This is a genomic window from Tepidicaulis marinus (assembly GCF_000739695.1).
GTDB classification, from domain to species: domain Bacteria; phylum Pseudomonadota; class Alphaproteobacteria; order Parvibaculales; family Parvibaculaceae; genus Tepidicaulis; species Tepidicaulis marinus.
Map to the genome: position 1 here is coordinate 173,015 of NZ_BBIO01000004.1, position 57,197 is coordinate 230,211.

The window sequence follows — 57,197 nt, forward strand, 5'->3', positions numbered from 1 at the left end:
GCATACCTCCGGCTTTTTCTTTGTCTGCCAGTCCGCCTTTGCCCGCGCGGCCTTAAATCAGTCCGGCGAGCGGGGAGCTTGGGTCGGCATATTTCTTCCGGGGCATCCGCCCGGCAAGATAAGCATCGCGGCCCGCCTGGACGGCGTATTTCATGGCGCGCGCCATGCGGATCGGGTCCTTGGCTTCGGCGATGGCGGTGTTCATCAAAACGCCGTCGCAGCCAAGCTCCATGGCGATGGCGGCGTCCGAGGCCGTGCCGACGCCTGCATCCACCAGCACCGGCACCTTCGACTGTTCGATGATGAGGCGGATATTGACGGGGTTTTGAATGCCGAGGCCCGAGCCGATGGGCGCGGCAAGCGGCATGATCGCGCAGCAGCCCATGTCTTCCAGCTTCTTGGCCATGATCGGATCATCCGAGCAATAGACCATGACATCAAAGCCGTCTTTCAGCAGCATCTCGGCGGCGGTCAAGGTTTCGGCCATGTCGGGATAAAGCGTTTTTTGATCGCCCAGCACTTCGAGCTTCACCAGGTTCCAGCCGCCCGCCTCGCGCGCCAGGCGCAGCGTGCGCACCGCGTCCTGGCCGGTAAAACAGCCGGCGGTGTTCGGCAGGTAGGTGATTTTTTTCGGGTCCACATAATCCATCAGCATGGGCTGATTGGGATCGGAGACATTGACCCGGCGCACCGCGACGGTAACGATTTCCGCGCCCGATGCTTCGATGGCCGCCGCCGTCTCATCGAAATCCTTATATTTGCCGGTGCCGACAATGAGCCGTGAGGTGAAGCGGCGGCCCGCCACCTGAAAACTGTCTTCGGCTTGTCCGGCGCTGTTTGCGCCGCTGAGTGCCGCTTCGGCCATATTTCGCTCCTTTGGCATCGACTCACATCCGGGCTGTGCTGTCTGGCTCAACCGCCGCCGACGAAATGCACGATCTCGATTCGGTCGCCCTCTTCCAGCATCACGTCCTGATAGGCCGAATGGGGCACGATTTCGAGATTGCGCTCCACCGCCACTTTGCGCCCTTCAAGGCCGAGCTGGCTCAAAAGCCCTTCGACGCTGAGCGCGCCCTTCAGATCGCGTGGCTCGCCATTGAGGATAATCTGCATGCAAATTCCGGTCTTCAGGCCGCTTTCCCCTGCGTTCACCCCTTGCGTTCACTGGGGCCGGTCTTTTTGGCCCCCGCTCCCGCGCGCTGGAAAAGAGCCCGGAAAAGGTCTTGGATCGCCCCCAAAGCCTTGGAGGGCCGTAAGGCGGATATTGGTTAAAGAAGGCGGCGCGTCAAGGCAATGCTTTCCGCAGCCTTCCGCATTGCGTATAACATTTTCCACCCCTTGAGTCGGGGCCAAAAGCGGCCTTTTCCGGTCATATTTTGGCCTCTTTGCGCTCATAGACCCGGCGCTTGCCGGAGCGGGGCGAACGTGCCAAGAAAAGCCTTACGAAAGGCGGCGCGGCGCACCGGCCCGTCAAATGCCGCCCATCCGACGCCCGGGAGCACCCATGGCCACGTCCAAAAAGACACCGCCGAAGAAGACGGCCACCGCCAAAGGCCCGATTTATGTGCTGAACGGCCCCAATCTCAACCTGCTGGGCAAGCGGGAGCCGGAGATTTACGGCCGCGAGGGCTTGGCGGGTGTGGAAAAGCGCGTCAAGGAGCGGGCCGCGGCGCTCGGCCATAAGGTCGATTTCCGGCAGACGAATTCGGAAGGCGAACTTATCACCTGGATCCAGGAAGCAGGCACGAAGGGCGCCGGGATCGTGATCAACCCTGCCTCCTACAGCCACACCTCGATCGGCCTGCACGATGCCATCGCGGCGATCGATATTCCGGTTGTTGAAGTTCACATCTCCAACATTCATAAACGGGAAGCCTTCAGGCACCATTCCTATGTTTCTTCCGTGGCGCTCGGCGTGATTTGCGGGCTTGGCCCGCTCGGCTACGAGCTTGCGCTGGAAGCATTGGCACAGGCACTGAAAAAGGCCTAAGACAACAAGACACCAACGAGACAAGTTTCAGGGACAAAGGGCGGGGTTTCAAACGAGCCATGACCAAAAAGAGTATCGATCAGGAATTGATCCGCGAATTGGCCGATCTTCTGAAAGAAACCGATCTGACCGAGATCGAGGTTGAAGCGGAAGACGTGAAAATCCGCGTGGCGCGGCAGATCAATGCCCAGGTTTCCGTCGGCCATGCGCCGGCTGCGGCACCTGCACCGGCTGCAGCCGCCGCTCCGGCGAAAAGCGAAGGCGGCGCGCCTGCCGGCGCCGTGCCCTCGCCCATGGTCGGCACGGCCTACATGGCGCCTGAACCCGGCGCCGCGGCTTTCGTTTCGGTCGGCAGCCGCGTCAATGCAGGCGACACCTTGCTGATCATCGAAGCGATGAAGACGATGAACCAGATCCCCGCTCCCAGGGCAGGTACCGTAACCCAAATCCTCGTGGAAGATGGCATGCCGGTCGAATACGGCGAACCGCTCCTGGTCATCGAGTGAGGGGAGGCTCCCCGATGTTTGAAAAGGTTCTCATCGCCAATCGCGGTGAAATCGCGCTCCGTGTCCACCGGGCTTGCCAGGAGATGGGCATTTCCACGGTGGCGATCCATTCCACCGCCGACGAAAACGCCATGCATGTGCGCCTTGCCGACGAAAGCGTGTGCATCGGCCCGCCTTCGGCGGCAGATAGCTATCTGAATATTCCCGCCATCATCTCGGCCTGCGAGATCACAGGCGCGGATGCGGTGCATCCGGGGTATGGCTTTTTGTCCGAGAATGCCCGCTTTGCCGATATTCTGGACGAGCACGGCATCACCTTTATCGGTCCGTCGGCGGACCATATCCGCCTGATGGGCGACAAGATCGCCGCCAAGACCACGGTGAAACGGCTCGGCATTCCCGTCGTACCGGGCTCCGACGGCGCGGTGACGAACGATATCGAAGCGAAAGCGATTGCCGAGGAAATCGGCTATCCCGTTCTCGTCAAGGCCGCAGCCGGCGGCGGCGGGCGCGGCATGAAAGTGGCGCGCAACGCCAAGGAACTGCCCCACGCTCTTTCCAATGCGCGTACGGAAGCGAAAGCCGCGTTTGGCGACGATGCGCTTTACATGGAAAAATATCTCGGCCAGCCGCGCCATATCGAGGTGCAGGTGATCGCCGACAGCCACGGCAATGTGGCGCATATGGGCGAGCGTGACTGCTCCTTGCAGCGCCGCCACCAGAAGGTGCTCGAAGAAGCGCCCTCGCCCGCTCTTAACGCCGAAGCGCGCGCCAAGATCGGCGACATCGTTGCCAGAGCCATCGAAGGGCTCGGCTATCTGGGCGTCGGCACCGTCGAATTTCTCTATGAGAACGGCGAGTTCTATTTCATCGAAATGAACACCCGCCTGCAGGTCGAACACCCGGTAACGGAAATGATCACGGGCATCGATCTGGTGCGCGAGCAGATCCGCATTGCAGCGGGTCTGGAAATGTCCTTCCGCCAGGAGGATGTTACCTTTACGGGCCATGCCATAGAATGCCGCATCAACGCGGAGAATGCGCGCACTTTCGTGCCGTCTCCCGGCACGATCCGCGATTTCCACACACCGGGGGGGCTTGGCGTGCGCGTCGATTCGGGGGCCTATGGCGGCTACCGCATTCCCCCTTATTACGACAGCCTGATCGGCAAGCTGATCGTGCATGGGCGCAACCGCAACGAATGCCTGATGCGCCTGCGCCGCGCGCTGAACGAGTTCGTCGTGGACGGCGTGGACACCACCATTCCGCTTTTCAAGGACCTCATCAACGAGCCGGACTTCATGAACGGCGACTATCACATTCACTGGCTCGAGGATTTTCTTGCCAAGCTCTGAGGCACCTTGCCCCGGCGCACTGGCCAGCCGCGGATAAATCATGTCCGAACTGACTGCCGATGTACTGCTTCGCGCCTATGCCTACGGGGTCTTCCCCATGGCCGAAGACAGTACATCGCAGGAGCTTTTCTGGATCGATCCGGAAGAGCGCGGCATTCTGCCTCTCGATGCCTTTCACCTGCCCCGCCGCTTGCGCAAGACGGTCCGCCAGAACCCTTTCACCATCCGTGTGGACACCGCCTTCCGGCAGGTGATGGAAGCTTGCGCCGCCTCCCGGCCGGGGCGCGAGGGGACCTGGATCAACGATCAGATTCTGTCGCTTTACACCGAACTTCACGAGAAGGGTTTCGCCCATTCCGTCGAATGCTGGCAGGGCGGCAAACTTGTCGGCGGGCTTTACGGCGTGCGGCTCGGCGCGGCGTTTTTCGGCGAGAGCATGTTTTCCGAGGTCAAGGACGCAAGCAAGGTGGCGCTCGTCCATCTGGTCGCGCGGCTGCGCCATGGCGGCTTCCTGCTGCTCGACACACAGTTCGTCACCGATCATCTGGCGCAATTCGGGGCGGTGGAAATTCCGCGGGCGGATTACAAGATACTGCTGCAGCGGGCGGTCACGCAGCAGGGCGATTTTTACTCGCTGCCGCTCGATGCGCCGCCCGAGCTCGTTTTGCAATCGGTCAGCCAGACATCGTAAACCGGATGCTCGACGGCATTGAGGCCGGGGCTCGAAGCAAACATCCAGCCGGAGAAAATACGGTCGGGATGCTCGGGGTCGCGCACGCCGGCAGGCCGTCCGCCTTCTTTACCGCCTGCGGATGGCGGGGGAGGCAATTCATTGCCTCCTTCATATTCGTTGGGCGCCACATCACTCTTGGCCAGATCGGAAATGGAAGAGATGACGGAGCCGATGTCCGGCGCTTGCTGCAGCGCCCTATCGTCGCTGCCATTCGCCCCCGCATCATCGCCGGGCACGACGAGGCCCTTTTCGAAGACTTCCACAAAGGCCGTGGTCTGCGGCGGCTCCTCGGGCGGGCGCTTGTTGCAGCTATGGACCAGCACTTCCAGTGTGCCGAAGGTCACTTTCTTGCCAAGCGGGGCTTCGAGCTTCGAAATTTCCGCCGTGATTTTATCGAGGGCGGAAAAAACGGCAATGTCGTAAGTGGTCTCGGCCTGCGCGGCAGAAGAAAACGCCAGCGCGGCGGAAAAAACGAGAGCCGGATAGAAGACCCGGTGCGAAACACAATCCTTTTTCATCACCGAACTCTCCCTTTGAACTTGAGCGGCACCGCCGCATCCCCGCCTTGGCAGCGGCTTACGGCGCATCCTGGGCGCTGAAAATCGCCTGACCGACCAGCCCGATCAAATCGATCGAGCCTTGGGTAAACTGAATTTCCTCGCCGTTTTCCAAATAATCCTCGCTGCCTCCCGGCAGAATGGACACATAATTGCCGCCGAGCAGGCCTTCACTCGTAATCTTGGCACTGGAATCGGTCGGAAGTTTGATGTCCGAGCGGATTCTGAAGGTCACGCGCGCATAATAATTTTGCGGGTTGAGTTCCTGGCTGACCACGGTGCCCACCTTGATGCCCGACATCCGGATGTCCGAGCCGGTGGTCAAACCGTCCACCCGGTCGAATTCGGCCGTCAGCCGGTAGCCTTCCGTGCCGCCCACATCGGCAATGGAATAGCCGTAAGCCAAAAACCCCGTCGCCACCGCAATCACAGCGGCGCCCACCAGTGTTTCCACGAAATTGTTCTGCATTTGCCCTCCTGCCGCCGCTTGCCGCGCAGCCCCCTCGCTTTATTCCGGCTGCCAGGCGTCGTAATCGCCCGTCACGCGCGGGCGCCCGCCGCTATTTGCCAGGCTCCCGTCGGGCTTATAAGCGCCGGGTGTGCCCGTTAGATTGGCCTTGTGCGGCTTTTCCCAAGCGCGCGGCGTATAGGTCTCTTCGCTGGGCGGCACATCCACCACGTGATGCAGCCAGCCATGCCAGCCCGCCGGCACGCGCGAGGCTTCGGCCAAGCCGTTATAAATGACCCAGCGCCGGTCCGATCCGTCCTTGGAGACGAAATAGCGGTTGCCCTGATCGTCCTCGCCCACCAGGCGGCCCTTGCGCCATGTAAACAGGCGCGTGCCGATGGTCTGGCCGTTCCACCAGGTAAAGATCTCAGTCAAAAGGCTCATTTGGACCGTTTTCCGCAATTATGCTGTGTTTAACGTGCGGGGGAATATGGCACCCGCATGGCGGGGCGTCCAGCCCCTTCCCCCGGGCCTCACCGACGCTTTACGGCGCGTGTTGCCCGCCTGCATACCCTCCCGGTATCTGGCGGGCATGGCTGGCTAAACAGCTAGTCTATCAGGATAAAATCGTCTTTTGCGGGGCTGGGGGCAGCGGGCTTCTTGGCGATGGGGGGCTGGCGGTAAATCTTGCCCGCCCGCTCGAACGGGCGGTCGTCCTGCAGCACCCATTCCAGGCGTTCCAGAAGCAGCTGCGGCTTGACCGGCTTGACCAGAAGCTGGCTTGCCCCGCCGGCAAAGGCGGCCTTGATGAGCTTGGGCTCGGCATGGCCGGTCAGCACGACCACGGGCATGAAACAATGGGGCGTGTTTTCCACATCGCGCAGCTCGCGCAGGAAGCTCTCGCCATTTACCGGCTGCATTTCCCAGTCGAGCAGCACGAGATCGGGCATGGAGGGGCGGATCATATCCAGCGCCTCGGCGCCATTGCGCGCCTGAAAGACTTTGGCGCAGCCGAAGGCGCGCAGAAACGAGACCAGCAACAGGCGCATATGTTTGGAATCGTCCACGACCAAAACCGACAGCTCGGAAAGCCGCCGTCCATACGCGCTATGCCATCTCGCCCCGGTCATGAAATTGTGGCCTTGAAATCGCCCCGCCTGAAGCTGAAAGGTGCACCAGCCGGCTTAAATTTCCTTAAGCCCATAAGGGAGAATTTTAACGAATTGGGCGCTCGGCCCCCCTCTCCCCTGCGATTCGCATAAGGCCCGCCTCCCGGCCCGAAAGAGGCCCGGCGCGGATGCCGCGCCATTGCTCGCATTCCCGAGCATGCTTGACGGACCCCCGTTTCCGATACGACAGTTTGTGTCGGTCAGGGGACGATCCACACCATCTGGTGCTCACGGCAAAATGCCTCTTGGACCCGAAAACTGCTCCCGCGCTCGGCCCTTCCTCAAAAGGGCGGAAAACGGGGCGTCGGGTAACGGGCTCTTTTGCGCCCTAGAAGGGGGCGGGCAGGCACCGGCAAAAGGTTAAGGCCGGATCGAAACTTGGGGGAATGGCGGGCGCGGCGGCCCGCAACACAACGAACGGGGCCAGAAGATATGCGTATCCAGCGTTGCTTCACCGACGAAACCAAGTCGCCTTACGAAGGCATCGAGTTCCGGAACACGTCCAGCGAGATCCGCAATCCGGACGGCTCCGTGGTTTTCGCGCAAAAAGAGATCAGCGTGCCTGCCGCCTGGAGTCAGGTGGCCGTGGACATTCTGGCGCAGAAATATTTCCGCAAGGCGGGCGTGCCCGCCGAGTTGCGCCCGGTGAAGGAAGAAACCGTGCCGGGCTGGCTCTGGCGCCATGAGGCCGACACCGCCGCCCTGGAAGCCCTGCCCGAGGGCGAGCGCTACGGCGCGGAGACGGACGCGCGGCAGGTTTTCGACCGGCTGGCCGGCACCTGGACCTATTGGGGCTGGCAGGGCGGCTATTTCGATACCGAAGAGGATGCCCGCGCCTATTTCGATGAAATGCGCTACATGCTGGCGACGCAGATGGCGGCGCCCAATTCCCCGCAATGGTTCAATACCGGCCTGCACTGGGCTTACGGTATCGACGGCCCGGCCCAGGGGCATTATTACGTCGACTTCCGCACCGGCGAGCTTTTGTCCTCGAAAAGCGCCTATGAGCATCCCCAGCCCCATGCCTGTTTCATCCAGAGCGTGAATGACGATCTGGTCAATGAAAACGGCATCATGGACCTGTGGGTGCGCGAGGCGCGGCTCTTCAAATACGGTTCGGGCACGGGCACGAATTTCTCCTCCCTGCGCGGCGCCAACGAGGCGCTCTCGGGCGGGGGTAAATCCTCCGGCCTCATGAGCTTTTTGAAGATCGGTGACCGCGCAGCCGGAGCCATCAAATCCGGCGGCACCACGCGCCGCGCGGCCAAGATGGTGATCGTCGATATCGACCATCCGGATATTGAGGAGTTCATTTCCTGGAAGGCCGTGGAAGAGCAGAAAGTGGCAGCTCTCGTCACCGGTTCCAAGGTCAATGCCCGCCACCTCACCGCCATCATGAAAGCCGCGCATAATTGCGAAGGCGAAGGCGACGACTGTTTCGATGTGAAAAAGAACCCGGCGCTGAAACGCGAGGTGATTGCCGCGCGTAAGGCCGAGGTGCCGGAAAATTATATCCAGCGCGTCATCCAGTTCGCCAAACAGGGCTTCACGGAAATCGAGTTCAAGACCTATGACACGGACTGGGATTCGGAAGCCTATCTGACCGTCTCCGGGCAGAACTCGAACAATACCGTGCGCGTCACGGACGATTTCCTGCGCGCCGTGGAAGAAGACGGCGCGTGGAACCTTATCCGCCGTCTCGACGGCTCGGTGCAGAAGACCGTGGATGCCGCCGAGCTTTGGGACCAGATCGGGGAAGCTGCTTGGTCCTCCGCCGATCCCGGCCTGCAATTCCACACCACGATCAACGATTGGCACACCTGCCCGGCAAGCGGGGAGATCCGGGGTTCCAATCCGTGCTCGGAATATATGTTCCTCGACAACACGGCCTGCAACCTTGCCTCGCTCAACCTCATGCAGTTCCGCATGAAGAATGGCCGCTTCGATGTGGAAGCCTTCGAGCATGCGGTGAAGCTGTGGACGGTGACGCTCGAAATTTCCGTGCTCATGGCGCAGTTCCCCTCCAAGGAAATTGCCGAGCGCTCTTTCCGCTACCGCACGCTCGGCCTCGGCTTTGCCAATATCGGCGGGCTGCTCATGGCAAGCGGGCTGCCTTATGACAGCGATGAAGGCCGCGCGCTTTGCGGCGCGATTTCCGCCATCATGACGGGTGTTTCCTATGCCACTTCCGCGCAGATGGCGCGCGAGCTTGGCGCTTTCCCCGGCTACAAGGACAATGAGCCGCATATGCTGCGCGTCATGCGCAACCACCGCAACGCGGCCTATGGCAACAAAGAGGGATACGAAGCGCTGAACATGGCGCCCGTGCCGCTCGATCATGCCCATTGCCCGCAGGCCGATCTCGTCGAACATGCGAAAGCTGCCTGGGATCTTGCCGTTTCCATGGGCGAGGCCTACGGCTACCGCAATGCGCAGGCCACCGTGATCGCCCCCACCGGCACGATCGGCCTCATTATGGATTGCGACACGACCGGCATCGAGCCCGACTTCGCGCTGGTGAAATACAAGAAGCTGGCCGGCGGCGGCCATTTCAAGATCATCAACCGCATGGTGCCGCTCGCGCTGAAGACGCTGGGTTATGACGCAGACACCGTAAAAGCCATCGGCGATTACGCGGTCGGCCACGGCACGCTGAAAGGCGCCCCTCATATCAGCCACAAGGCGCTGAAAGCCAAGGGCTTTACGGATGAAAAGCTCGCGGTGATCGAGGAGAACCTTGCCACCGCCTTCGATATCCGCTTCGTCTTCAACCAGTGGACGCTGGGCCGCGAGTTCTGCACCGGAGAGCTCGGCCTTTCCGAAGACGAACTCGATAATCTCGATTTCGACATGCTCCGCGCCCTCGGCTTTACCCGCGGGGAGATCGAGGCGGCCAATCTTTATGTCTGCGGCGCGATGACCGTGGAAGGCGCGCCGGGCCTGAAAGACGAGCACCTGCCGGTCTTCGACTGCGCCAATCCGTGCGGGCGCATCGGCAAGCGCTATCTTTCCGCCAGCTCCCATATCCACATGATGGCGGCGGCCCAGCCCTTCATTTCCGGGGCGATTTCCAAGACCATCAATATGCCGAATTCCGCAAGCGTCGAGGATTGCAAGGAAGCCTATATGCTTTCCTGGAAACTCGCCCTCAAAGCCAATGCGCTTTACCGCGACGGCTCGAAACTGTCCCAGCCGCTCAATGCGCAGCTTGTGGAAGATGAAGACCTGGAAGACGAGGAGGCGCTGGCCACCTCGCCGACCGAAGCCCTTTACGCCCAGCCGCAAAGCGAACGCGTGGCGGCGGTTGCCGAAAAGATCACGGAAAAAGTGGTAGAGCGGGTGGTCGAATATCAAAACGGCGAGCGCTCAAAACTGCCGCACCGGCGCAAGGGCTACACTCAGAAAGCCGTGGTGGGCGGCCACAAGGTCTATCTGCGCACCGGCGAATATGACGATGGGCGGATCGGGGAAATCTTCATCGACATGCACAAGGAAGGCGCCGCCTTCCGCAGCCTGATGAATAATTTCGCCATCGCCATCTCCCTCGGCCTGCAATATGGCGTGCCGCTGGAAGAATATGTGGAGGCCTTCACCTTCACCCGCTTCGAACCGGCCGGCCTCGTGCAGGGCAACGACTCGATCAAGAATGCGACCTCCATTCTCGATTATGTTTTCCGGGAATTGGCGATCTCTTATCTCGGCCGCAACGACCTTGCCCATGTCGATCCCTCCCAGCTTGCGCCCGATGCGCTGGGCGGCGGCGTGGGAGAAGGCAAGCTGCCGGCCTCCGCCATTGCCAGCCCCGGCTTTACCCGCAACCCGCAGCTTCAGAACTTCTATGTGGTGCGCGGCGGCGGCGCGGTAAGCGCGGAAGCCTCGGCGACGGCCAGCACCGCCATGCGCGATGCGCAGGCGGCGGCCGAGGCGATCTCCGCGGAAGCCGTTTCCGCAGAGGCGCAGGGGCCGGAGGTCATGAGCACCTCGATGGACACGGTGGAAGTTGCCATGATGGCATCGGGCGGCGGGCGCAGCGCGTCTTTTTCCGCCGGCATGACCGCCATTACCCAGGCGCGCCTGAAAGGCTATGAGGGCGAGCCTTGCGGGGAGTGCGGCAACTTCACCATGGTGCGCAACGGCACCTGCCTGAAATGCGACACCTGCGGCTCGACAAGCGGCTGCTCTTAAGAACCGGCCATTCTTCCAGCGGCACCTTTGGGTTAAGCCCGAGGGTCCATTGGAACAATGAATAAGCTGGACCGTTATGTGGACCCCGGGTCAGGCCCAGGGTGACAAGTGTGCCTAGATATGAAGGCACCGCATCTCCCAAATGCAAAGTGTCACCCCGGCCTGCGAGCCGGGGTCCAAGCAGCTTTGCGGCTTACCTGTGTGCTTGAGATTTGGAGTGCGGGGCGGAAACGCCGCTCCCCCTCCCCGTCGCAATTCCGACAAAATGAAGCGTAAGGCTGAGTGAAGCGCAACCCGCAAAAGAAAGAGAGACCTCTTTATCATGGCCCGCTTGACGACCTTTTTGACCGCCTTTGCCTTTCTCGCCCTTGCCGCCCTGCCCGGCCAAGCGAAAGCGGCGGATATTTACGAGACCTTGAAAGCCGATCCTCAGTTTTCCATCCTGGTGCAGATCATCGAGGGGGCGGACCTCGAGTGGCGCTATCAGGACGAGCGCCCGCGCACCGTCTTTGCGCCCGTGAATGCGGCCTTCGAGAGCATTCCGGGCGGCTATGAAGACATGCTGCCCCCGCTCAACCCCTCCACGAAGGAAAATGTTTCCGCGCTCCTTCTCTACCAGATCGTGCCCGGGCGCGTGCGGCCCGAAACGCTGACCGGGCAGCTCACCAGCATGACCACCTTTCAGCGGGGCAAGGTTATGATCGACGGCACGAAAGACCCGCTGCGCTATGGCGGCCGCTTCGGCGGCAATGTCGCCGGGCCGGTTCAGGAAGCCTCGAACGGGCTTATTGTGCCGATCGATGCCATGCCCATTCCGCAATTCGAGGAAGTGACGCCGCCGAAACTGGAAGCCCCGGAAGGTCAGTAAAAAATGGGCTCAGGCGAGGAGCGCTCCCGCCCCTTGCCAGAACACGTAAAGCCCGGTTGCGATGACCAGCAGGGCAAAGAGCGTGGTGAGCAGTGCCTTTTTTCCGGCAAGGCGGCGGGCGAGAAGAACGCCCAAAATGCCGCCTGCCGCCCCGCCCGCCACAAAGAGCCCGGCCACCGGCCAGTCCACGAGCCCGGCAAGGCTGTAGGACGTCGCCGTCGTGGCGCCGAAAGCGGCGACGGAGACGAGGGACGAGCCCACCGCATTCAGCATCGGCATGGCGGTTGCGCCGATCAGCCCCGGCACGATCAAAAACCCGCCGCCGATGCCGAAAAAGCCGGAGAGCGCACCGACGCCGAGCCCGGCCAAGACGAGCTTCGGGGCAAGGCGCGGGGCGCTTTCAAAGGTGAGCCGGACATCCGGGTTACCCAGGACATCGCGCCGGCGCAGCATCATCGCGCCCACAACGAGCATGAGAAGGCCGAAAAGCGCGAGCAGTTTTTGCCCGTCCACGGCCTGGCCCGCCCGCGCGCCGAGCGCCGCGCCGATTATGCCGGAGAGCGCGAAGGTAAGCGCGCAAGGCCATTTGACGTTCGCCGCGCGCGCATGACCGGCGAGCGAGAAAAGCGCGCTGGCCGCCACCGCGACCGCGCTGGTGCCGATCGCGGCATGGGGCGAGCTTACCCCCACCACATAAACAAGGAGCGGCACGGCAAGGATGGAGCCGCCGCCGCCCACCAGGCCGAGCGTCAGCCCGACCAGGGCGCCGGAGGCAAGAGCGAGAAGAATTTGAGGGTCCATGGCCGCGCGCTCCTGTTTAAAACGGCTACCTGTTACGCGGCACGCCGGTTCCAGGGCATGATTGCAAGCAACCGCGCCATGCCGCACCATCCGGTGATCCCGGCCATCATCAGCCCCGCGCCCACGAATGCGGAGAGCAGGTAAAAGGCCGGGGAGGCGGCCGCGCCGAGCACGACCCCGCTCAGCACCAGCGCGCCCGCCGTAATCTGCACCTGGCGGTTGACTTCCAGGGGCTGGCTGGTGTCGGCGAGCACGGGCAGGCCCGCCTTCTTCCAGGCATCAAGACCGCCTTCCACGATGAAGGCTTCGCAGGAGGCAGCTTCCGCCAGTTTTTGCGCATTCGCGCCCGTGCGCATGCCCGTCTTGCAATGATAGACGATCATGCCTTTCGGGTTCGTCAGGCTTTTCGGGGCGAGCTGGTCGAGCGGCCAGTTTTCCGCGCCCCTAATACGCTCGCGGGCATGTTCATCCGCGCCGCGAATGTCGATGAGGCTCGCGCCTTCTTTCACAAGTTTCGCCGCCTCTTGCGGCGTAATGGTTTTAAGTGCGGTCATGGTCTTCTCCATCAAAGCCCGGCGCTTCGAGGCCGGGCATAACGTTCAAGGGCAATAAATTTCTTTCAGGACGGAAAGCAGCTTTGCGGCATTCGGGTCCGCAATGCGGTAGTGGATCACCTGCGCCGCGCGCCGTGTCGCCACCAGCCCGTCCGCCCGCAGCTTCGCCAAATGCTGGGAAAGCGCGGATTGGCCGAGCCCCACCGCTTCGGCAAGCGCGCCGACGCTCATTTCCCCATGCGCCACAAGCTGGCAGAGGATCAGCAGCCGGTTTTCATTCGAGAGCAGCTTCATCATCGCCGCTGCCTCGCCCGCCCGCGCGGCCAGTTCTTCCAGATCGTCCGGCATATGGGTGGCCAGGGTTTCCGCCATTTTTTTCCATCCTATATTTTAGGTGTTGCTAATTTAGTATTTTCTAATATATATGTCAAGACGAACAGCAAAGGAGGCGTCCCATGACCACTCAGCAGACGGCGCAACCCGAAATTGAAGCCTTTTTCGACGAACCCACCAACACGGTGAGCTACCTTGTGTGGGATCCGGCGACGCGCGAGGCGGCGATTATCGACCCGGTGCTCGATTACAATCACCGCTCGGGCAAAGCCTCCGCCCGCTCCGCCGACGCGCTGCTGAAGGCAGCAGCGGATAAAGGCCTCACCATCACCTGGGTGCTGGAAACCCACGCCCATGCGGACCATCTGACCGCCGCGCCCTATATCAAGGCAAAGACCGGCGCGCCCGTCGGGATCGGCGCGCGCATCCGCGAGGTGCAGAAAATCTTCCGGCCCGTTTTCAACGCCAAGGACGTGTCGGGCGAAGGCACGGAATTCGATCACCTTTTTGAAGAAGGCGAGACGTTCAAGATCGGCAATCTCACGGGCGAGGTCATCGCCACGCCCGGCCATACGCCCGCCTGCGTCTCTTACAAGATCGGCGAGAATGTCTTTGTGGGCGACACGCTTTTCATGCCCGACTACGGCACCGCGCGGGCGGACTTTCCGGGCGGGGATGCGGCAACGCTTTACCGCTCCATCCAGAAGCTTCTGGCCCTGCCCGCACGCACCCGGCTTTTCATGTGCCATGATTACAAGGCGCCGGGGCGCGATACTTATGCCTGGGAAACAACAGTAGAAGAAGAGCGCACCCGCAATGTGCATGTGCATGAAGGGGTGAGCGAGGCCGAGTATGTCGCCATGCGCCAGAAGCGCGATGCCGGGCTCGACGCCCCGCTGCTGCTCCTCCCCTCGATCCAGGTCAATATCCGGGCCGGCCATTTCCCGGAAGCAGAGGAAAACGGTGTGCGCTATTTGAAAGTGCCGCTCAAGCTGGAGGGGGCGCTGGAAAGCAGCACGCTAGAAAAAGACAGCGCCGCCTGACCCTTCCCTCTCACTAAAAAGAAAGGCCCGGAGCAACACTCTCCGGGCCTTTCAATTGAGCGGCTTCAGGTCTGGGGATGAGATTTACTGAAGTGCCACCCAATTTTCGTTCGCCTGTTCGATGTAACCGGGAATGTCTTCTTCCCAGGTGCTCTGAACTTTCGGGCTGTAATTGAGATAAAGTTTGCCGTCGACGATGGTCCACAGCTCGGGCTCCGTCGTCGCCTTGGCGCCTTTAGCCACGCCATAGGCGCACCAGCCGCCATATTGCGGGGCATATTTTTCAGGGTTCGCGGCGAAGAGGTCGCGGTTCTCCGCGCTGGCGAAACGCCAAGTCGCGCCCTTCCATTCATACGTATAATCGGCCGAGCCCTGCACAGGCTTGCTCTGCGTGAAATAGGCAACCGGGTCCGTGCCGTTGATCGCCACACCGTCCTCGGTATAGATCTCGCCCTTGCCGGCGGCCATGGCCGAGGGGGTCGCCCCGGCAACGGCAATGATCAGCGCGCCAAGCAGGCCGAAACTCACGGCAAAGCCGCGCACCAGATCTTTGAACCCGAAACTCTTTGCCGGATACTGATGTGTCATGGAATGTCCTTCCGCTTGCTGGTCGCTGAACGCCCCTTCGCGTGGGCAAAAGATGACCGCTGCGCAAAAGCTTTTCCAATCAAGCCAGCACAAAATTGCGTGAGGGCGCGTTAAGCTCTTGAGAGGGCGCAAAAGCGCTGCCAATGCCGGACGAAACGGCGCGGCGAGGAAAGAATCGATACCGCTAAGAGGACCGGAAAATGTCAGAATTTGCCGCGCTTTTCCTGGGGGCCGCCGTGCTTGTGCTCTACGGCGCCGTTTCCAGGCGGCAAGTCGCAAGCTATCTGACGGGGCCCATGCTTTTCGTCGCCATCGGCGCGGCGGCGGGCTTTGTGCTGCAAAATGGCGGCCCCCGGGCCGCGGATATTTCCCATATCCGGCTTCTGGGCGAGCTGACACTTGCCATTGTTCTGTTTACTGATTCGGCCCATCTCAAACCGAAACACCTGCTTCAGGAAGAAAGCTGGCCGGCACGCATGCTTTTCATCGGCCTGCCCTTGGTGATTCTCTCAGGCGCCGCCCTTGCCTATGTGCTCTTTCCCGGCTGGCCGCTTTGGCTCGCCGTTCTGGCAGGGCTCATTCTCTCCCCCACAGATGCGGCGCTTGGCCGCTTCATCCTGGAAGATCAGGACGTGCCCGAGCCCTTGCGCGAGACCTTGAATGCGGAAAGCGGGCTGAATGACGGGTTCGCCCTGCCGCCCATTCTCATTCTATTGGCCCTTGCCGGAGGCGGCATGGGGTTGGCCTATGACGAAAGCGCGTTGACGCTGGCCCGCCATCTTGTACTCGGGCCCCTTTGCGGCGTCGTGATTGGTTTTAGCGGCGGCAAACTGATTGATTATGCGGCGCGGCGCGGCTGGATGCAGCCGCTCTACCAGCGTCTCGCAGCGCCTGCCCTCGCCGTCCTTGCCTATGCGGGCGCCGAGCTGATCCATGCCAACGGTTTTATCGCCGCTTACGTGGCAGGGCTGATGATCCCGCTCACCGTTTGCCTCAGCGCGCAAAAATATCTCAAAGAGTTTTCCCAGACCGAGGCCGAGCTTCTGACCCTCATCATGTTCTTTCTTTTCGGCCTTCTCATCGTGCCTTTGGGCGCAGAAGCCTGGAGCGGCACCATGGTGCTTTATGCGCTGGCGAGTCTCACCATTATCCGTGTGCTGCCTATCATGGCCTCGCTCACCGGCACGGGGCTCGGCTGGCGCTCGAAGGGCATTCTCGCCTGGTTCGGCCCGCGCGGCATCGCTTCCATTCTCTATCTGCTTCTAGCATTCGAAACGCTTGGGCCGGGCAATGCCTTCACCGAGCTTGCCGGCCTCGTCTCCTTGACTGTGCTCCTCAGCATTTACGCGCACGGCCTTTCCGCCGTGCCGCTGGCGCGCGCTTACGCCGCCCATGCCGAACGCATCGAGCTGCCGCTGAGACGCGCGCGCAAGAAACCGGAATAGCCTTACCAGGTATCGATGAAGGCGCGACCTTTCAGTCCGGGCTCCATGGGCGGCAGCGATTTCAGCCCGCGCGCGATCCAGTGGCGCGTTTCGGCCGGATCGATCACCGCATCGATTTCCAGGAACGAGGCCATATTCGTCGCCTTGCCGTTCTCATAATATTTGGCGACCATTTTCTGGAAGAACGCCTCGCGCTCGTCCGGGTCCTCGATGGCTTCCATCTCGCGCCGGTAGCCGAGCCGCACCGCCCCTTCCAGCCCCATGCCGCCGAACTCGCCGGTCGGCCAGGAGATGTTGAAGAAAGGCGCATGGAAACTACCGCCCGTCATCGCCTGCGCGCCGAGACCGTAGCCCTTGCGGAGCACCACAGCGAAAACCGGTACGCGCACATTCGCCGCCGTCACGAACATGCGGCTGACATGGCGCACCTGCGCGGTCTTTTCGATTTCCGGCCCCACCATGAAACCCGGCGTATCGCAGAGCGAAAGAATGGGCAGACCGAAAGCATCGCAAAGCTGCATGAAGCGCGCGGCCTTGTCGCCCGCATCCGCATCGATCGCCCCGCCGAGATGGAAGGGATTATTGGCCATCAGCCCCATGGGCCGGCCTTCAACGCGCACAAGCGCGGTCTTGATGCCGATGCCGAAATCCTTGCGCAGCTCCAACACGGAGCCTTTATCCACGAGCCCGGCAATGACATTGTTCACGTCATAAGCGCGCAGCCGGTTTTCGGGAATGACATGGCGCAGCTTGCGCTGATCCTCCGCATCCCAGTCGCTCGCCGGGCCTTGAAAATAGGACAGGTATTTCTTGCAGGCCTCGATGGCTTCCGCCTCGTCCTTTACCGCAACATCGATGACGCCGTTCTTGCGCTGCACGTCGTAAGGACCGACATCTTCGGGCGCATAAACGCCGAGCCCGCCGCCTTCGATCATGGCCGGGCCGCCCATGCCGATATTGGAATCGGCGGTTGCGATAATCACATCGCAGCAGCCGAGCAGCGCGGCGTTGCCCGCAAAGCAGCGCCCCGAGGTCACGCCGACCAGCGGCACCTTGCCGCTCAGTTTCGCGAAAGTGAGGAAAGACGGCGTATCGAGACCGGCAACGCCCGCCACATCCGTGTCGCCGGGGCGCCCGCCCCCGCCTTCGGCCAAAAGCACGACAGGCAGTTTCTGCTCTTCGGCCAGAAAGAGCATGCGGTCCATCTTCTTGTGGTTCATCGCCCCTTGCGTGCCGGCAAAGACCGTAAAGTCATAGCCCATCACCATGGCGCGGGCTTTTTCCTCACCGAAAAGATCGCCGTTCACCGTGCCGATGCCGGAGACGAGACCGTCCGCCGGGCTCATCTTCAACAGATCTTCCATGGAGCGGCGGCGGCGCTGCGCGGCAAGCGCCAGGGCGCCATATTCGATTAAGCTGCCTTCATCGCACAGGTGAGCAATATTCTCCCGCACCGTGCGCTGATTGCGTTTCCGGCGGCGGGCAACGGCGTCGGGCCGGTTCTCATCAAGGCCCAGCGCGTGGCGCTCAATCACATGGGCAAGATCAGGGCGGATATAGTCGAGATCGACTTCTTCTTCCGCCACTTCCGCCGCATCCGCGCCTTCCGATTCCTCGATGAAGAGGATCGCCTCGCCGTCCATCACCGTGGCGTTCGGCACGGCGGCGATCTTGCGCACCGTCCCGCTGATCGGCGCTTTGATCGTGTGCTCCATCTTCATCGCTTCCAAGACGGCAATCTGCTGGCCTTTGGCGATATGCTCGCCTTCTGCCACATCGACGCTGATCACCTTGCCCTGCATGGTGGAGGAAACGGGCTCCGTCCCCGCCGGGCCTTCTACGGCATGGGCAGCATGAGCAGCGGCGCCATTTTCATTCGCCGTAAAATAAAGCGCGCGGTGTTCGGCCTCCCTCACAAGCTCGGCGGCGTGATCGGCAATGAAGCCGGTATAGACATCGTTCGCTTTCACCTCGGCGCGGGCGAGCAGGTTCTGCAAAAATGCCTTGTTCGTCGCCGCGCCTTCGATCTGAAATTCGCCAAGCGCGCGGTAGGCCCGGCCCAGCGCTTCGCTATAGTCGGGTGCGGGCGAATAAGCGATGAGCTTGGCGAGCAGGCTGTCGTAATGGGGGCTCGTTCGGTAGCCCGCATAGCCGAACGTGTCGACGCGGATGCCGGGACCCGACGGCGGCGCAAAGGCGCTGAGCGTGCCGCCTGCGGGCATCGCCTCGCCCCTCTCCGTCATCTTTTCCATATTGATGCGCAGCTGCACGGCATAACCGCGCGGCGCGGGCGGCGCGCCAAGCCCCACCTCGTCAAGCGAGGCGCCGGCGGCAATACGAAGCTGCGTTTTCACAAGATCGATGCCGGTCACTTCTTCCGTCACCGTATGCTCGACCTGGAGGCGCGGATTGGCCTCCATGAAGGCGAAGCTTTTCAGCGGGTCTTTCGCCTCTGCATCGATCAGGAATTCGAAGGTGCCAAGCCCCTTATAGCTCGCGGCTCCGGCAAGCTTGCGGGCCGCTGCGCAAAGCGCCTCGCGCAGCGCCGGGTCAAGTGAAGGACTCGGCGCGATCTCGACGAGTTTCTGATTGCGCCGCTGCAGGGTGCATTCGCGCTCGCCCAGATCGATGACGGTTGCGCCGTCGCCAACAATCTGAATTTCGATATGCCGCGCTTTGCGGATGAGCTTTTCCGCATAGACCGCATCATTGCCGAAAGCGGCCTTGGCTTCCGAGCGGCAGCGTTCATAAGCTTCGGCAAGATCGCCCGCATCCGTCACCGCGCGCATGCCGCGCCCGCCGCCGCCGGCCAGCGCTTTGAGCATGATCGCGCCGCCCTTGCCTTGCGCTTCCAGAAAGGCCCGCGCCTCCTCAAGGCTCGCCGCCCCTTTCGTGCCGGGGAAAAGCGGCACACCTTCTTTTTCCGCAAGCGCCCTTGCTGCCGCCTTATCGCCGAAAAGCGAGAGCGCCTCGGGCGAGGGGCCGACAAAGGTAATGTCTTCCTTAGCGCAGGCCCGCGCAAAGGCGGCGTTTTCGCTTAAAAAGCCGTAGCCGGGGTGAATGGCATCGCAGCCCATTTTCTTCGCCTCGGCCACGATCTGCGCAATGTCGAGATAGGCGCCCGCCCCTTCCCCGCTCAAAGCTGCCGCCTCATCGCAAACCCGCACATGCAGCGCGCGCGCGTCGTCCTCGGCATAGACGGCGACCGTGCGCAGCCCCAGCTCCGCCGCCGCCCGCGCGATGCGAATGGCAATTTCCCCGCGATTTGCGATGAGCACGCTTTTCATGAACCGGCCTCCCCAAGCGAATTATCTTTTCTGCTTTAGTAGAGAGGGCTTTACGGGGTGTCAAACGGCTGGGGAGCGACGTTCCCGCCGCCCTTCGTCACCCTCGGGCTTGACCCGAGGGTCCATGGAAAAGCTGCTGCAAGCGGCCAGGCGGCCTGGACCCCGGGTCAAGCCCGGGGTGACACTTGGAATCACATGAAAGGAATGCGCCGACCAGCTTGCTCAGGCTGTCACCCCGGCTTTATGCCGGGATCCATCCTGCCTGCGGTACGGGTAGCGATGCCTACTGGCCGCCGGTACATTGACCAGAGAAAGACAAGCCGCCCTTACTTCTTCTCCGGCTGCACCACGCGGATGTTCAATTCGCGCAGCTGCGCGTTCGAGACATCGGAGGGTGCCTGCATCATCAGGTCCTGCGCCTGCTGGTTCATCGGGAAGAGCGTCACTTCGCGCAGATTGTCCACACCGGCCAGCAGCATCACCATGCGGTCGATGCCGGGGGCAAGACCGCCATGCGGCGGCGCGCCGTATTTGAACGCGCTGAGCATACCGCCGAACTTGTTCTCCACCACGTCCTTGTCATAGCCGGCCAGCTCGAACGCCTTATACATGACTTCCGGGCGATGGTTCCGCACCGCGCCCGAGGAAAGCTCGATGCCGTTGCAGACGATGTCGTACTGGAAAGCGGTCATGCCGAGAATGGTGTCGGCATCCTTTTCCCGGTCCAGCTTGACGAATTCTTCATGCGGATAATTCGGCATGGAGAAGGGGTTGTGCGAGAAGTCGATCTTCTTTTCTTCCTCGTCCCATTCATACATGGGGAAGTCGACGACCCAGCAGAAGTTGAAGCCTTCTTTCTTCGGCAGAGTTTCAAGATCGGTGCCGATCTTGACGCGGGCTTGCCCCGCGAAAGAAACGAAATGTTTCGGCTGGCCGCAAACGAAGAACACCGCATCGCCGTCTTTCAGGCCAAGCTGGGTGCGGATCGCTTCGGTGCGCTCGGGGCCGATATTTTTCGCCACCGGCCCGGCACCCTGGATCTCACCGCCTTCCTCGCGGAAGAAGATGTAACCGAGGCCCGGCTGGCCCTCGCCCTGCGCCCAGGCATTCATGCGGTCGCAGAAAGCGCGGCTGCCGCCGCCCGGCGCCGGGATCGCCCAGACCTCGACCTTCGGGTCGTTGGCGATAAGATTCGCAAAGACTTTGAAGCCACTACCCGCGAAATGCGGCGTGACTTCTTCCATCTCGATCGGGATGCGCAGGTCCGGCTTGTCCGAGCCGTATTTGCGCATGGCTTCGGCATAGGGAATGCGCGGGAAAGGATAAGGCGTCACCGCCTGGCCGTTACCGAATTCCTCAAAGAGGCCATGCAGCACAGGCTCGATCGCGGCAAAGATATCGTCCTGCTCGACAAAGCTCATTTCCATATCGAGCTGATAGAACTCGCCCGGCGAGCGATCGGCGCGCGCGTCTTCGTCGCGGAAGCAGGGCGCGATCTGGAAATAGCGGTCGAAACCCGCCACCATGATGAGCTGTTTGAACTGCTGCGGCGCCTGGGGAAGCGCATAGAACTGGCCCGGATGCAGGCGCGAGGGCACGAGGAAGTCGCGCGCGCCTTCGGGCGAAGACGCCGTGAGGATCGGCGTCTGGAATTCCATGAAGCCTTCATCGGTCATGCGCCGGCGGATAGAGGAAATCACTTTCGAGCGCAGCACGATGTTCCGGTGCAGCGTTTCGCGGCGCAGGTCGAGGAAGCGGTAGCGCAGGCGCGTGTCTTCCGGATAGTCCGGCTCGCCGAAAACCGGCAGCGGCAGTTCTTCTGCCGGTGAGAGCACTTCCATGCTCTTCACCTGCACTTCAATGGCGCCGGTCACGAGGTTTTCGTTCACCGTCTCCGCGCTGCGGGCGATGACCGGGCCTTCCACCTTGATCACCGATTCCGCGCGCACGCGCTCTGCAGCGGCGAAAGGCTCGGCGAAATCCGGGTCGAAAACGAGCTGCGTAATGCCGTAATGGTCGCGCAGGTCGATGAAAAGCAGGCCGCCATGGTCGCGCTTGCGGTGCACCCAGCCGGAAAGGCGGACGGTTTCGCCCACTTGAGCCTTGGTCAACTCGCCGCATGTGTGAGAGCGATATGAATGCATCTGCCGATCCTGACGTCCCTGCCCTTGCCGGAATGCGAAATTCCGGCGGGCGAATCTCTGGAATGACCCGGCGCGGGCGCGCGCCGCATGGCCCTTTGGGGGCCGAAAAGCGCATGGAAAGGGGCGATTTGTCAAGCTTTCCCCGTGCTTTCTGGGTACTTTCTGGCGACTTTTCCGGGCTTTTGCCCCGCCCCTTGGAGCGGGAGGCGACAAGGGTTAAGGATTGGGGTATAGGATCGGCGCCATGGATATGATCACGACCACAAAAGACCTCGAAACCCTTTGTAAAAAGCTCGAAACGGCCCCTTACATCACGGTCGATACGGAGTTTTTACGGGACAAGACCTATTGGCCCAAGCTCTGCCTCATTCAGGTAGCGAATACGGAAGAAGGCTTCCTGATCGACCCTCTGGCCGAGGGCATCGACCTTGCACCCTTCTACAAGCTGATGGCGCACCCCAAGGTCATCAAGGTGTTCCATGCCGCCCGGCAGGATATAGAGATTTTCTACCATATGGGCGGGGTGATCCCCGATCCCCTTTTCGACACGCAGATCGCGGCCATGGCCTGCGGTTTCGGCGAATCCGTCGGCTATGAGACGCTGGTGCGCAAGATCGCCCGCGAAAAAGTGGACAAGACCTCCCGTTTCACCGATTGGAGCCACCGCCCGCTCAGCGAAAAACAGCTGGCTTATGCGCTGGCCGACGTCACGCATCTCAGGCCCGTTTACGAGGCTTTCGCCAAGCAGCTTTCCGATCAGGGCCGCGTGCGCTGGGTGGCCGAAGAAATGGCCATCCTGCAAAGCCCGGCGACCTATGACCTCAAGCCCGAAGATGCCTGGAAGCGGCTGAAAGCGCGCGTGAAGAACAAGCGCCAGCTCGGCGTTCTGATGGAACTTGCCGCCTGGCGCGAGCGCGAGGCGCAAAGCCGCGACCTGCCGCGCAACCGGGTGATGAAGGACGATGCGCTGTTCGAGCTTGCGACCCAGCAGCCCAAGGCGCTTAAAGATCTCGACCGTTTGCGCGCTGTGCCCAAGGGCTTCAGCGGCTCGCGCAGCGCCGCCGGCCTCATGGAGGCGATCAAAAAAGGCATGGCGACACCGGAGGAGGACATTCCCGAGCCCGGCAATAACCGCGTCATGCCGCCCGGCATCGGCCCCATCGTCGAGTTGTTGAAAGTGCTCCTGAAGCTGAAGGCGGAAGAGCACGATGTGGCCTCGAAGCTCATCGCAACGGTCTCCGAGCTTGAGGAAATCGCGGCGAGCGACAAGGCCAAGGTGCCCTCGCTCACCGGCTGGCGGCGGGAGATTTTCGGCGCCGACGCGCTTGCCCTCAAACACGGCAAGCTCGGCCTTTCCGTCAAGGGCAAGAAGCTCGTCGCCGCGCCGCTGCGCGAGGAAAACGAAGAAAGCACGGCAGCGGCGGCGGATTGAGGCGAAGGCCGAAGGACAGCCCTAGCCGATCACCACATCCGCCTCGCGCCCTGCGGCTTTGGCGAGCGCGTTGAGGCGCTTTTGCACCGTCTCGCCCATGAAGCTTTCGATCTTTTTGGGAAGTTCGAGCCGCACATATTTCTCGTCCATGCGCAGCCGGGTCAGCGGCAAAACGCCGAGCCGGGCCGCACAGAGCGAAAAAGCAAGCCGGAGCGCGAGGCCCAGAATGCGCGCCCTATAGGCTTCTTCCTTGCTCAAGCGGCTCGTCAGATCTCCCAGCACTTCGGCCTCCGCATTGCCCTCATGCCGGTGAAAGCCCACCCGCGCCAGAAACATGCGCCCCGGATGGTCGATGCCCACGACAGGGGCGAGCAGGATCTGCTGCATGGCGTGATGCGAGCGGTAATCGGGATGCACATACCAGCCAATGTCGGCAAGAATACAGGCAGCATGGCGCAGCCGCTTTTGCGCCGCGCTTTCCCCAAATCCGCCATCCGAAAACAGCGCCTCTGTCCAGGTGGCAAGCTCCTGGCCATGCTCGGGAAAGCGGGCAAGCCGCCCGGCCAGGTCCTTGCACCCCTCGATCAGCGGGTCCTTGCGCTTTTCTTCGGCATCCAGCGCGTCGTAAACCACCCCTTCGCGCAGGCCGAACGAAGAAACGATCACATGGCTTGCCCCCGCCGCCGCCAAAAGCCGCTCCAGCACCAGCGCCCCATAGGGGAGCGCCGGGATACGGCGGGAGGAAATATCGGGAATGCGCGCCAGGCTCTTCGGCCCCATTTTCTCTAAAAGCCCGGCGAGCTGCGCCGCATCGCGCTGCGGGATCACATAATTATGCAGCACGCGCACCGGATAATTGAACTGGGCCATGTGAATGCGCGCAAGGTTCCGCCAGACCCCGCCCACCGCATAAAGCGGGCGGCCTTTCATGGAGGAGAGCCAGCCGATCTTTTTCAGCTCTTCATCGACGATCTGCCCGGCGCGGGACAGATTACCCTCGCTTGCCGCTTCAAGCCGCAAGGGCCCAAGCGGCAGGGTAATGCCGGGCGCCAGCGTGCCGGAGGAAACCGCCACAAGCTCGAGGCTGCCGCCGCCCAAATCGCCGGCCAGGCCATCGGCATCCGGAATCGCCGATAAAATACCCAAAGCCGCCAGCCGCGCCTCTTCCTCGCCCGAGAGAAGGCGCACTTTCTGGTCGAAAAATGCCTCGATTTTCTTCAGAAACGCCTCACCGTCCGATGCGTCGCGCACGGCAGCGGTCGCCACCACATCGAGCTTCTTGATGCCGATTTCCCGTTTCAATGCCGCAAACCGGCGCACCGCCTTGATCGCCCGCTCCACGCCCTGCTCGTCCAGCTTGCCCGTGCGCGCTACAGAGCGGCCCAGGCCCGCCATGACCTTTTCATTGAAAATCGGCACGGGGCTGCGGGTTGCGCCCGCATATACGACCAGCCGAACGGAGTTCGAGCCGATATCGATGATGCCATAGGGCCCCTTGCGCGCATGCGGCGCCGGGGCTTTTTCGGGGGAGGTTGAGGTCACGGACTGGACTTGCGTTTATTTTCGGGACTTCAGTTCTACAGCCGGAGGCTCGTCCCGTTCAAGTGAGCTGCCGCGTCCGGACAGGCTCGGATTGTCCATAAAGAAATGGTGGGCGTTGAAAGGCTCCTCGCCCGGCGCCGGTTCGATGCGCTCATAGCTGCCATCTGGCAGCATCCGCCAGCTCTGCTGATTGTCTTTCAGGTTGGCGACCATGATCTGATCCATGATCTGCGCATGGACGGTGGAGTTGCGCACCGGCACCAGCACTTCCACCCGCCGGTCGAGATTGCGGGGCATCCAGTCGGCGGAGGAGAAATAAACCTTCGCATCGTCCGACGGCAGCCCGTGGCCGTTGCCGAAGCAAATAATGCGCGAATGTTCCAGAAACCGTCCGACAATGCTCTTTACACGGATATTTTCCGAAAGGCCCGGCACGCCGGGGCGCAAGCAGCAAATGCCGCGCATGATGAGATCGATATGCACACCAGCCTGGCTTGCCTCGTAAAGCGCGTCGATGACGATGGGATCGACAAGCGAATTCATCTTCGCCCAGACCTGCGCGGGCCGGCCGGCCTTGGCATGGGCGATCTCGCCGCGGATATCCTCCAGAAGCCGCGCGCGCAGCCCCGCCGGCGACATGGCGATCTGCTCCAGTTCTTCCGGTTCGGCATAGCCCGTCAGATAGTTGAAGATGCGCGCCACGTCGCGCCCGATCGCCGGGTCCGTCGTGAACATGGAAAGGTCGGTGTAAATCTTCGCGGTGATGGGGTGATAGTTGCCGGTGCCCAAATGCACGTAAGAGCGCAGCGCCCCGCCTTCCCGGCGCACCACCATGGAGAGTTTCGCATGCGTCTTCAGTTCGATGAAACCGAAGACCACCTGCACGCCTGCCCGCTCCAAGTTGCGTGCCCAGGCGATATTCGCCGCTTCATCGAAACGCGCTTTCAGCTCGACAAGCGCGGTGACGGACTTGCCCGCTTCCGCCGCCTCGATCAGCGCCTGCACGATGGGCGAATCCTTCGAGGTCCGGTAAAGCGTCTGTTTGATCGCCACGACATCCGGATCGTTGGCGGCCTGGCGGATGAACTGCACCACCACATCGAAACTTTCATAAGGGTGGTGCACGACAATGTCTTTCGCGCGGATCGCGGCGAAACAGTCCCCGCCATAATCGCGCACCCGCTCGGGGAAGCGCGCGTTATAAGGCGTGAATTTCAGGTCGGGCCGGTCGTCGACGATCAGCGCATTGGTCTGCGCAAGGCCCAAAAGCCCGTCCACCAGTACCACTTCCTGGGGAGAAACATGCAGCTCGGAGGCCACGAATTCGCGCAGCGAAGGCGGCATCCGCGCCTGCATCTTCAAGCGGATCACCGTGCCCCGGCGGCGGCGTTTCAGCGCGCTTTCATAATAACGCACCAGATCTTCGGCCTCTTCCTCGATCTCGATATCGCTGTCGCGGATGATGCGGAAGGCACCCTGCCCCATCACTTCATAGCCGGGGAAAAGCCGGTCGAGAAAAAGCCCGATCCAGTTTTCAAGGCTAAGGAAGCGAATACCCGACGCCCCGCCCGTCTGATCGGGCAAGCGCACGAAGCGTTCGATCTGCGCGGGGATAGGCAGAAGCGCTTCCATCGAGGTGCCGAGCCTGCGGCTCCTGAGCTGCAGCGCAAGGGTAAAGCCCAGATTCGCGATGAAAGGAAAAGGATGCGCCGGGTCGATGGCAAGCGGCGTGAGCACGGGAAAGACCTGTTCCAGAAAGCGCGTCTCCAGCCAGTCATATTCCTCGGCCGTCACTTCTTCGGGGTCGAGCACGGCAATACCGTTTTCGCGCATCTCCTGGCGCAGCAAATCCCATTGGCGCTGCTGCTCGGCCATCAGTTCGTTGGCGGCGGCGTTCACCCGTTCAAGCTGCTGAGCGGCGGTGAGCCCGTCCTGGCTCAGCGTTTCGACGCCCGCCGTCACCTGCCCGCGCAGGCCCGCCACGCGCACCATGTAAAATTCATCGAGATTGTTCGAGGAGATGGAAAGAAAGCGCAGCCGTTCCAAAAGCGGGTGATTGAGGTTGCTGCATTCTTCCAGAACGCGTTTGTTGAATTCGAGCCAGGAAAGCTCGCGGTTCATGAAGCGCGCGGCGGAAGCCGGGTCGATATGCTCGAAATTGGCGCTATCCACCGCGGCATGTTTCATTTCCAGCGGCCGGTCCGCCGCCACCACGGGCACCTGCTGAATGGCTTCGCTCGATCCTGAAGATGCGCTCATAATCGTTTCCCCGGCGCGCGGGTTTTCCGCGCCTTCCGTTAAATTCCTGATGTCATTGAAATTACGTCAAAATCGTAACCGAGTCATGACACGCCCGGCAGGTTTTAAGGCGGCCTTTATAGCCTAAAGGGCGCTTTCTTCCCTCTTTTTAAGGATTTCGGCGGCAAGCGGCACGGTGAGGGGCCGTTTCCCGGCAAGGGAGGCCCGGTCCAGCGCCTCCACCAGCACGCTCAAAGCGGCAAAAGAGCGCTCCATACGCGGCACAAGATAGGCAATCACGGGCGCGGGAACGGCAAGCTGGCGGTCGTCGAATAGCTTGATCATCAGCGCGGAGAGCAGCGCATCGTCCGGCGCGCCAATCTCAGCGCAGGGCACCGCCTTCAGCCGCGAGGACAGATCCGGCAGGCTCACCGGCCAGCGCGCTGGCGGTTCCTTGCCGGTCAGCAGCAAAAAGCCCTTGGTCTCGCGCACCAGATTGATGAGATGAAAGAGCGCGGGCAGCCCTTCACCTTGCAGGCTCTCGCCGTCTTCGACAATCACCGCCCCTGCCTTGGCAAGCTCCGGCACATCTTTTTTGGTGAGCTTTGCCGCCTCGATGCGCCGCGCGCCCGAACGCGTGCGCCACACTTCGGCCAGATGCGTCTTGCCGGTGCCGGGCGCGCCGGCCAGCGCCAGCACCGCATCGGACCAGTCCGGCCAGCGGTCGATCAGCGCCACAGCGTGTTCATTCGCCGGGGCAACGAGAAAGTCCTCCCGGCCGCGTGCGGGCCGGTGCTCCAGGTCCAGGGGAAGCTGCTCAGCTTTCACCCGTCTCTCCTTTACCCTTACTCATTGTCGCTCTTGTCTCTGTCCGGCTCCGGCAAGTCCTGACGCCCAAGACCGCTGCCTTGGTAAAGCGGGCTTGCCACATAGCTGCGCACGCCGAAACGCGCAAGCACACCGATGGCCGCTGCAATGGGCACGGCCAGCAACACCCCGACAAAACCGAAAAGCGCGCCGAACGCAAAAAGGGCGAACATCACCCAGACCGGATGCAGCCCGACGCGGCTGCCCACGAGCTTGGGCGTGAGGAAATTTCCTTCCACGAATTGCCCGATGACGAAGACCCCGACCACAAAGCCGATCGACACATAATCCTGCGGGCCGAATTGCAGGATGGCGAGCAGCGTTGCCACAAGAAAACCGCTGATCGTGCCGACATAAGGAATAAAACTGATAATCCCCGCGCCGAGCCCGACAACGAGCCCCAGATTGAGCCCGGCCAGCGACAGGCCGACGGCGTAGAACGTGCCGAGCACCAGGCAGACCGTGCCCTGCCCGCGCACGAAACCGGCCAGCACCGCATCCATTTCCCGGAAGAGCCCGCGAATGGTCATGGCATGTTCGCGCGGCAAAAGCTCATCCACCCGCGCCACCATATTGTCCCAGTCGAGCAGCATGTAAAACGCGACGATGGGCGTGATGACGGCGAGCGAGGCAAGGCCGATAATCGCCACGCCCTGTTTCCACACCTCTCCAAGCGCGCTCAGCGCCCAGGAGACGAGGCCCGCGCCGGCCTTGTCGATCGTCTGGCGGATATCGGTGGTGCCCGACAAGACTTCGCCGAGCCGGCCCTGGTTCAAATGCATCAGCCATTCCTGCACCCGGTCGGCAATCTTCGGCAGGCTTTCGACCAGCGCCACCGTTTGCTCGTAAAGCAGCGGCACGAGCAGCACCAAAAAAGCCACGATCAGGAGAACGAAAATTACCGTAATAATGCTGGTCGCCAGCAGCCGCGAAAAGCCGCGCTCCTCCAGCCAGTCGGCGAAGGGGTCGAGCAGATAGGCCACCGCCAGCCCTGCCACGAAAGGCAACAAAATGCCGCGCAGCAGCCAGAGCAGCAAAATGAAGACGAAAAGCCCGATGCCCCAGAAAAGTGCCTGGCGTTGAACGGTCATGGATTTTCCCTTTTTCCCTGCTCTTCGCTCACTGAAGCACTGGCCTGAGCACTGGCCTCTCCGCCGCCTCCCGGCAGGGTCCAGAGCCCCATATGCCCGCCCCAGCGCAGCAGATAGCCGAGCGCGGAAACACCTGTCGTTGCCGCTGTCACGATGACCAGCATATCGACCGCCGCTGCCGCCTCAAACCCGCTGCCTGCCACCGCCAGCACGAGCGCGGCGAGCGCAATCTGAGCGGCGGTATTCGCCTTCGAGATCAGCGCCGGGTCCATGGCAAGCGGCATAGCCATCACCCAGCCAAGCAGCACGCCGCCCACGATCATCACATCGCGGGAGACGACGAGGAGCACCAGCCAGTCCGGCAAGAACCCTGCCCAGCCGAGCGAGACGTAAATGCTGACAAGCAGCGCCTTGTCCGCTACCGGATCGAGATAAGCGCCAAGCTCGGAGCGGGCGGAAAGCTGACGGGCGAGAAACCCGTCCACCGCATCCGACAGGCCCGCCGCCACGAACAGCCAGAAGGCAAGCATCAGCTGACCGTTCAGGATCGAATAGATGATCACCGGCACCAGAAAGAGCCGCGCGATGGTGATGATGTTCGGCAGCTGGTTCATGGGCTAGCGCCGGTGCTCCGGGCAATCGTGAAGGCTTTAGATTACTGGCGCGCCGCCAGCACCCAATAGCCTTCCATTTCCATCAAGGAGAGGTTCTGCTGGGCAAGCGTCAAGCCCAGGCCATCCGCCGAGCCCTGATAGTCGATCTCCACCAGCGCCCCTTCCGTTGAAAGGCCGACCAGCGTCACCCGGTTTATGTTGGGCGACTGCTCGAGCTTGCGCTTGATGGACACCCACTCGCCCATGGAATTGAAGCGCACGGAGGCGGAAAGCGCTGCCGCTTCGCCTTTGCCGACCGTGCTCTGGGCTTTCCATTCCTCGGCCAGATGATCGAGATAAAGTTCGGCTGCCTGGCGGCCCAGCGCCTCCAGGCTTTCCTCGCCGCTCACCCGGCGGCTCCAGCGCCGCGCGGGCATGACGGAGCCTGCCTCGTAAAGCACCATATCGGCCTGCAGCCCGCTTTCGCCGGCGGGCGATGCTTCGGCCACGATGACGCGGTTCGTGCCATAGCGCTCGGCAAAGGCTTGCAGGGCCGCATCATCGCCCGCTGCCGCCTTATCCGCGCTCAGTGTCGTCAGGTCTTCCAGATCGCCGAGCGGCAGCGTGAGGGGGGTCAGCCGGTTGGCAAGGTCCATGCCCGACCAGGCCGCGCGCCAGGGATTGTCGTCCCACAATTGCCGCGTGCCGCCAATGTCGCGCCAAAGCGGCAACAGCAAGGCGGGCTTTGCCTGCGCATCGGCATAGGGAATATCGTATTGGCGCAGCAGGCGGCGCACGCCTTGGGGGTTGAAGGTCACGGTCAGTTCGGCGAGATAGCGCGTCGTGCTGGTTTTCTCGCCCGCCACTTGGAAAGAGCGCACCAGGCTCTGCGCCGTCGCCTCATCGGCGGGCGGCAAGCGCTGCCAGTCCTCGCGCCGCGTCACCTTGCGCAGCACTTCTTCAAAGGCGCGCGCCTGACCCTCGGCAACCGCCTTGGCCCGGGCCGCCGTCGCGTTCTCGGCGCTCGCATCCACGGGAATGCCTGTCACGCGGTACACGTCGCCCGCTCTGGCCGGCACCGCGGCAAGAAAGGCCGAAACGGCCAATACGGCCGCTGCCGCGAAAGTTGCAAAAAGGGAGCGCCGCTTGGTTTTCATCACCTGAGATGCCTTTAACTTGCTGAAACTTCCCGAAAATCCTTGAAAATCGGGCCGAACCCGCTTTTCCGTCATGCAGCCAGACCCTACACCAAGGCCGGGAGAGCCGGAAGGCGGCTGCGGCACTTTTCCCCGGCCCTATTTTAAGGCGGCGAAGCACTTGCTTTATGGCCGTTTTTCGGGTGGGTTAGCGCCCAGAAAGTCACTGGTCCCGTTCACGAACCCCCTTCATGGGCCGCATGCCGGGCCTCCCTCTCGATAAAGGCTTGAGATGTCCTCGTCCGACCGCCCCAACCGCTACACTTATAAAGACGCCGGCGTCGATATCGACGCAGGAAACGCGCTGGTCAAAGCCATTGGCCCGCTCGCCCGCTCCACCGCCCGCTCGGGCGCCGATGGCAGCCTTGGCGGTTTCGGCGGCCTTTTCGATCTCAAAGAAGCCGGTTTCAGCGATCCGGTGCTCGTCGCCGCCAATGACGGGGTGGGCACGAAACTGCGAATCGCCATCGAAAGCGGCATCCACGGCACGGTGGGCATCGACCTCGTGGCCATGTGCGTCAACGACCTCATCGTGCAGGGCGCTGAGCCGCTTTTCTTCCTCGATTATTTTGCCACCGGCAAACTGGCCGTCGGCATTGCCGAAGATGTGGTCGCGGGCATCGCGGATGGCTGCCGCCAGGCCGGCTGCGCGCTGATCGGCGGAGAGACGGCGGAAATGCCGGGCATGTACGCCGAAGGCGATTATGACCTTGCCGGTTTTGCCGTGGGCGCGGCCGAGCGGGGCACGCTCCTGCCGCGCGCCGATATCGGCGCGGGCGATGTGCTCATCGGCCTTGCCTCGAGCGGTGTTCACTCCAACGGTTATTCGCTGGTGCGCCGCCTGGTGAGCGATCACGAACTTTCTTATGGCGCGGACTGCCCCTTCGCCCCCGGCACCTCGCTCGGCGCGGCGCTGCTCACCCCCACCCGCATCTATGTGAAGCCGGTGCTTGCCGCGATCAGGGAAATGGGCGCGGTCAAAGCCATGGCCCATATTACCGGCGGCGGCTTTACCGAAAACATTCCCCGCGTCCTGCCCGACAATCTGATGGCTGAGATCGACGGCGCGGCCTGGCCGCTGCCCCCCGTCTTCCGCTGGCTGATGAAGCTCGGCGGCATCGAGCGCGATGAAATGGGCCGCACCTTCAATTGCGGCATCGGCATGGTCCTCGCTGTCGAGGCGGAACGCGCCAAAGACGTCACCGCCCTTCTGGAACGGGAAGGGGAAACCGTCTTCACCCTCGGCACGCTGAAAGAGCGCGCCGCGGACGCCCCCCATGTCGTCATTAATGGCGAGCTCGGCTCGGCGCCCGCAGGAGCTGTCTGATGAAAGTCGGCGTTCTCATTTCAGGGCGCGGCAGCAATCTTGCCTCGCTGATCGAGGCCTGTGCCGCGCCGGATTTTCCCGCCGAGATCGTAACGGTGATTTCCAACAATCCCGGCGCCAAGGGCCTTGAGATCGCGGAGAAAGCAGGCATTCCCGCCCGCGCCATCAATCACCGCGACTTTGCCAAACGCGACACGTTCGATGCCTGCCTCAGCGAAGCGCTGGAAGAAGCGGGCGCCGATTTCATCTGCAATGCAGGTTTCATGCGTATCCTGACGGACGGCTTCGTCGAGAAATGGTGGAACCGGCAGATCAATATCCACCCTTCTCTTCTGCCCGCCTTCAAGGGCCTCAATGTCCATGCCCGCGCCATCGAGGCGGGCGTGCGCATTTCCGGCGCAACGGTCCATTATGTGCGTCCGGAAATGGACGAAGGCCCCATCATCGCACAGGCCGCCGTGCCCGTTATGATGGACGATACGGAAGAAACGCTGGCCGCCCGCGTGCTGGAGGCCGAGCATAAGCTCTACCCCCTCGCCCTGCGCCTTGTCGCGGAAGGGCGCGTGCGCATCGTCAACGAACGCGCCGTCATCTCCCCCGCCCCCGAAGGCCTGCCGCCCACGCTGATCGTGCCGACAGTCTGAGCCTTGCGCAGTCTCCCATGGACCCCGGCTCGGAGGCCGGGGTGACGGCCGTGGTTGTTGACAGACCTACCACACACTCCGTGTCACCCCGGGCTTGACCCGGGGTCCATACAGCCTTTGCCGCACACAAAACAAAACGGGCGCCCCGAAGGACGCCCGCCAAACTTCCAAAACCGCCTGCCTTAGCCGACGATTTCTTCGTCCTTGAAGAAGAATTTGATTTCTTCGGCAGCCGTTTCCGGCGCATCAGAGCCGTGCACGGAATTGGCTTCGATGGACTCGGCGAAATCGGCGCGGATCGTGCCCGGCGCCGCGTCCTTCGGGTTCGTTGCGCCCATGACTTCACGGTTCTTGGCAACGGCATCTTCGCCTTCCAGAACCTGCAAAACGACGGGGCCGGAAATCATGAAGGAGACCAGTTCGCCGAAGAAGGGGCGCTCTTTGTGAACGGCATAGAAGCCTTCCGCCTGCTCCTTGGTCAGGTGAACGCGTTTTTGCGCGACGACGCGCAGGCCCGCGCTTTCCAGCCGGTCGATAATCTTGCCCGTGATGTTCCGGCGGGTCGCATCCGGCTTGATGATGGAGAAGGTGCGCTGAACAGCCATGTGAAGTCTTTCCCGTTTCCTGAGGGTCGAAAGGATTTGCGCGCCTTATAGCGGGCGGCGGGCGCGGCGGCAACAGCCCTCGCGGCTCAAAAAATCGCGCGGGTGCCGGAAATCCTTGCCCAGAGGCGCCCCGGCCATGCTAGAAGCCGGGTCCGAGGCGACAAAATGCTGCATATTAACGATCTGACATATCTCATCGAGGGCCGCCTGCTGCTCGATCATGCCACCGCGGCCATTCCCAAAGGCCACAAGGTAGGCCTGGTCGGGCGCAACGGGACGGGCAAATCCACCCTCCTCAAGCTCATCGCCGGTGAAATTCCCGGCGAGGATAGCGGCATATCCATCCCCAAATCCGCCCGTCTCGGCATGATGGCTCAGGAAGCTCCCAGTGGGCCCGACCGGCTGATCGACTATGTGCTCGCCGCCGACGAGGAACGCGCCGCGCTGCTCGCCGAGGCGGAAACGGCGCGCGATCCGCATCGCATTGCCGAGATCCAGACCCGCCTTTCCGACATCGATGCCCATGGTGCGCCTGCCCGCGCGGCGACGATCCTGGCCGGGCTCGGGTTCGACGAGGCGGCGCAACGGCGCACCTGCGCGGAATATTCCGGCGGCTGGCGCATGCGCGTCGCGCTTGCCGCCATTCTTTTTTCCCAGCCCGATATTCTGCTGCTCGACGAGCCGACGAACTATCTCGATCTGGAAGGCACCGTATGGCTGGAAAGCTATCTGAAGTCCTATCCCCATACCGTCATCATCGTCAGCCACGACCGCGATCTTCTGAACCGCGCGGTGAACGGCATTCTGCATCTGGAGAATTGCAAGCTCACTTATTACACGGGCACCTACGACCAGTTCGAGAAAGAGCGGCGCGCCAAGCTCGAACAGCAGATGGCTTATAAAAAGAAGCAGGAAGCCCAGCGCCGCCACATGGAATCCTTCGTCGAGCGCTTCCGCGCCAAGGCCAGCAAAGCGCGCCAAGCACAAAGCCGCCTGAAGGCGCTCGCCAAACTCGAGCCCATCGCCGATATCGTGGAAGACCGGGTGAAGCCTTTTCACTTCCCCGCGCCCGAGCGCCCGCTCGCCTCGCCCATCATCCGGCTGGAACATGCCAGCGTTGGCTACGAGCCCGGCAAGCCCATTCTGCGCGATCTCGATTTACGCATCGATCAGGATGACCGCATCGCGCTTTTGGGCGCGAACGGAAACGGCAAGTCGACTTTCGCCAAGCTGCTCTCCGACCGGCTGCGGGTCGAGACGGGCCATTGCTACAAATCGAAGAAGCTGCGCGTCGCGTACATCGCCCAGCATCAGCTCGACGAGCTCAAACCGAAGATGAGCCCTTACGATCATTTCCGCGAGCTGATGCCCGATGCGACGCAGGCGCAGGTGCGCGCCCGCGCCGGTTTTTACGGCTTCGGCGCGGAGAAGGCGGATACGCTGGTCGAAAATCTTTCAGGCGGCGAGAAAACGCGCCTCCTCTTTGCCGTGGCGACCTTCGACAAACCGCATCTCCTCATCCTCGACGAACCGACGAACCATCTCGACATCGATTCCCGCGAGGCCTTGGTCATGGCGGTGAACGAATACGAGGGCGCGGTCATTCTGATCAGCCACGACCCGCATCTGGTCGAAACCTGCGCGGACCGGCTCTGGATCGTCGCCGAAGGCGGCGTTTCCCGCTGGGAAGAGGACATCGAGGCCTATAAACGCTGGCTGCTCGACCGCAACCGGCGCTCCGGCGCGCGTAAAAATAATGTCGACGAAGAAGCGGCCGCTATCGTCGCAAAGAAAGACGCCCGCCGCATCGCCGCTCAAGCCCGCGCCGAACTTTCACCGCTGAAAAAGAAAATCGCGGCGGCGGAAAAAGAAATGGCCCGTCTGCAAAAAGGCGTCGAGAAGATGGAAACGGCGCTCGCCGACCCCGCCCTTCACCAGCAGAACCCGAACAAGGCCGCGCAGATCGCCAAGCTGCGCGCGGACACGCTCGCTACGATTTCCAAACTGGAAGAAGAATGGCTCGCCGCCAGCGAGGCCTATGACACCGCCCAGCAGGAAGCGAAGGCGGGGTAGCAATTACAGCTTCCAGATTCCGTGTCTGCATTGCGTCATTTCATGCCGCAACGCGCACGGAATGACGCCCCCCAAAAAAACTCGTCATTCCGGACATTAGGCAAGCCCGAAAGACGCCAGTCTTTCGGCCGCACGCCTTATGATCCGGAATCTCCCCGCCGTTTTCTCAGGCCCAAAACGATCAGCCGGCAAGCTCTTCGTAGATATCCCGCCACTGTGGATTATCTTTCTCGATCAACGCCACTTTCCAGGCGCGGCGCCATCCTTTGATCTGCTTTTCCCGTAAAATCGCATCCGGCATGATTGCGTGAAACTCCGCATAAACGAGCGTATGCAACTGATACTTTTTGCTGAACCCGTCCACCGCATCCGTTTTATGTTCCCAGACACGCCGGATCACATCGCGCGTGACACCGGCATAAAGCGTGCCGCCGGGCCGGTTGGTCAGCATATAGACGCAAGGCAAACGCGCTTCTCCACTCATCAATGCCTAGAACCCCGCGCGCAGTTTTCCTTCTTCGACATAGCCCTCGACCAGCGCCCGGTCGTGCCCCGCCATCATGATGATGCCGGGTTCTTCCTCGTGCAGGCGTTTGAGTTCCGCCAGTTCCCAATGCACCATGTCGCGGTCTTCATTGAGGAAATTATAGCTGACGAAACGGGGCCGCGCTTTCATCGTGGTCACGCTGTCGAAATGCCAGGCGATATCCCCGATCATCAAATACTCGCTGCCATTTTGAAGCTGAACGAAGATCATCTGGCTGCCCGGCGTATGGCCCGGCGCCTTGATCAACACCACTCCGGGCGCAAGCGCGTATGTGCCTTCATAGGCAAGCGGCTCATATCCTTCAAGCGCGCCCTCTTTAAATTGGGCCGGATCGCGGTAAGCGGGAAAGGCAAGCTGTTCTTCGGTAAGCGTCATTTGTCTGCGGAAACGCTCGCCATCGGCTGCCGCCGCAAGCCCGCCAATGTGATCCATGTGTTCATGGGTGATGACGATATGATCGGCGCTATCCATCGCCGCCATCATGCGCCCGTATGAGTCCATATTCACCGCCGTGGCGCCTGCCTCTTTCGCTTGGCTGGGCTCGGCTGCCGTATCGACCACGATATGTCCGCCCGGGAAGATGATCTTGTAGGAATAGACCGCCATTTCCCGCATGGACCATTCGCCGCCCGAGATCACGGCGGCGCCCGGAAATTCAAGCGAGCCCACATGCTCCACCGCGATCGCCGTGGGTTTTTCGCCGGAAACGGCATTCGCCTTCTCCCGCAGCGTTTCGATGTTGAGAGAGAATTGCGGATCTTCCGGCACATGGCTTTCCACCACATACCAGTAATAGGCCGCGCCGAGCACGATCACGAGCAGCGCGACAATGGCCGATATGAGCTTACCTTTGGACATGGAACTCCCCCTCCTATGCCGTGCCAATGACGTCTAACGCAAATGGCCATTTCCGCCCGCCATTCAAGCGGGGATAAAATATTTCAACCAAGCGTCAGGCTTTTTTCTCCCAGCGTCCTTGATCGCTTTGCTGCCAATAGGTGGCGTCATGGCCGCCGGCCTTGATCTGCTGCCAGTCGGTGCGGGCTTTCGTCACCGCTTCCGGGTTATTGCCGTCGAAAAGCAGCACCACGCGCTCGTACGGGGTCAGATCTCCCGCCGGCGCCCCGTCCACCAGGAAAAGCACATTCGCCGCGTTCGGGTTTTCATCCTGCGCGGTCAGGAAGACGGGCTGCATCTCGGGCGGTCCGTCCGCCCGCGTGCCATGGGGCAGAAAACTATCGTCCTTATACGTCCAAAGCACGCTGTTGAGCGGTTCGAGGCGTTCTTCGCTTCCCACTTGCACCACCGCGCGCCAGCCGCGCTGCAGCGAGCGCTCGAGCAGGTCCGGCAGAACCCGCTCGAGCGGCATTTGCATGAGATGATAGAAAAGCACCTCGGCCAAAGTCTCAGCCCTCGTAATGGCTGGCGACCAGCCGGTCGAGCAGGCGCACGCCATAGCCCGATCCCCAGCTCGTGTTGATGTCGCTGGCGGGCGAGGACATGGCCGTGCCGGCAATGTCGAGATGGACCCAGGGCACATCGTTGACGAAGCGCTGCAGGAACTGCGCCGCCGTGATCGAGCCGCCGAAACGGCCGCCGACATTTTTCATGTCCGCGAATTTGCTGTCGATCATCTTGTCATAGGCAGGGCCCATGGGCATGCGCCAGACCTTTTCGCCTTCACGCTCGCCCACATTGAAGAGCTGGTCGGAAAGCTCGTCATCGTTCGAGAAGAGCCCCGCATATTCCTGGCCGAGCGAGATCATGATGGCACCCGTCAGTGTCGCCAAATCGATCATGAATTTCGGCTTGAAGCGGTCCTGCGTATACCAGAGCGCGTCGCACAGCACGAGACGGCCTTCTGCGTCGGTGTTGATCACTTCGATGGTTTGGCCCGACATGGAGGTGACGATATCGCCCGGGCGCTGCGCATTGCCGTCGGGCATGTTCTCCACGAGCCCGATGACGCCGATCGCATTCACCTTCGCCTTGCGGCCCGCAAGCGCGCGCATCAAACCGGCCACACAGGCCGCCCCGCCCATATCGCCCTTCATGTCTTCCATGCTGGCGGCCGGCTTGATGGAAATGCCGCCGGTGTCGAAGCAGACCCCCTTGCCGATAAAGGCGATGGGCTGTTCACCCTTTTTGCCGCCTTCCCAGCGCATGACGACGAGCTGGCTTTCCCGGCGCGAGCCCTGCCCCACGCCGAGCAGCGCGCCCATGCCGAGTTTTTCCATCTGCTTTTCGCCGAGCACTTCGATCTTTAGGCCAAGCTCGCTCATCTCCTTCACGCGCGCGGCGAATTCTTCCGGATGAAGGATGTTGGCAGGCTCGTTGACGAGATCGCGGGCGAAGAAAATACCGTCGGCGAGTTTGGCGAGATCGGAGAAGGTACGCCGCGCTTTCGCCGTCGCATCCGACATGATGACGGCCTTGGCGAGTTTGACCTTGCCGTTCTCGTCTTTCTTCTTGGTCTTGTATTTGTCGAATCGGTAGGCGCGCAGCTTCATGCCGAAGGCGAGCCGGGCGACCAGTTCATCCATTTCCAGCGTGAGGCCTTTGGTCTCATCGAGCCAGATGGCAAGCTCCTTGTCCGTGCCCTCGGCAAAGCGGGCGGCGATCTTGCCGCCCAGATTTTCCGCTTCCGTCGGCGTCAGTTCCGCCGGATCGCCGAGCCCCAGAATGACGAGGCGCGCCGCCGAGACACCTTTCGGCGCCAAAAGCTCAACGAAACTGCCCTTTTTTCCGTCGAAATTGACCGCTTTCGCCGCTTTTTTGAGGGTTCCGCCGGTTTTTTTGTCGATTTCGGCCAGCCGGCCCTTAAATGTCGTTCCCTTGGGGGCGGTAAGCAGCAGCACGCCGGCGCGCGGCAGCGAATGATCGGCAAAAGAGATGTTCATGAGACCCTCATTGTTTTTGCACCAGGAAACCGCTACACGCGCCCTTAACGGACGGATGTCCAGGATAAGGTCGCGCGGCGGGCGCATTTATTTATACTAACCATTCCGGTCGCTTAGCGGGCTATCCTATCGGAATTCGGGGGGTAAAAAAGGGGCTCCTTGAAGGAGCCGGGATTTCCGCCGCAAGGCGGCCTGAAAAGCGCCAGCGCAGCCGAGACGGATACCGACTTAATGAAGGGCCGACAATGAGGGGTTTGTCCCGCTACATCATCACTCAGATTGCCGGCCCCTTCGCCGTGGCAACGCTCATTCTGACCGGCATCATCTGGCTCACTCAGGCGCTGCGCCTGCTCGACGTGGTCGTGATGCAGGGCCAATCGGCCGGGACCTACTTTGTCCTGACCATGCTCGCCATGCCGAGCGTCATCACCATCATTCTGCCCATCGCGTTTTTCTTCGCCGTTCTTTATGCCCTGCACCGGCTTTATTCGGATAGCGAGCTTGTGGTGATGTTCTCCGCCGGCATTAGCCGCTGGGGCATCGCCCGGCCCGTCATTTTCATCTCGCTTGCCGTTTCGCTTTTGCTCGTATCATTCAGCATGTTTCTCAGCCCCGCCGGACTTCGCGAAGTGGCGACACGCGTTCAGGAGATCCGCACCGATGTAATTACAGCGGTGATCCGGGAAGGACAGTTTAATAATCCCTCTCAAGGTCTGACCGTCTACGTGCGTGAGCAGGGCGCGGGCGGCACGATCCAGGGCATCCTCGTGCATGACAACCGTGACCCCATGCAGCCCGTGACCTACATGGCTGAAAACGGCCAGCTCCTCAAATCGGATGCCGGTCCGCGGCTTTTGATGTTCAACGGTAATATTCAGCGCACCATCAAGACCGATGAAGGCCCGTCCATCACGCTGCTTTATTTCGACAAATACACCTACGACCTTGCCTATCTCGCGGGCGATCCGGAGGACGTTTATTACGAGGCCTCGGAACGCTTCTTCCATGAGCTTCTTTGGCCCGCCGAGGACGACGTATATGGACAGAATTACTATCCCGAGCTTTTCGCTGAAGCGCATCAGCGCCTCTCAACGCTGCTCCATCCGCTCATGTTCGCCGCCATTGCGCTCGCCAGCCTGATTTCGGCGGAGTTCAACCGGCGCGGCTATGCAGTGCGGATTATCGGCGCGGTGACTGTCGCCATCCTGGTGCGCATTCTTTGCCTTGGTATACAGAACCTGACCGTCAAGACACCGCTTCTGGCCATTGCGCTTTACGCCGTGCCCATCGCGGTCATTTTGGTATCTCTTGCCATGATCCTCAGGCCCGACCTTTTCCGCAAAGCTGGAGTGAAGCTTCGCTTCTACCGGCGCCCAGTTACGGCGGAGGTCTAAGCCCCATGTTCGTTTCCTGGACGCTCACCCGCTATCTCAGCCGGCAGTTTTTCATGGCGGTCATGGCGGCCTTCATCATCTGCCTTGCCATCGTCTTTCTTGCAGATATGGTCGAGCTGTTGCGCCGCACGGCCAACAAAGAAGGCATCACCTTCGCGACCGTGCTGACCATGGCCTTGCTGCGGCTGCCCAATCTCGGCATCCAGCTTTTGCCCTTTGCCGTTCTTCTCGGCGGTATGGCCTCTCTCTTGCGCCTTAGCCGAAGCAGTGAGCTGGTCGTGACCCGCGCTGCCGGCGTTTCCGCCTGGCAGTTTCTTGCACCGGCACTCTGCGTGGCCTTTGCGATCGGGGTTTTCAGCATCACCGTCTACAATCCCGTTGCCGCCACTTTGACGGGCCGTTTCGAGCAGCTTGAGGCACGCTACATCAAAGGCAAGGCGAGTCTCCTCTCCGTAGCGGAAACCGGGCTCTGGCTGCGTGAAGCGACAAGCTCGGGGAAAACCGTCGTCCATGCCTTGCGGGGCAGCCAAGCCAATAAAATTCAGCTGCGGGAGGTCATCGTCTTCCAGTATGCGCCGGATGATTCCTTTGCCGGACGAATCGATGCCGAAGCGGCGGCGCTTGAGGCAGGTTTCTGGACACTAACCAATGCCTGGGTAACGCAGCCGGACCAGCCAAGCCGGTTCTATGAGACGTTCCGTCTTCCCACCGACCTGCAAAAAGAACAGGTGCAGGAAAGCTTTGCCGGGCCCGAGACCATATCTTTCTGGGATCTTCCCCATTTCATTGCCGTTGCAGACAAGGCCGGGTTTTCCGTGCTCCGGCACCGCATTCACCTGCACTCGCTGATTTCGAGCCCCTTCCTGCTCTGCACCATGGTGATCGTCGCCGCGATCTTTTCCATGCGCATTTCCCGTCTCGGCGGTTTCGGGCAGCTGGTCCTTGGCGCCATCTTTACGGGGTTTATCTTCTTTTTCTTCACAAAACTCTCTTTGGCGCTAGGGAGTTCTGGCATCATTCCGCCATTTCTGGCAGCTTGGGCGCCGGCCATCTTCACGGCCTTGGTGGGGCTTGCAGCATTGTTTCATTTGGAGGACGGATAGTGCGGAAAGCGTTTCCCGCACGCGGGGGGAAAAATGCGAAGAAGCGGCTGAAAGCCGTCTCGCTCTGGCTGTCGGCAGGGCTCTTCGTGAGCGCTGCGGCCCACGCCGCGCCGGTCCGGAATACCCCCGCCACACTCGAGGAAACGGGCGAGGTCCTGCTTCAGGCCGATGAACTGATTTACAATCGCGACACCGAAGTCGTGACCGCCAAAGGCAATGTCGAGATTGTCTACGGCCCCCGCATCCTCTTTGCCGATAAAGTTACTTACGAACAAAAAACCGGTATCGTCACCGCCGAAGGCAATATCCGCATATTGGAACCCACCGGCGATGTGTTTTTTGCCGACCGAACCCGGCTCTCCGACGAGCTCGGAGAAGGTTTTGCCGAAAGCCTCTCGGTTCTCATGGTGGACAATACCCGCATCACCGCGGTCGAGGCCAAACGCTCGGGCGGCAACCTGACGACCTTCCACAAGGGTGTCTTCAGCCCTTGCGAGGTTTGCGAGGCGGAAGGCGCAGAACCGCTATGGCAGATCAAATCCTATAAAGTCATTCACAACCAAAAAGAACAGCAGATCATCTACGAGGATGCGTTCTTCGAGTTCTTCGGTATCCCGGTCGCTTATGTACCGTTCTTTTCTCACCCCGACCCGACCGTCGAACGCCAGTCCGGCTTTCTTTTTCCCAGCCTCGGCTTTTCCGAAGATTTCGGCACCGAGGTCGAAATTCCCTATTACTGGGTGATTGCGCCCAATATGGATGCGACACTCGCGCCGCGCTATACGTCCAAGCAAGGTATTCTGTACCAGGCAGAATTCCGTCACCGCACGAACCGCGGTGAATACGAGTTCGACATTACGGGCACCAAGCCAACGGACCCCGAAGCCGGCACGCCGGCCGATACGGACTTCCGCGGTAGCTTCTTTTCGGAAGGCAAGTTCAAGCTCGATGAGACCTGGAACTGGGGCTTCAGAACAGAGCTTACAAGCGATGATACTTATCTTCGCCGCTACGATCTTTCCGATGAAACCGATCTGACGAGCCGTGTTTATGTGCAGGGCATTGACGGACGCAGTGAGTTTCTCGGCGAGAGTTTTTTCTTCCAAGGTCTGCTATCGAACGATGTCTCCGCCGAAACACCGATCATTGCGCCGTTGGTCAATTACTACTTTGAACCGGAACGTAAAATTCTAGGCGGCCAGCTGACCTGGGATACGAATATCATGTCCTTGACGCGCGCGCGCGGCACGGACTCGCAGCGTTTTTCCACAACCCTTGGCTGGGAAAGCCGTCATGTCACGAGCACCGGCGAAATCTTCCGGCCTTTTGTCGATCTGCGCGGTGACGTTTATTATACGGACGACGTTCAAATCACCCCTACCCGCCAAGCGAATAGCGAGACCGTCGTCCGCGGCCTGCCCACGGCAGGTCTTGAATGGCGCTGGCCTTGGGTGAGAAGTAGCGGTTCCACCCGCCAGGTCGTCGAACCTGTCGTTCAGCTCATCTATGCGCCGAATGGCGGCAACCCGGACGAGATTCCGAACGAAGACTCACTCAGCTTCGAGTTCGACGCCATCAATCTCTTCGAAAACAACCGCTTCCCAGGTCTCGACCGGTGGGAGGGCGGCGCGCGCGCCAATGTTGGCCTTAATTTTTCTCTCTACGGCGAGGATGGCGGCGTCTTTGACGCGCTGATCGGCCAAACTCTCCGCTTCAGGGAAAATACGGAATTCGATGCCAATTCCGGCCTGCGGGAACAAAAATCCGACTATGTCGGCCGGCTGCGCTACCGCCCGTCCGAGAACTTCTCCCTGGCCCATAGGTTCCGCCTCGATGAGGAAGATTTCTCATTCGCGCGCAATGAGGTCGATCTATTTACGCGACTCGGCCCTTTGTCAGTATCAGGTACATACGCATTCTTCGATGCATCTCAATCGGCGCGGCTAGGCACCCGCGAAGAACTCAGCGCATATGCGAATTACAGACTATCCGATTACTGGTCGCTGCGCGGCTACACGCGCCGGGACCTGGAGAACCAGCAGACGCTCAACAATCAGCTCGGTCTTTATTATCAGGATGAGTGCTTTGCGCTGGGGCTTGCCTACCAGCAGGAATTCTTCCGCGACCGCGACATCGAGCCGGATAATTCCATCATGCTTCAACTGACGTTCAAACATTTGGGTACCGCAGGCTTCTCCTCGGGCCTGTCCTCGTCTTCCGATCAATAAGGGCATTTGAAAGTCCGGCCCGACACGTTATTCTGCCGCCAAACGAATTTTCGGAAAAAGATTTCTTTTGAAAATCATGAACTTAGCCAGGTACCGTCCAGTGTCTTTTCCCAGCGCCCGCCGCATATTTCCGCTTAAAGCCGCCTTTTTCTGCGCCGGCCTGACCCTGGCAGGATCTTTTCTCCTTCCCGCCATCCCCGCCCTTGGCCAGGATGTGCAGGGGATTGCCGCCGTCGTGAACGACCGCGTCGTCTCGCGCTACGATGTCGAGCAGCGCATGAAGCTGGTGCTGTCCACCTCAAGCCTGCCCGCCACGCCGGAAAATATCGAACGGGTACGCTCGCAAGTATTGCGCGGCCTGATCGACGAGAAGCTTCAAGTAGCCGAAGCCCGCCGGCTGGAACTTGAGGTGAGCGAGGAGGAAGTCGATGAAGCGCTGGAGCGCGTCGCTTCCCGCTCGAACCGGAGTAAGGAAGAAATCACCGAATTTCTGAAAGCCAACGACATCGACATCGAAACCCTGCGCTCGCAAATCTATGCCGATATCGCCTGGAACAAGGTAATCAGCAACCGCTTCGCGCCCCTGGTCACGATCGGGGATCAGGAAGTGGATGAGAAGATGCGCCAGATCGAGCAGGAAGCCAATCAGGTGCAATATCATGTTGCCGAGATTTATCTCGGTTTCGAGAACGCGGCCCAAGAACGGGAAATGCAAAACGGCGCGCGCCGCCTCGTCGAGCAAATGCGCCAGGGCGTTCCCTTTCCCGCCGTGGCCGCGCAGTTCAGCCAGTCGGCAACGGCGGCCGCAGGCGGTGACATCGGCTGGCTTGCCGCCAGTCAGCTTCCCTCGCCGATTGCAGATGAAATCGTGAAAATGTCGCCGGGAGAAATTTCCGACCCGATCAAAACATTGAACGGTTTCTACATCGTCCAGCTTATCAACAAGCAGCAGGGCAACGGCCCCAACCCGCTGCGCAACCGTTTCGAAGTCATTCGCGTGCTCTTTCCGGTTGCGCCGGACGCACCCGCCCCGGCTGTGCAAGCGCGCCGGGCGCAGGCCGACGAACTCATTTCCAATTTCCGCACCTGTCCCCGCGTTAGCGAGCAAGCGGCTGCCTATCCGGGTGCCCAGGCGTCCCAGCCGACGGAAGTCGAGGCCGGGCAGATTCAGGAACCCTTGCGCGGCCTCCTGCAGGCCCGCGAAGCCGGTGAAATCGCTCCGCCTCAGCGCACGCCGCAAGGGATCGAAGTCTTCATCGTCTGCAATCGCTGGGACGATCAAGGCGCGCAGATCACCCGGGACAACATAGAAAACAACCTCTTCAATCAGCGTCTTTCCATGATGGCCCGGCGCCATTTGCGCGATCTTCGCCGCGACGCCATTGTGGAGATGCGCTAGTTTAGGCGCATGTTGCCCCTTGCCCTCACCATGGGAGACCCGGCCGGGATCGGCGGGGAACTCACGCTAAAAAGCTGGCTTGCCCGTAAAAGCGCGGCGCTTCCGGTATTTTTCGCGCTGGACGATCCGGCACGTCTTGCAGCGCTCGGCGCACAGCTCGGCCTCGATGTGCCGGTAAAGGAGATCGCCGCGCCCGAGGAAGCGGCCAGCATATTCGGCACGGCCCTGCCCGTCATTCCCGTTCAGCTCAGCGCACCGCCGCAGCCGGGCACGCCCGACCCGGCAAACGCGCCGGGCACGATCGGCGCGATCGAAGAAGCTGCCGCCCTCGCCATGGCCGGGCGGGCAGGCGCCGTCGTCACCAATCCCATTCATAAAGGCGTGCTCTATGCGGCAGGCTTCAAGCATCCGGGCCATACGGAGTTTCTGGCGGCGTTGACCGGCGGCACGCCCGTTATGATGCTCGCCTCCCCGCTTCTGAAAGTCGTGCCGCTGACGATCCATATCGCGCTGGCCGCCGTGCCGGCCGCGCTCAGCCGCGGGCTGATCGAAGAAAAGGCACGGATCGTCCACCGGGCGCTTCAGCAGAGTTTCGGCCTGGCCGCGCCGCGCCTTGCCGCAGCTGGGCTCAACCCCCATGCCGGTGAAGGCGGCAGCATGGGCACGGAAGAAGAAGAGATCATTCAGCCTGCGCTTGAAACCTTGCGAGGGGAAGGGATCGACATTAAAGGCCCGCTTTCCGCCGACACGATGTTTCATGCGAAAGCCCGCGAGACATACGACGCCGCGCTCTGCATGTATCACGACCAGGCCCTCATCCCGATCAAGACGCTGGATTTCGACCGGGGCGTCAATGTGACGCTCGGCCTGCCCATCATCCGCACCTCGCCCGACCATGGCACCGCGTTCGACATTGCCGGCAAAGGCGTTGCCAATCCCGCCAGCCTGATCGAAGCACTGCGTCTGGCCGGTGAAATGGCCGCGCGGCGGAGCGGGCCCAAATGACGCCGGACGATCTGCCGCCCCTGCGCGAGGTAATCGCCGCCCATGAACTGCGCGCCAAAAAATCGCTCGGGCAAAACTTCCTGCTCGATCTCAACCTGACGGGCCGTATCGCCCGCGCGGCAGGCTCGCTAGAGGATCACACGATCATCGAAGTCGGCCCCGGCCCCGGCGGGCTGACGCGGGCCCTGCTGGCGGAGGGCGCAAAAAAAGTCATCGCCATCGAGCGGGACGATCGCTGCCTTGCAGCGCTTGCCGAGATCACCGCCGCCTATCCCGGCCGGCTGGAGGTCATCGACGCGGACGCGCTGAAAACCGATATGGCGGCCCTTGCCGGCGGTCCGGTGCGGATCGTCGCCAACCTGCCTTACAATATCGCGACGGTGCTCCTTGTCGGCTGGCTGCAAACGGAGCCCTGGCCGCCCTGGTATGACAGCTTGACGCTGATGTTCCAGAAGGAAGTGGCGGACCGCATCATCGCCGAGCCCGGCTCGAAATCCTATGGCCGCCTTGCGGTGCTGGCTCAGTGGCGCACCAAGGCGCAAAAGGCCTTTGACGTTGACCGGGCCGCTTTCACGCCGCCGCCCAAAGTCACCTCCTCCGTCGTGCATCTTCTGCCCCGCCCCGCGCCGCTCGCCCCGGCGGACCCCAAAGCGCTGGAAAAGGTGGTGGCGGCCGCCTTCGGCCAGCGGCGCAAAATGATCCGCGCCAGCCTGAAAACCTTGGGCCTCGATACGCCCGCGCTGATCGAGGCGGCGGGCCTGCGCCCGGAAGAGCGGGCCGAGCGGCTTTCCATCGAGGAATTTTGCGCCCTTGCCCGCGCTTATGAGGCGATGAAAACCGCCTGAGCGCCGTCTGAGCGCCATGGGGTACTCCCCCTGCCCGAAGCGGGCATTGCCCCAGGGGCCGCGGCAATGTATTCACTCTTTAAACCACCGGCCCGCCAGGACCGGCAACAAACAGCCCACAACACGGCGCAGGAGGCGTATCCCGGATGAAATCGCAAGCAATCGTCGAATATGGTCAACCCCTTCAGGAAGTCACCGCCGATATGCCCGAGCCGAAAGGCGGCGAGGTGTTGGTGAAAGTCAGCCATTGCGGTGTCTGCCATTCGGACGTGCACCTGCATGACGGCTATTTCGATCTCGGCGGCGGCAACAAGCTCGATGTGCGCGGCGGACGCCAGCTGCCCTTCACGCTCGGCCATGAAATCGAAGGCGAAGTCGTCGCCGTCGGCCCGGACGCCAAGGGCGTTCAGGTGGGCGACCAGCGCGTCGTTTATCCCTGGATCGGCTGCGGCGAATGCCCGACCTGCAAGCGCGATGAAGAACAGCTTTGCAACAAGCCGCGCCAGCTCGGCATTCAGGTAGCCGGCGGCTACGCCACCCATGTCATGGTGCCGGATGCGAAATACCTGCTCGATTATAGCGGCGTTAAAGAAGGCCTTGCCGCCACCTATATGTGCTCGGGCCTCACCGCTTATTCGGCGATGAAAAAGCTCGGCGACATTTCCCCGGAAGAACGGGTGATGGTGGTCGGTCTCGGCGGCGTCGGCATGATGGGTCTGCAATTTGCCAAAGCCATGTTCGACAATGCCCCGCTCGGCGCGGATGTGGACGATCAAAAGCTGCAAGCGGCCATGGGCGCGGGTGCGCACCAGACCTATAATCCCAAAGACGCCGACGCGATCAAAAAGGTACTCGCCGACACGAATGGCGGCGTGCCCGCCGCGGTCGATTTCGTGGGCTCGGAAGCCTCGCTCAAATTCGCCTCCTCCATCGTGCGCAAAGGCGGTAAGGTAATCGTGGTCGGCCTTTTCGGCGGCGGCTTTGCCATGCCCATCCCGATGTTCCCGATGCGCGCCATTTCCATCGGCGGCGCCTATGTGGGCTCGCTCGGTGAAACCCACGAGATGATGGCGCTGGTGAAGGCCGGCAAGATCGACCCCATCCCGGTCGAAGAGCGCCCGCTCGATCAGGCCTCGAAATCGCTGGACGATCTGCGTGAGGGCAAAATCATGGGCCGCGTGGTGCTGAAACCTTAAGGGCGGCGCACACCGGATACAGAATCAAAGGGAGCCTTCGGGCTCCCTTTTTCGTTTGCCGATGTTCTTTATGCCGAGAGGCTGCATGGACCCCGGCATAAAGCGGGGCTTATATACTTGACGTACCATCCTTGGTTTCCTATATTTGGATCAAGGAGATACGCCATGTTCGATCTGACTAACGAAATCTACCAAGACGCCGACAAAGCCCGCGAGCATCTGGAGTCCATCCACTGGCCGGAAGGTCCGGTTTGCCCCCATTGCGGCAACTGCGATCAGGACCGCATTACCAAGCTGGAAGGCAAGTCAACGCGCCCCGGCGTCCACAAGTGCAAGGAATGCCGCAAGCCCTTCACTGTCACGGTCGGCACTGTCTTTGAGCATTCCAAAATCCCGCTGAACAAGTGGGTTCTGGCAACGCACCTCATGGCGTCCTCCAAAAAGGGCATGAGCGCCCACCAGCTTCACCGTATGCTTGGCGTCACCTACAAGACCGCTTGGTTCATGGCTCACCGTATCCGCGAGGCCATGAAGCCCGCGCCCAAGCCTTCCGGCTCGATGGGCGGCGAAGGCAAATACGTTGAAGCCGATGAAACCTTTATCGGCGGCAAAGAGAAGAACAAGCACAAGAGCAAACGCGCCAAGCGCCGTGGCGGCGCCTGGGGCAAGGAAACCGTGTTCTCCCTCGTTGAGCGCGGCGGTCATGTCCGCTCGCGCCACGTTGTCAGCGTCACGGCCCAAACCCTGCGCCCAGTCATCAAGGCTCAGGTGGATGCCGCTACCTTTCTGGTGACGGACGATGCAGGCCAGTACCGCCACATGAAAGAGGATTTCCCCGGCCATGAGGTTATCAACCACTCGGCTCAGGAATATGTGCGCGGCAACACCCACACCAACACGATTGAGGGCTATTTCTCCATCCTCAAACGCGGCGTGACCGGCACCTACCACCACGTTTCCCAGCAGCATCTCAAACGCTATCTGGCCGAATTCGATTTCCGCTACAACGAGCGCGAGGCCCTTGGGGTCAACGACACCATGCGCGCCCAAAACCTGCTTGCTGGGGCCCGTGGCAAGCGTCTCACCTATCGGCGGACTAGTGAAGCCGCGAACGCTTAGGCAGAGGGCGCGTCACTTCAAAAAGTGGCGCGACAGGCAGAAATGACTCCGTCCACGGGTCGGCCTATAGTGAAACGACAGATTCGGATGGAGAAAAGCATGGCCAGTCAAAAAGACGAAATCAGCGTCGTAATTGATGCGTTGGGCGCGGTTCGGATGATCAGAAACCATTACGCAAGCAGCGCCGAAGCAGCAACGCGGATATCGGACATTTGCGATATGCTCGAAACTGGGGATACCGACCAAACTCCGCGAGGGATTAGAACAACCGTCGCAAAAGCCATTAGAGAAAGCTACCTCTAGCGCCCTTCAATTATCGCTCGCACAGGGCCAACGGGCGGACGAGCCAATTTCACCCTAGAATCTATCGCATCAATAGCGATGCCATCATTCTCATCAAGGACAATATCGTTATCCAACACGAGAATGACCTTTCCGGGCGGATGGGCGTATGTGAGGGCAGAGCTGTGAATGGGGCTAAGGTCCAGTAGTCTTTTCATGCATCAAAAAAAGCCCGCTCATTCGGCGGGCTTCCTCTTAGGTTTGCGTTTGGTTGAGTCTTTCTTCTCCCCCTCTTTCGGTTGAGGGGGAGTGTTCAGCATTCGGCGGAGAACTTCGTCTCCTTTTTCTGTTTCGGTTTCATTTTCTTTCTTAGTCTTTGGCATCGGTGTTCCAAGCATAATCATTGAGGCTTTTGCGCATGAGCGACTTACCGCCGATCAAGCTTCCGCCTATCTCTGGCCCCTCAATAGAAGAATGCGACTATGTATTAGGCGTTTATATGAGGAAATGGGGTCAGGTGGAAATGGCCGTCGCATCCCTCATCCGTAAACTTCTGGATACAGATATTACCACATCTCAAATCGTCATTCGCGCACTTAACAACATGCAAGCGCAAAGGGAAATGGCCGCAGAACTAGGAAGGCATCGTTTAAAAAAGGCAGATCAAGAAAACCTAGAGAGATTACTGGAAAAGCTCAAAAAAGCCGCCACTCGCCGAAACCGCATTATTCATGGAACATGGATTCTGCAAATCGAAATGGGGCCAAAGCCACGCCCAAAACCTCTGACCGCCAAATCTGCAAAATGGTATCGAATCTATCATCCCTCCCAGGTAAGTGAGCAAAAAGCTCTCATGGGCGGGAAAAGCGAAAAACTGAAAGCCAACTATACTTTTTGGCCAGATCAAATTCGTAAAGACGCGAAGGACGCTGATAACCTCGCCAAAAAGATCAACGAACTTGCGGAGAAAGTAAGCTTACAACCCCCATCTGTTCCGCAGCCGCAAGAATGGTGAGGACAGCACTTCTGATCTCATAATTTCCCGCGCCATCGCTCAAGCTCTCTCCAAGATTTTCCCTCAGCAGCCAACAAAGCTCCTGCATATCTTGCGGCGTGACCTCAATCTCTGCGCTGGCCTGTCGCTTTTCAGAATCGCTGCTCATATCTGGTACGTCAAGTATATCATTCCCGCATAAAGCCGGGGTGACATCCTGAGGGAGTGGCAAGGCGGTGCTCCAAATACAAAGCGTCACCCCGCCCCCCGAGCCTGGGTCCACGGGAAGCTGCGGCAAGCCGAGAAGCCGAATGGATGCTCGGATCAGTCCAAACACGAAATAAGAGGCTAAAGCGCCTGCTGCAGACCGCGCACGAAATTGGAAAGGCCGACCTGGCGTTTCCGTTTCAGCCGCTCGGCGGTCAGGATGGATTTCAGGCGCGCCAGGCTCATATCCACATCCTCATTGACGATGATGTAGTCGTAATCCGTATAGTGAGAAATCTCGTCCGAGGCCTTGGCCATGCGTGAGGCAACGACCTCCGGCGGGTCCTGAGCGCGTTTCTTGAGGCGCATTTCAAGTTCCTGGCCGGAAGGCGGCAGAATGAAAACGCGGACAAGATCGTCCTCCGCGCTTTCCATCAATTGCTGCGTGCCTTGCCAGTCGATATCGAAGAGAACGTCGCGCCCGTCCGAAAGCGCCTCTTCCACCGGCCCGCGCGGGGTGCCGTAATAATTGTCGAAGACCTTGGCGTGTTCCAAAAACTCGCCGCGGTTCACTTTCAGGCCGAAATCTTCCGTCGAGAGGAAATAGTAATCGACGCCCTCTTCCTCGCCCGGGCGCGGTTTGCGCGTGGTGGCGGAAACGGACATGGTGATATTCGGATCATCGGCGAGCAACAGCCGCGACAAGGTGGTCTTGCCCGCCCCGGAAGGCGAGGAGAGAACGAGCATCAGGCCGCGGCGTTTGATTTCGGGATCATTCATTCGACGTTTTGCACCTGTTCGCGAAGCTGGTCGATAACGGTTTTAAGCTCAAGGCCGATCCGTGTCAGGGCCACATCGGCGGCTTTCGAGCAAAGCGTGTTGGCCTCGCGGTTGAACTCCTGGGTGAGAAAATCGAGCCGCCGGCCGACGGGCTCATCGGAGGCGAGAAGATCGCGGGCCTGCTCCACATGGGCGCCCAGCCGGTCGAGTTCCTCGCGCACATCCGCTTTCGTTGCCAGAAGGGCCGCCTCCTGCGCGAGCCGCTCTTCATTCAGCGAGGGAGACGCGCCGAGGAGTTCTTCCACCTGGCGTTTCAGGCGCTCGCGCATGGCCTCCGCGCTCGCTGCAGGCGATGCCGCCGCTTCGCCTGTCAGCTCCTCGATCCGTTTGACCTGAGCCTCAAGGAGCGCGCCAAGTTTTGCACCTTCCTCGTCCCGCGCGCTTGCAAGCGCCTTGACGGCCTCGGCGAAACTTGCCGCAAGCGCCTCTTCAAGCGCGGCGCGCGCCTCTTCGGTTTCTTCCGCCTCGCCCATTTCCATCACACCTTTGAGCGAGAGAATGCCCTCAGCCGTGGAATCGCTGAGATAAATCTGATGATCTCTGAGGCGGGAAACAGCGGCGAGCACGCCTTTCAGCACGTCTTCATTGAGGCGCGGGACATTGGCCGCATTTTCGCGGGTGAGCTGCAAATTCGCCTGCACATTGCCCCGTTTCATCGCGCTTTGAGCGATGGCTTTCAGCTTCGGCTCCAGCGCATCGAAGCCCGATGGCAGGCGCAGGCGCAGATCGAGGCCTTTTCCGTTCACGGAACGCAGCTCCCAGTGCCAGCGCGCGCCGTCCAGGGCGCCTTCCACGCGGGCAAAACCGGTCATGCTCGATAGGCTCATCAGGCGTCCTTCAGAATCAGTTCAATCACGAAACGCACTATAACAGGGCGGCGCTCTTTTGGTGATGATGCATTCCCGAGCGCCCTCCTCCTTTACAGCCATCATCCCGAGCCAACTCGTGCACCCAGAAGAGAGGCTTTATGGCCCCCGGGACAAACCCGGGGTGACGGCAGAGTGTGCTGCGAGGTCTGTGACCGGCAAGACTCTCTACCTCTCTCCCCGCTCCCGCTGAATACGCCGGAAGGCGGCGACGTTTTTCAGGTGCTCTTTCAGCGAGGAGGCGAAGGCATGACCGCCCGTGCCGTCCGCCACGAAATAGAGATCTTTCGTTTCGGGCGGATTGAGCACCGCTTCAATGGCCGCGCGGCCCGGATTTGCGATGGGCGTCGGCGGCAGCCCGTCGATCTGATAGGTGTTGTAGGGTGTGGCGCCGTCGATCTCCGAGCGGCGGATGCGCCGGCCGAGGGGGCCCTTGCCGCCGGTAATGCCGTAGATGATCGTCGGGTCGGATTGCAGGCGCATGCCGCGGTTGAGCCGGTTGATGAAGACCGAGGCAACGCGCGGGCGCTCTTCGGCAACGCCGGTTTCTTTCTCGACGATGGAAGCGAGAATGACCGCCTCTTCCTCCGTTTTGATCGGCAGATTTTCCGCGCGGGCGGGCCAAAGCTCTTCCATCACCGCGTCATGGGCCGCTGCCATGCGCGCCAGAATCTCATCCCGGCTCGTGCCGCGCTCGAAAAGATAGGTCTCAGGCAAGAGCGCGCCTTCTTCCGGCACCTTGCTTACCTCGCCCACCAGCACGGGATCGGCTTTGACGATGTCCACGATCTCGTGGCTCGTGCGCCCTTCCGGCACGGTCAGCTTGTGCAGAATCGCCTTGCCTTCATGTAGAAGTTTGGCGATCTCCTGCATGGAGGCATGCGCGGGAATTTCGTATTCGCCGGCTTTGAGCGTTGCCGAAAGCCCTTCAAGGCGCACGCCGAGACGGAAGATGAGCGCGCTGTCCACCGCGCCTTCTTCCTCCAGCACGCGGGCAATGGCGTTCAGACCCATGCCGCGTTTCAGGAAAACGATTTCCGGTGCTTCCAGCGGGCCTTCGGCCTCATAGCGGTGCTTGCCGTAAAGATAGAGCCCGCCCACGCCCGCCGCGCCGAGCAACACAAGGCCGAGCGCGCTGAGGAGTACCCAAAGCAAAAGGCGCCGCCCTTTGCCGGGCGCCGCCTTTTTCTGATCTATCGCTGTCGCCGTTTCGCCGGCGCCGTCACCCGTCATTGTGCGAGGCTACTCAATCCACCTTGCGCATCACGAGCGATGCGTTGGTTCCGCCAAAGCCGAACGAATTGGAAAGCGCGTAATTGACTTCCTTGTCGCGCGCCACGTTCGGCACCAGATCCATTTTCGTTTCAACCGACGGGTTGTCGAGGTTGAGCGTCGGCGGCAGCTTGCTGTCGCGCATGGCCAGCAGGCAGAAAATCGCTTCCACCGCCCCCGCCGCGCCCAGAAGGTGGCCGATCGAGGATTTGGTGGAGGACATGGAGACCTTTTCCACCGCATTGCCGAGCAGCCGCGTGACGGCGCCGAGCTCGATCGTGTCGGCCATGGTCGAGGTGCCATGGGCATTCACATAATCAAGATCGGAGGGGGAAATGCCCGCCCGCTTTAGCGCCGCCTGCATAGAGCGGAAGCCGCCATCGCCATCTTCGGCAGGCGCGGTGATGTGATAGGCATCGCCGGAGAGGCCATAGCCCACGATCTCGCCGTAAATCTTCGCGCCGCGCGCTTTGGCGTGCTCATATTCCTCGAGCACGACGACGCCTGCGCCCTCACCCATGACGAAGCCGTCGCGGTCCTTGTCGTAAGGACGGGAGGCCTTGGTGGGCGTGTCATTGTAAGAAGTCGAAAGCGCCCGGCAGGCGGCAAAGCCTGCAATGCCGATGCGCGAAATGGCCGATTCCGTGCCGCCCGCAACCATGACATCCGCATCGTCGAGCGCAATCAGGCGGGCCGCATCGCCAATGGCGTGGGCGCCGGTCGAGCAGGCGGTGACGACGGAATGGTTCGGGCCTTTCAGACCGTGCTGGATCGAGACATAGCCCGAGGCCAGGTTGATCAGACGGCCGGTGATGAAGAAGGGGCTGACGCGGCGCGGGCCTTTTTCATGCAAGATGAGCGCGGTGTCGGCAATGCCCTGCAGCCCGCCGATGCCCGAGCCGATCAGCGTGCCGGTGCGGCAGCGCTCGTCCTCGGTGGAGGGCTTCCAGCCTGCATCGCTCAGCGCCTGGGTGGCGGCGGAAACGGCATAGACGATGAACTCGTCCACACGCTTCGATTCCTTCGGGTCCATCCAATCGTCGCGATTGAACGCGCCCTCGCCTTCCAGCGGCACGTCACAGGCGATCTTGCAGGGCAAGTCGCTTGTATCGAATTTGGTGATGGTATTGGCGCCGGATTCACCGGCGATCAAACGTTTCCAGGTGGTGTCTACACCGCAACCTAGCGGGGAGACCATGCCCAACCCGGTGACTACGACCCGTCGCATGACATTCCTCCCGTGTGCGCGGCCCACCCGGGGCAGCAAACGCAAGTAAGGCCGCAGCACCCGATGTGCCGCGGCCTCATTTTACTTGTTTAGTTCGAATTCGCGTCGATGAAGCGAATGGCATCGCCAACCGTCTGGATGGTCTCTGCCGCATCGTCCGGAATTTCCACGCCGAATTCTTCTTCAAACGCCATCACGAGTTCGACGTTGTCCAGGCTGTCGGCGCCGAGATCGTCGATAAAGCTGGCATTGTCCGTCACCTTGTCGGCTTCGACACCCAGATGCTCCACCACGATCTTTTTAACGCGCTCTCCAATATCACTCATTTCCAGTCCTCAGATCCTCTCCAGGTTGACCAGCCTCGCGCCCCCCGCACTCACTAATAGATGGCGTCAAGGATGCAAACGTGGCGCTTTCCTTCATCAGGAAATTGAACAGGTTGTGGCCTGTCCCGTTACCCGCCGCAAGAAAAAATTCGCGGTTTGAGTACCACACTTTTCCGCAGTTTGCCAATAAGCTGCCAATTCTTCACGGGAATTGAAACTTGCCAGCAAGCCCTTGTTTTCACAAGGGAATTTCGTCAGATCATCACCATGCCGCCATTTACGTGAATGGTCTGGCCGGTGACATAAGCCGCTTCCTCGCTCGCCAGATAGAGGCAGGCGGCGGCAATTTCTTCAGAAGTGCCGAGACGCCCGGCAGGGATTCGCCCCGAAATGGCCTCCTGCTGCTTGTCGTCCAGCGCATCCGTCATGGCGGTTTTGATGAAACCGGGGGCGACGCAATTCACCGTGATGTTGCGGCTGGCAACCTCCTGGGCGAGCGATTTCGACATGCCGATCATGCCGGCCTTGGAGGCGGCATAATTCGCCTGGCCCGGGTTGCCCATGACGCCCACCACCGAGGTGATGCCGATGATGCGGCCCCAGCGGGCCTTCATCATGCCGCGCAAAACGGCGCGAGAGAGGCGGAAACCGGCGGTGAGGTTCACTTTCAGCACCTCTTCCCACTCTTCATCCTTCATGCGCATGAAGATGTTGTCGCGGGTGATGCCGGCATTATTGACCAGAATGTCGAGCCCGCCCATGGCCTCGCTCGCCTCTTTGGGCAGCGCGTCCACGGCTTCCAGATCGGAAAGATTGCAGGGCGTGATATGCACCCGCTCGCCGCCCAGCTCCGAGGCCAGCGCTTCCAGCGCTTCACGGCGCGTGCCGGAAATGGCCAGCGTTGCGCCCTGGCCGTGCAGCGCCTTGGCGATGGACGAGCCGATGCCGCCCGAGGCGCCGGTGATCAGAGCTTTTTTTCCGGTGAGATCGAACATGATCCCTCCCCCTTCGTATCGTTGAACCGGCGTATCGTTGAACCGGCGTGTCGTTGAACCGGGCAGCGCGCCCGCTTTTACAAAATCCGGCTTTATAAAACCTGGCTTCTATGTGCCGTTATTCGCCGAGGCTGCGCAAGCCTCAACTGTATTTATTTTGTTCTTGCCATCCGCAGCCGGAAAACATCAAAGCGAAGCCAGAAACGCTTCCACATCGCCGGGCGCGCCGACATTGGCCGCCGTCAGTTCCTTGGAAATGCGCTTGGCAAGGCCGGAGAGCACTTTGCCGGAGCCGACTTCCACCACGGATGTGACGCCATTTTCCGCAAGCCAGGCGACGCTTTCGCGCCAGCGCACCATGCCCGTCACCTGCTCGACCAGCAATTTGCGGATGGTTTCAGGATCATCCACCGGGCCTGCCGTCACATTCGCAATGAGCGGCACGGAGGGGGCGCGCATTTCCACCGTGCCCAGCGCTTCGGCCATCTTGTCGGCGGCAGGTTGCATCAGCGCGCAGTGGAAGGGCGCGGACACATCGAGCAGCATGGCCCGCTTGGCGCCTTTTTCCTTGGCAAGCTCGGCTGCGCGCTCGACGGCGGCTTTGGCGCCCGAAAGGACGACCTGTCCTGGCGCATTGTCATTAGCCGTCTGGCAAACGCCGACTTCGGAGGCCGCTTCCGCCACCGCTTTTGCATCTTCGAATTCAAGGCCGAGCACGGCGGCCATCGCCCCTTCGCCCACAGGCACGGCCTTTTGCATGGCCTGGCCGCGCGTTTTGAGAAGCCGCGCCGTATCCGCCAGCGTGAACGTGCCGGCGGCAGCAAGGGCGGAATATTC

General features: G+C 61.1%; 51 protein-coding genes and 3 pseudogenes (1 of these 54 cut by a window edge). 22 read left to right on the plus strand and 32 right to left on the minus strand.

Annotated features, from left to right (window positions below):
* Positions 1-52: 52 nt before the first annotated feature.
* On the minus strand, positions 53-865 hold the full coding sequence (locus tag M2A_RS05685; RefSeq protein ID WP_045444213.1) for a bifunctional sulfur carrier protein/thiazole synthase protein: 813 nt from the start codon (positions 863-865) through the stop codon (positions 53-55).
* A gap of 47 nt (positions 866-912) precedes the next feature.
* A complete protein-coding gene (thiS, locus tag M2A_RS05690) occupies positions 913-1,113 on the minus strand; it encodes a sulfur carrier protein ThiS (protein WP_045444216.1) in 201 nt (66 codons plus the stop codon).
* Positions 1,114-1,504: 391 nt separating this feature from the next.
* On the opposite strand from thiS, the gene aroQ reads away from it, so the two are divergent.
* From aroQ to aat, 4 genes are read left to right on the plus strand one after another with little or no spacing between them, the layout of a single operon-like run.
* Positions 1,505-1,990 (plus strand): type II 3-dehydroquinate dehydratase, encoded by a 486-nt coding sequence (aroQ, locus tag M2A_RS05695; RefSeq protein ID WP_045444219.1) that lies wholly within the window; start codon positions 1,505-1,507, stop codon positions 1,988-1,990.
* A gap of 59 nt (positions 1,991-2,049) precedes the next feature.
* A complete protein-coding gene (gene accB, locus M2A_RS05700) occupies positions 2,050-2,496 on the plus strand; it encodes an acetyl-CoA carboxylase biotin carboxyl carrier protein (RefSeq protein WP_045444222.1) in 447 nt (148 codons plus the stop codon).
* Positions 2,497-2,510: 14 nt separating this feature from the next.
* Positions 2,511-3,851 carry an acetyl-CoA carboxylase biotin carboxylase subunit gene (gene accC / locus M2A_RS05705; protein WP_121878782.1) on the plus strand — a complete coding sequence of 447 codons (1,341 nt, stop codon included), beginning with the start codon at positions 2,511-2,513 and terminating at the stop codon, positions 3,849-3,851.
* 40 nt (positions 3,852-3,891) lie between these two features.
* Positions 3,892-4,542 carry a leucyl/phenylalanyl-tRNA--protein transferase gene (aat, locus tag M2A_RS05710; protein ID WP_045444227.1) on the plus strand — a complete coding sequence of 217 codons (651 nt, stop codon included), beginning with the start codon at positions 3,892-3,894 and terminating at the stop codon, positions 4,540-4,542.
* On the opposite strand, the pseudogene M2A_RS18335 reads toward aat, so the two are convergent.
* The 5 genes and pseudogenes from M2A_RS18335 to M2A_RS05730 all read right to left on the minus strand — a co-directional run.
* A pseudogene (locus tag M2A_RS18335) lies at positions 4,506-4,604 on the minus strand (DUF2155 domain-containing protein); the annotation flags it as partial. The gene aat and the pseudogene M2A_RS18335 overlap by 37 nt on opposite strands.
* A gap of 237 nt (positions 4,605-4,841) precedes the next feature.
* Positions 4,842-5,171, minus strand: a pseudogene (locus M2A_RS18340) (DUF2155 domain-containing protein); the annotation flags it as partial.
* Positions 5,161-5,610: an outer membrane lipid asymmetry maintenance protein MlaD gene (gene mlaD, locus M2A_RS05720; protein ID WP_045444230.1), complete on the minus strand. Its 450-nt coding sequence runs from the start codon at positions 5,608-5,610 to the stop codon at positions 5,161-5,163. The pseudogene M2A_RS18340 and the gene mlaD, both read right to left, overlap by 11 nt.
* A gap of 39 nt (positions 5,611-5,649) precedes the next feature.
* Positions 5,650-6,033 carry an NADH:ubiquinone oxidoreductase subunit NDUFA12 gene (locus M2A_RS05725; protein ID WP_045444232.1) on the minus strand — a complete coding sequence of 128 codons (384 nt, stop codon included), beginning with the start codon at positions 6,031-6,033 and terminating at the stop codon, positions 5,650-5,652.
* 164 nt (positions 6,034-6,197) lie between these two features.
* On the minus strand, positions 6,198-6,719 hold the full coding sequence (locus tag M2A_RS05730) for a response regulator (protein ID WP_052379238.1): 522 nt from the start codon (positions 6,717-6,719) through the stop codon (positions 6,198-6,200).
* A gap of 471 nt (positions 6,720-7,190) precedes the next feature.
* On the opposite strand from M2A_RS05730, the gene M2A_RS05735 reads away from it, so the two are divergent.
* Both M2A_RS05735 and M2A_RS05740 read left to right on the plus strand, forming a co-directional pair.
* Entirely contained in the window at positions 7,191-10,943 is a 3,753-nt protein-coding gene (locus M2A_RS05735) for a vitamin B12-dependent ribonucleotide reductase (protein WP_045444235.1), read from the plus strand.
* 322 nt (positions 10,944-11,265) lie between these two features.
* Entirely contained in the window at positions 11,266-11,811 is a 546-nt protein-coding gene (locus tag M2A_RS05740) for a fasciclin domain-containing protein (protein WP_052379239.1), read from the plus strand.
* A gap of 9 nt (positions 11,812-11,820) precedes the next feature.
* Here the strand turns inward: M2A_RS05740 and M2A_RS05745 are convergent, their stop codons facing one another.
* The 4 genes and pseudogenes from M2A_RS05745 to M2A_RS05755 form a co-directional block, all read right to left on the minus strand.
* Complete coding sequence (locus M2A_RS05745) at positions 11,821-12,612, minus strand: sulfite exporter TauE/SafE family protein (protein ID WP_045444239.1); 792 nt, start codon at positions 12,610-12,612, stop codon at positions 11,821-11,823.
* Positions 12,613-12,644: 32 nt separating this feature from the next.
* Entirely contained in the window at positions 12,645-12,908 is a 264-nt protein-coding gene (locus tag M2A_RS18545) for a YgaP family membrane protein (RefSeq protein WP_439645658.1), read from the minus strand.
* Positions 12,909-12,935: 27 nt separating this feature from the next.
* Positions 12,936-13,178, minus strand: a pseudogene (locus tag M2A_RS18550) (rhodanese-like domain-containing protein); the annotation flags it as partial.
* A 33-nt stretch (positions 13,179-13,211) separates the two neighbouring features.
* A complete protein-coding gene (locus M2A_RS05755) occupies positions 13,212-13,538 on the minus strand; it encodes an ArsR/SmtB family transcription factor (protein WP_244444387.1) in 327 nt (108 codons plus the stop codon).
* 83 nt (positions 13,539-13,621) lie between these two features.
* Between M2A_RS05755 and M2A_RS05760 the strand changes: the two genes are divergently transcribed.
* Positions 13,622-14,542 carry an MBL fold metallo-hydrolase gene (locus M2A_RS05760; RefSeq protein WP_045444241.1) on the plus strand — a complete coding sequence of 307 codons (921 nt, stop codon included), beginning with the start codon at positions 13,622-13,624 and terminating at the stop codon, positions 14,540-14,542.
* An 84-nt stretch (positions 14,543-14,626) separates the two neighbouring features.
* Here M2A_RS05760 and M2A_RS05765 read toward each other — a convergent pair whose 3' ends face one another.
* Complete coding sequence (locus tag M2A_RS05765) at positions 14,627-15,130, minus strand: YHS domain-containing (seleno)protein (RefSeq protein ID WP_244444388.1); 504 nt, start codon at positions 15,128-15,130, stop codon at positions 14,627-14,629.
* 200 nt (positions 15,131-15,330) lie between these two features.
* Between M2A_RS05765 and M2A_RS05770 the strand changes: the two genes are divergently transcribed.
* The gene (locus M2A_RS05770; RefSeq protein WP_045444244.1) at positions 15,331-16,575 is read left to right on the plus strand and encodes a cation:proton antiporter; all 1,245 of its coding nucleotides are present in this window, start codon (positions 15,331-15,333) and stop codon (positions 16,573-16,575) included.
* A gap of 2 nt (positions 16,576-16,577) precedes the next feature.
* On the opposite strand, the gene M2A_RS05775 is transcribed toward M2A_RS05770, so the two are convergent.
* Together M2A_RS05775 and aspS are read right to left on the minus strand one after the other, a co-directional pair.
* Complete coding sequence (locus M2A_RS05775; RefSeq protein WP_045444247.1) at positions 16,578-19,862, minus strand: carboxyl transferase domain-containing protein; 3,285 nt, start codon at positions 19,860-19,862, stop codon at positions 16,578-16,580.
* A gap of 326 nt (positions 19,863-20,188) precedes the next feature.
* Complete coding sequence (aspS, locus tag M2A_RS05780; RefSeq protein WP_045444250.1) at positions 20,189-22,006, minus strand: aspartate--tRNA ligase; 1,818 nt, start codon at positions 22,004-22,006, stop codon at positions 20,189-20,191.
* Between the two features lie 244 nt (positions 22,007-22,250).
* On the opposite strand from aspS, the gene rnd reads away from it, so the two are divergent.
* Positions 22,251-23,438, plus strand: a complete 1,188-nt coding sequence (gene rnd / locus M2A_RS05785) for a ribonuclease D (RefSeq protein WP_045444252.1) — start codon at positions 22,251-22,253, stop codon at positions 23,436-23,438.
* Positions 23,439-23,459: 21 nt separating this feature from the next.
* On the opposite strand, the gene M2A_RS05790 is transcribed toward rnd, so the two are convergent.
* From M2A_RS05790 to M2A_RS17180, 6 genes are all read right to left on the minus strand, one after another.
* Positions 23,460-24,980, minus strand: a complete 1,521-nt coding sequence (locus M2A_RS05790) for a Ppx/GppA family phosphatase (protein ID WP_045444254.1) — start codon at positions 24,978-24,980, stop codon at positions 23,460-23,462.
* A gap of 15 nt (positions 24,981-24,995) precedes the next feature.
* Positions 24,996-27,167: an RNA degradosome polyphosphate kinase gene (locus tag M2A_RS05795; protein WP_045444436.1), complete on the minus strand. Its 2,172-nt coding sequence runs from the start codon at positions 27,165-27,167 to the stop codon at positions 24,996-24,998.
* A 195-nt stretch (positions 27,168-27,362) separates the two neighbouring features.
* Positions 27,363-28,046 carry an HdaA/DnaA family protein gene (locus tag M2A_RS05800; protein WP_045444260.1) on the minus strand — a complete coding sequence of 228 codons (684 nt, stop codon included), beginning with the start codon at positions 28,044-28,046 and terminating at the stop codon, positions 27,363-27,365.
* Positions 28,047-28,063: 17 nt separating this feature from the next.
* Positions 28,064-29,176: an AI-2E family transporter gene (locus M2A_RS05805; RefSeq protein WP_045444269.1), complete on the minus strand. Its 1,113-nt coding sequence runs from the start codon at positions 29,174-29,176 to the stop codon at positions 28,064-28,066.
* Complete coding sequence (locus M2A_RS05810; protein WP_081875417.1) at positions 29,173-29,790, minus strand: CDP-alcohol phosphatidyltransferase family protein; 618 nt, start codon at positions 29,788-29,790, stop codon at positions 29,173-29,175. Before M2A_RS05810 ends, M2A_RS05805 begins: the two co-directional genes overlap by 4 nt.
* 41 nt (positions 29,791-29,831) lie before the next feature.
* Positions 29,832-30,926, minus strand: coding sequence for a DUF8605 domain-containing protein (locus M2A_RS17180; RefSeq protein ID WP_052379240.1), 1,095 nt, complete (start codon positions 30,924-30,926; stop codon positions 29,832-29,834).
* A gap of 271 nt (positions 30,927-31,197) precedes the next feature.
* Here M2A_RS17180 and purM point away from each other — a divergent pair, with 271 nt between their 5' ends.
* Positions 31,198-32,292 carry a phosphoribosylformylglycinamidine cyclo-ligase gene (gene purM / locus M2A_RS05820; RefSeq protein ID WP_045444272.1) on the plus strand — a complete coding sequence of 365 codons (1,095 nt, stop codon included), beginning with the start codon at positions 31,198-31,200 and terminating at the stop codon, positions 32,290-32,292.
* Positions 32,292-32,936 (plus strand): phosphoribosylglycinamide formyltransferase, encoded by a 645-nt coding sequence (purN, locus tag M2A_RS05825; protein ID WP_045444274.1) that lies wholly within the window; start codon positions 32,292-32,294, stop codon positions 32,934-32,936. The genes purM and purN overlap by 1 nt, the downstream gene beginning before the upstream one ends.
* A 182-nt stretch (positions 32,937-33,118) precedes the next feature.
* On the opposite strand, the gene ndk is transcribed toward purN, so the two are convergent.
* Complete coding sequence (gene ndk / locus M2A_RS05830; protein ID WP_045444277.1) at positions 33,119-33,541, minus strand: nucleoside-diphosphate kinase; 423 nt, start codon at positions 33,539-33,541, stop codon at positions 33,119-33,121.
* Positions 33,542-33,706: 165 nt separating this feature from the next.
* On the opposite strand from ndk, the gene M2A_RS05835 reads away from it, so the two are divergent.
* Positions 33,707-35,614, plus strand: a complete 1,908-nt coding sequence (locus M2A_RS05835) for an ABC-F family ATP-binding cassette domain-containing protein (protein WP_045444280.1) — start codon at positions 33,707-33,709, stop codon at positions 35,612-35,614.
* 181 nt (positions 35,615-35,795) lie between these two features.
* Here the strand turns inward: M2A_RS05835 and M2A_RS05840 are convergent, their stop codons facing one another.
* From M2A_RS05840 to M2A_RS05855, 4 genes are all read right to left on the minus strand, one after another.
* Positions 35,796-36,098, minus strand: coding sequence for a GIY-YIG nuclease family protein (locus M2A_RS05840; RefSeq protein ID WP_045444282.1), 303 nt, complete (start codon positions 36,096-36,098; stop codon positions 35,796-35,798).
* Positions 36,099-36,104: 6 nt separating this feature from the next.
* Positions 36,105-37,019: an MBL fold metallo-hydrolase gene (locus M2A_RS05845; protein WP_045444285.1), complete on the minus strand. Its 915-nt coding sequence runs from the start codon at positions 37,017-37,019 to the stop codon at positions 36,105-36,107.
* Positions 37,020-37,113: 94 nt separating this feature from the next.
* On the minus strand, positions 37,114-37,563 hold the full coding sequence (locus tag M2A_RS05850; protein WP_045444288.1) for a DNA polymerase III subunit chi: 450 nt from the start codon (positions 37,561-37,563) through the stop codon (positions 37,114-37,116).
* A 4-nt stretch (positions 37,564-37,567) separates the two neighbouring features.
* Positions 37,568-39,061 carry a leucyl aminopeptidase gene (locus tag M2A_RS05855; protein ID WP_052379241.1) on the minus strand — a complete coding sequence of 498 codons (1,494 nt, stop codon included), beginning with the start codon at positions 39,059-39,061 and terminating at the stop codon, positions 37,568-37,570.
* 245 nt (positions 39,062-39,306) lie between these two features.
* Here M2A_RS05855 and lptF point away from each other — a divergent pair, with 245 nt between their 5' ends.
* The 10 genes from lptF to M2A_RS05910 all read left to right on the plus strand — a co-directional run bounded on the left by lptF (position 39,307) and on the right by M2A_RS05910 (position 50,647).
* Entirely contained in the window at positions 39,307-40,455 is a 1,149-nt protein-coding gene (gene lptF, locus M2A_RS05860) for an LPS export ABC transporter permease LptF (RefSeq protein WP_081875419.1), read from the plus strand.
* Between the two features lie 5 nt (positions 40,456-40,460).
* Positions 40,461-41,558, plus strand: coding sequence for an LPS export ABC transporter permease LptG (gene lptG / locus M2A_RS05865; RefSeq protein ID WP_045444293.1), 1,098 nt, complete (start codon positions 40,461-40,463; stop codon positions 41,556-41,558).
* The gene (locus tag M2A_RS05870) at positions 41,558-43,786 is read left to right on the plus strand and encodes an LPS-assembly protein LptD (protein WP_045444296.1); all 2,229 of its coding nucleotides are present in this window, start codon (positions 41,558-41,560) and stop codon (positions 43,784-43,786) included. The genes lptG and M2A_RS05870 overlap by 1 nt, the downstream gene beginning before the upstream one ends.
* A 100-nt stretch (positions 43,787-43,886) precedes the next feature.
* Positions 43,887-45,185, plus strand: coding sequence for a peptidylprolyl isomerase (locus M2A_RS05875; RefSeq protein ID WP_045444299.1), 1,299 nt, complete (start codon positions 43,887-43,889; stop codon positions 45,183-45,185).
* A 9-nt stretch (positions 45,186-45,194) separates the two neighbouring features.
* Positions 45,195-46,190, plus strand: coding sequence for a 4-hydroxythreonine-4-phosphate dehydrogenase PdxA (gene pdxA, locus M2A_RS05880; protein WP_045444302.1), 996 nt, complete (start codon positions 45,195-45,197; stop codon positions 46,188-46,190).
* A complete protein-coding gene (gene rsmA / locus M2A_RS05885; protein ID WP_045444305.1) occupies positions 46,187-47,035 on the plus strand; it encodes a 16S rRNA (adenine(1518)-N(6)/adenine(1519)-N(6))-dimethyltransferase RsmA in 849 nt (282 codons plus the stop codon). The genes pdxA and rsmA overlap by 4 nt, the downstream gene beginning before the upstream one ends.
* A gap of 146 nt (positions 47,036-47,181) precedes the next feature.
* A complete protein-coding gene (locus tag M2A_RS05890; protein ID WP_045444308.1) occupies positions 47,182-48,231 on the plus strand; it encodes an alcohol dehydrogenase in 1,050 nt (349 codons plus the stop codon).
* Between the two features lie 165 nt (positions 48,232-48,396).
* Entirely contained in the window at positions 48,397-49,350 is a 954-nt protein-coding gene (locus M2A_RS05895) for an IS1595 family transposase (protein WP_045444311.1), read from the plus strand.
* A gap of 99 nt (positions 49,351-49,449) precedes the next feature.
* Positions 49,450-49,653, plus strand: coding sequence for a hypothetical protein (locus tag M2A_RS05900; protein ID WP_156101680.1), 204 nt, complete (start codon positions 49,450-49,452; stop codon positions 49,651-49,653).
* Between the two features lie 397 nt (positions 49,654-50,050).
* Entirely contained in the window at positions 50,051-50,647 is a 597-nt protein-coding gene (locus tag M2A_RS05910) for a hypothetical protein (protein ID WP_045444320.1), read from the plus strand.
* Positions 50,648-50,974: 327 nt separating this feature from the next.
* Here the strand turns inward: M2A_RS05910 and gmk are convergent, their stop codons facing one another.
* The 7 genes from gmk to fabD form a co-directional block, all read right to left on the minus strand.
* Positions 50,975-51,613, minus strand: coding sequence for a guanylate kinase (gene gmk, locus M2A_RS05915; RefSeq protein WP_045444322.1), 639 nt, complete (start codon positions 51,611-51,613; stop codon positions 50,975-50,977).
* Complete coding sequence (locus tag M2A_RS05920) at positions 51,610-52,500, minus strand: YicC/YloC family endoribonuclease (protein ID WP_045444326.1); 891 nt, start codon at positions 52,498-52,500, stop codon at positions 51,610-51,612. The genes gmk and M2A_RS05920 overlap by 4 nt, the downstream gene beginning before the upstream one ends.
* A 207-nt stretch (positions 52,501-52,707) precedes the next feature.
* A complete protein-coding gene (gene mltG / locus M2A_RS05925; RefSeq protein WP_244444389.1) occupies positions 52,708-53,694 on the minus strand; it encodes an endolytic transglycosylase MltG in 987 nt (328 codons plus the stop codon).
* Positions 53,695-53,785: 91 nt separating this feature from the next.
* Positions 53,786-55,039: a beta-ketoacyl-ACP synthase II gene (gene fabF / locus M2A_RS05930; protein ID WP_045444328.1), complete on the minus strand. Its 1,254-nt coding sequence runs from the start codon at positions 55,037-55,039 to the stop codon at positions 53,786-53,788.
* 89 nt (positions 55,040-55,128) lie between these two features.
* Positions 55,129-55,365 (minus strand): acyl carrier protein, encoded by a 237-nt coding sequence (locus M2A_RS05935; protein WP_045444330.1) that lies wholly within the window; start codon positions 55,363-55,365, stop codon positions 55,129-55,131.
* Positions 55,366-55,619: 254 nt separating this feature from the next.
* Positions 55,620-56,360, minus strand: coding sequence for a 3-oxoacyl-ACP reductase FabG (gene fabG, locus M2A_RS05940; protein WP_045444332.1), 741 nt, complete (start codon positions 56,358-56,360; stop codon positions 55,620-55,622).
* Between the two features lie 186 nt (positions 56,361-56,546).
* Positions 56,547-57,197, minus strand: the 3' portion of a protein-coding gene (gene fabD / locus M2A_RS05945) for an ACP S-malonyltransferase (RefSeq protein ID WP_045444335.1). 291 nt of this gene lie beyond the right edge of the window; 651 of the gene's 942 nt are visible here — the last part of the coding sequence; its start codon lies off the right edge, out of view; the stop codon is at positions 56,547-56,549.

Coding starts and splice junctions, on each gene's coding strand:
- lptF (WP_081875419.1), top strand. CDS start 39,307: ATGAGGGGTTTGTCCCGCTACATCATCACTCAGATTGCCGGCCCCTTC.
- M2A_RS05765 (WP_244444388.1), bottom strand. CDS start 15,130: ATGACACATCAGTATCCGGCAAAGAGTTTCGGGTTCAAAGATCTGGTG.
- M2A_RS05745 (WP_045444239.1), bottom strand. CDS start 12,612: ATGGACCCTCAAATTCTTCTCGCTCTTGCCTCCGGCGCCCTGGTCGGG.
- M2A_RS05770 (WP_045444244.1), top strand. CDS start 15,331: ATGTCAGAATTTGCCGCGCTTTTCCTGGGGGCCGCCGTGCTTGTGCTC.
- M2A_RS05775 (WP_045444247.1), bottom strand. CDS start 19,862: ATGAAAAGCGTGCTCATCGCAAATCGCGGGGAAATTGCCATTCGCATC.
- aroQ (WP_045444219.1), top strand. CDS start 1,505: ATGGCCACGTCCAAAAAGACACCGCCGAAGAAGACGGCCACCGCCAAA.
- gmk (WP_045444322.1), bottom strand. CDS start 51,613: ATGAATGATCCCGAAATCAAACGCCGCGGCCTGATGCTCGTTCTCTCC.
- M2A_RS05730 (WP_052379238.1), bottom strand. CDS start 6,719: ATGACCGGGGCGAGATGGCATAGCGCGTATGGACGGCGGCTTTCCGAG.
- M2A_RS05920 (WP_045444326.1), bottom strand. CDS start 52,500: ATGAGCCTATCGAGCATGACCGGTTTTGCCCGCGTGGAAGGCGCCCTG.
- purM (WP_045444272.1), top strand. CDS start 31,198: ATGTCCTCGTCCGACCGCCCCAACCGCTACACTTATAAAGACGCCGGC.
- M2A_RS05935 (WP_045444330.1), bottom strand. CDS start 55,365: ATGAGTGATATTGGAGAGCGCGTTAAAAAGATCGTGGTGGAGCATCTG.
- M2A_RS05805 (WP_045444269.1), bottom strand. CDS start 29,176: ATGACCGTTCAACGCCAGGCACTTTTCTGGGGCATCGGGCTTTTCGTC.
- mlaD (WP_045444230.1), bottom strand. CDS start 5,610: ATGCAGAACAATTTCGTGGAAACACTGGTGGGCGCCGCTGTGATTGCG.
- M2A_RS05900 (WP_156101680.1), top strand. CDS start 49,450: ATGGCCAGTCAAAAAGACGAAATCAGCGTCGTAATTGATGCGTTGGGC.
- thiS (WP_045444216.1), bottom strand. CDS start 1,113: ATGCAGATTATCCTCAATGGCGAGCCACGCGATCTGAAGGGCGCGCTC.
- M2A_RS05725 (WP_045444232.1), bottom strand. CDS start 6,033: ATGAGCCTTTTGACTGAGATCTTTACCTGGTGGAACGGCCAGACCATC.
- M2A_RS05845 (WP_045444285.1), bottom strand. CDS start 37,019: ATGTCCAAAGGTAAGCTCATATCGGCCATTGTCGCGCTGCTCGTGATC.
- accC (WP_121878782.1), top strand. CDS start 2,511: ATGTTTGAAAAGGTTCTCATCGCCAATCGCGGTGAAATCGCGCTCCGT.
- fabG (WP_045444332.1), bottom strand. CDS start 56,360: ATGTTCGATCTCACCGGAAAAAAAGCTCTGATCACCGGCGCCTCGGGC.
- M2A_RS05895 (WP_045444311.1), top strand. CDS start 48,397: ATGTTCGATCTGACTAACGAAATCTACCAAGACGCCGACAAAGCCCGC.
- purN (WP_045444274.1), top strand. CDS start 32,292: ATGAAAGTCGGCGTTCTCATTTCAGGGCGCGGCAGCAATCTTGCCTCG.
- aspS (WP_045444250.1), bottom strand. CDS start 22,006: ATGCATTCATATCGCTCTCACACATGCGGCGAGTTGACCAAGGCTCAA.
- M2A_RS05685 (WP_045444213.1), bottom strand. CDS start 865: ATGGCCGAAGCGGCACTCAGCGGCGCAAACAGCGCCGGACAAGCCGAA.
- M2A_RS05740 (WP_052379239.1), top strand. CDS start 11,266: ATGGCCCGCTTGACGACCTTTTTGACCGCCTTTGCCTTTCTCGCCCTT.
- M2A_RS05835 (WP_045444280.1), top strand. CDS start 33,707: ATGCTGCATATTAACGATCTGACATATCTCATCGAGGGCCGCCTGCTG.
- aat (WP_045444227.1), top strand. CDS start 3,892: ATGTCCGAACTGACTGCCGATGTACTGCTTCGCGCCTATGCCTACGGG.
- rnd (WP_045444252.1), top strand. CDS start 22,251: ATGGATATGATCACGACCACAAAAGACCTCGAAACCCTTTGTAAAAAG.
- M2A_RS05855 (WP_052379241.1), bottom strand. CDS start 39,061: ATGAACATCTCTTTTGCCGATCATTCGCTGCCGCGCGCCGGCGTGCTG.
- fabF (WP_045444328.1), bottom strand. CDS start 55,039: ATGCGACGGGTCGTAGTCACCGGGTTGGGCATGGTCTCCCCGCTAGGT.
- M2A_RS05795 (WP_045444436.1), bottom strand. CDS start 27,167: ATGAAACATGCCGCGGTGGATAGCGCCAATTTCGAGCATATCGACCCG.
- M2A_RS05760 (WP_045444241.1), top strand. CDS start 13,622: ATGACCACTCAGCAGACGGCGCAACCCGAAATTGAAGCCTTTTTCGAC.
- M2A_RS05810 (WP_081875417.1), bottom strand. CDS start 29,790: ATGAACCAGCTGCCGAACATCATCACCATCGCGCGGCTCTTTCTGGTG.
- pdxA (WP_045444302.1), top strand. CDS start 45,195: ATGTTGCCCCTTGCCCTCACCATGGGAGACCCGGCCGGGATCGGCGGG.
- M2A_RS05840 (WP_045444282.1), bottom strand. CDS start 36,098: ATGAGTGGAGAAGCGCGTTTGCCTTGCGTCTATATGCTGACCAACCGG.
- M2A_RS17180 (WP_052379240.1), bottom strand. CDS start 30,926: ATGAAAACCAAGCGGCGCTCCCTTTTTGCAACTTTCGCGGCAGCGGCC.
- rsmA (WP_045444305.1), top strand. CDS start 46,187: ATGACGCCGGACGATCTGCCGCCCCTGCGCGAGGTAATCGCCGCCCAT.
- M2A_RS05755 (WP_244444387.1), bottom strand. CDS start 13,538: ATGGCGGAAACCCTGGCCACCCATATGCCGGACGATCTGGAAGAACTG.
- accB (WP_045444222.1), top strand. CDS start 2,050: ATGACCAAAAAGAGTATCGATCAGGAATTGATCCGCGAATTGGCCGAT.
- lptG (WP_045444293.1), top strand. CDS start 40,461: ATGTTCGTTTCCTGGACGCTCACCCGCTATCTCAGCCGGCAGTTTTTC.
- M2A_RS05890 (WP_045444308.1), top strand. CDS start 47,182: ATGAAATCGCAAGCAATCGTCGAATATGGTCAACCCCTTCAGGAAGTC.
- M2A_RS05735 (WP_045444235.1), top strand. CDS start 7,191: ATGCGTATCCAGCGTTGCTTCACCGACGAAACCAAGTCGCCTTACGAA.
- M2A_RS05910 (WP_045444320.1), top strand. CDS start 50,051: ATGAGCGACTTACCGCCGATCAAGCTTCCGCCTATCTCTGGCCCCTCA.
- ndk (WP_045444277.1), bottom strand. CDS start 33,541: ATGGCTGTTCAGCGCACCTTCTCCATCATCAAGCCGGATGCGACCCGC.